This is a genomic window from Pseudomonas sp. Tav-5-1A (genome assembly GCF_055755055.1).
On the sequence record NZ_CM146901.1, the window covers coordinates 4,223,376 to 4,280,486 of the forward strand.

The 57,111-nt window shown below is 65.8% G+C and carries 47 protein-coding genes (2 of these 47 running past the window's edge); 28 read left to right on the forward strand and 19 right to left on the reverse strand.

Annotation, left to right across the window (positions count from 1 at the left end):
- Both nuoN and AC0J42_RS19195 read left to right on the forward strand, forming a co-directional pair.
- Positions 1 to 431 carry the 3' portion of an NADH-quinone oxidoreductase subunit NuoN gene (nuoN, locus tag AC0J42_RS19190; RefSeq protein ID WP_473003104.1) on the forward strand. 1,039 nt of this gene lie to the left of the window's left edge, so only the last 431 of its 1,470 coding nucleotides appear in the window; its start codon lies off the left edge, out of view; it ends in the stop codon at positions 429 to 431.
- A gap of 562 nt (positions 432 to 993) precedes the next feature.
- The gene (locus AC0J42_RS19195; RefSeq protein WP_473003107.1) at positions 994 to 2,091 is read left to right on the forward strand and encodes an alpha/beta hydrolase; all 1,098 of its coding nucleotides are present in this window, start codon (positions 994 to 996) and stop codon (positions 2,089 to 2,091) included.
- Positions 2,092 to 2,157: 66 nt separating this feature from the next.
- On the opposite strand, the gene AC0J42_RS19200 is transcribed toward AC0J42_RS19195, so the two are convergent.
- Positions 2,158 to 2,562, reverse strand: coding sequence for a VOC family protein (locus AC0J42_RS19200; protein WP_416425244.1), 405 nt, complete (start codon positions 2,560 to 2,562; stop codon positions 2,158 to 2,160).
- A gap of 133 nt (positions 2,563 to 2,695) precedes the next feature.
- On the opposite strand from AC0J42_RS19200, the gene AC0J42_RS19205 reads away from it, so the two are divergent.
- The 3 genes from AC0J42_RS19205 (at position 2,696) to AC0J42_RS19215 (ending at position 4,582) form a co-directional block, all read left to right on the forward strand.
- Entirely contained in the window at positions 2,696 to 3,385 is a 690-nt protein-coding gene (locus AC0J42_RS19205) for a CbtA family protein (RefSeq protein ID WP_473006881.1), read from the forward strand.
- Between the two features lie 187 nt (positions 3,386 to 3,572).
- Positions 3,573 to 3,926 carry a YkgJ family cysteine cluster protein gene (locus tag AC0J42_RS19210; protein WP_416425246.1) on the forward strand — a complete coding sequence of 118 codons (354 nt, stop codon included), beginning with the start codon at positions 3,573 to 3,575 and terminating at the stop codon, positions 3,924 to 3,926.
- A gap of 71 nt (positions 3,927 to 3,997) precedes the next feature.
- Positions 3,998 to 4,582 carry a class I SAM-dependent methyltransferase gene (locus AC0J42_RS19215; protein WP_473003111.1) on the forward strand — a complete coding sequence of 195 codons (585 nt, stop codon included), beginning with the start codon at positions 3,998 to 4,000 and terminating at the stop codon, positions 4,580 to 4,582.
- A gap of 63 nt (positions 4,583 to 4,645) precedes the next feature.
- Here AC0J42_RS19215 and pstB read toward each other — a convergent pair whose 3' ends face one another.
- The 4 genes from pstB to pstS all read right to left on the reverse strand — a co-directional run bounded on the left by pstB (position 4,646) and on the right by pstS (position 8,372).
- Positions 4,646 to 5,419 carry a phosphate ABC transporter ATP-binding protein PstB gene (gene pstB / locus AC0J42_RS19220; RefSeq protein WP_416425248.1) on the reverse strand — a complete coding sequence of 258 codons (774 nt, stop codon included), beginning with the start codon at positions 5,417 to 5,419 and terminating at the stop codon, positions 4,646 to 4,648.
- Positions 5,419 to 6,291: a phosphate ABC transporter permease PstA gene (gene pstA / locus AC0J42_RS19225; protein ID WP_416425249.1), complete on the reverse strand. Its 873-nt coding sequence runs from the start codon at positions 6,289 to 6,291 to the stop codon at positions 5,419 to 5,421. Before pstA ends, pstB begins: the two co-directional genes overlap by 1 nt.
- Positions 6,288 to 7,280: a phosphate ABC transporter permease subunit PstC gene (gene pstC, locus AC0J42_RS19230; RefSeq protein WP_416425250.1), complete on the reverse strand. Its 993-nt coding sequence runs from the start codon at positions 7,278 to 7,280 to the stop codon at positions 6,288 to 6,290. The genes pstA and pstC overlap by 4 nt, the downstream gene beginning before the upstream one ends.
- Positions 7,281 to 7,352: 72 nt before the next feature.
- Complete coding sequence (gene pstS, locus AC0J42_RS19235) at positions 7,353 to 8,372, reverse strand: phosphate ABC transporter substrate-binding protein PstS (RefSeq protein WP_416425251.1); 1,020 nt, start codon at positions 8,370 to 8,372, stop codon at positions 7,353 to 7,355.
- Positions 8,373 to 8,480: 108 nt separating this feature from the next.
- On the opposite strand from pstS, the gene AC0J42_RS19240 reads away from it, so the two are divergent.
- Positions 8,481 to 8,747 carry a hypothetical protein gene (locus AC0J42_RS19240; protein ID WP_473003115.1) on the forward strand — a complete coding sequence of 89 codons (267 nt, stop codon included), beginning with the start codon at positions 8,481 to 8,483 and terminating at the stop codon, positions 8,745 to 8,747.
- Positions 8,748 to 9,270: 523 nt separating this feature from the next.
- Here the strand turns inward: AC0J42_RS19240 and AC0J42_RS19245 are convergent.
- The gene (locus tag AC0J42_RS19245; RefSeq protein WP_473003117.1) at positions 9,271 to 10,191 is read right to left on the reverse strand and encodes a carbon-nitrogen hydrolase family protein; all 921 of its coding nucleotides are present in this window, start codon (positions 10,189 to 10,191) and stop codon (positions 9,271 to 9,273) included.
- A gap of 86 nt (positions 10,192 to 10,277) precedes the next feature.
- On the opposite strand from AC0J42_RS19245, the gene AC0J42_RS19250 reads away from it, so the two are divergent.
- Positions 10,278 to 11,210 carry a LysR family transcriptional regulator gene (locus AC0J42_RS19250; RefSeq protein ID WP_416425253.1) on the forward strand — a complete coding sequence of 311 codons (933 nt, stop codon included), beginning with the start codon at positions 10,278 to 10,280 and terminating at the stop codon, positions 11,208 to 11,210.
- On the opposite strand, the gene AC0J42_RS19255 is transcribed toward AC0J42_RS19250, so the two are convergent.
- Positions 11,190 to 11,444 carry a hypothetical protein gene (locus tag AC0J42_RS19255; protein ID WP_416425254.1) on the reverse strand — a complete coding sequence of 85 codons (255 nt, stop codon included), beginning with the start codon at positions 11,442 to 11,444 and terminating at the stop codon, positions 11,190 to 11,192. The genes AC0J42_RS19250 and AC0J42_RS19255 overlap by 21 nt on opposite strands.
- A gap of 131 nt (positions 11,445 to 11,575) precedes the next feature.
- Here AC0J42_RS19255 and AC0J42_RS19260 point away from each other — a divergent pair, with 131 nt between their 5' ends.
- A complete protein-coding gene (locus AC0J42_RS19260; RefSeq protein WP_416425255.1) occupies positions 11,576 to 11,893 on the forward strand; it encodes an ElaB/YgaM/YqjD family protein in 318 nt (105 codons plus the stop codon).
- Positions 11,894 to 11,962: 69 nt separating this feature from the next.
- Here the strand turns inward: AC0J42_RS19260 and AC0J42_RS19265 are convergent, their stop codons facing one another.
- Positions 11,963 to 12,994, reverse strand: a complete 1,032-nt coding sequence (locus AC0J42_RS19265) for an Ldh family oxidoreductase (protein ID WP_473003121.1) — start codon at positions 12,992 to 12,994, stop codon at positions 11,963 to 11,965.
- Positions 12,995 to 13,151: 157 nt separating this feature from the next.
- Between AC0J42_RS19265 and AC0J42_RS19270 the strand changes: the two genes are divergently transcribed.
- The 3 genes from AC0J42_RS19270 (at position 13,152) to AC0J42_RS19280 (ending at position 19,816) form a co-directional block, all read left to right on the forward strand.
- Entirely contained in the window at positions 13,152 to 18,188 is a 5,037-nt protein-coding gene (locus AC0J42_RS19270) for a dermonecrotic toxin domain-containing protein (protein ID WP_473003123.1), read from the forward strand.
- Between the two features lie 149 nt (positions 18,189 to 18,337).
- Positions 18,338 to 19,321 carry a FecR family protein gene (locus AC0J42_RS19275; protein ID WP_473003125.1) on the forward strand — a complete coding sequence of 328 codons (984 nt, stop codon included), beginning with the start codon at positions 18,338 to 18,340 and terminating at the stop codon, positions 19,319 to 19,321.
- A 135-nt stretch (positions 19,322 to 19,456) separates the two neighbouring features.
- On the forward strand, positions 19,457 to 19,816 hold the full coding sequence (locus AC0J42_RS19280) for a fe2+ zn2+ uptake regulation protein (RefSeq protein WP_473003127.1): 360 nt from the start codon (positions 19,457 to 19,459) through the stop codon (positions 19,814 to 19,816).
- 52 nt (positions 19,817 to 19,868) lie between these two features.
- Here the strand turns inward: AC0J42_RS19280 and AC0J42_RS19285 are convergent, their stop codons facing one another.
- Complete coding sequence (locus AC0J42_RS19285; protein WP_416425260.1) at positions 19,869 to 20,057, reverse strand: hypothetical protein; 189 nt, start codon at positions 20,055 to 20,057, stop codon at positions 19,869 to 19,871.
- Between the two features lie 153 nt (positions 20,058 to 20,210).
- Here AC0J42_RS19285 and AC0J42_RS19290 point away from each other — a divergent pair, with 153 nt between their 5' ends.
- The gene (locus AC0J42_RS19290; protein ID WP_473003129.1) at positions 20,211 to 20,378 is read left to right on the forward strand and encodes a hypothetical protein; all 168 of its coding nucleotides are present in this window, start codon (positions 20,211 to 20,213) and stop codon (positions 20,376 to 20,378) included.
- Positions 20,379 to 20,665: 287 nt separating this feature from the next.
- A complete protein-coding gene (locus tag AC0J42_RS19295; protein ID WP_416425262.1) occupies positions 20,666 to 21,058 on the forward strand; it encodes a Mor transcription activator family protein in 393 nt (130 codons plus the stop codon).
- Positions 21,059 to 21,120: 62 nt separating this feature from the next.
- On the opposite strand, the gene AC0J42_RS19300 is transcribed toward AC0J42_RS19295, so the two are convergent.
- The 3 genes from AC0J42_RS19300 to AC0J42_RS19310 all read right to left on the reverse strand — a co-directional run bounded on the left by AC0J42_RS19300 (position 21,121) and on the right by AC0J42_RS19310 (position 27,247).
- Positions 21,121 to 24,795 carry a translocation/assembly module TamB domain-containing protein gene (locus AC0J42_RS19300; RefSeq protein ID WP_473003131.1) on the reverse strand — a complete coding sequence of 1,225 codons (3,675 nt, stop codon included), beginning with the start codon at positions 24,793 to 24,795 and terminating at the stop codon, positions 21,121 to 21,123.
- An 8-nt stretch (positions 24,796 to 24,803) separates the two neighbouring features.
- Entirely contained in the window at positions 24,804 to 26,531 is a 1,728-nt protein-coding gene (locus AC0J42_RS19305; protein ID WP_416425264.1) for an autotransporter assembly complex protein TamA, read from the reverse strand.
- Positions 26,532 to 26,596: 65 nt separating this feature from the next.
- Entirely contained in the window at positions 26,597 to 27,247 is a 651-nt protein-coding gene (locus AC0J42_RS19310) for a GNAT family N-acetyltransferase (RefSeq protein ID WP_416425265.1), read from the reverse strand.
- A gap of 177 nt (positions 27,248 to 27,424) precedes the next feature.
- On the opposite strand from AC0J42_RS19310, the gene xthA reads away from it, so the two are divergent.
- The 3 genes from xthA (at position 27,425) to AC0J42_RS19325 (ending at position 30,174) form a co-directional block, all read left to right on the forward strand.
- Positions 27,425 to 28,237: an exodeoxyribonuclease III gene (xthA, locus tag AC0J42_RS19315; RefSeq protein WP_416425266.1), complete on the forward strand. Its 813-nt coding sequence runs from the start codon at positions 27,425 to 27,427 to the stop codon at positions 28,235 to 28,237.
- 193 nt (positions 28,238 to 28,430) lie between these two features.
- Positions 28,431 to 28,721, forward strand: coding sequence for a hypothetical protein (locus AC0J42_RS19320; protein WP_473003133.1), 291 nt, complete (start codon positions 28,431 to 28,433; stop codon positions 28,719 to 28,721).
- Between the two features lie 133 nt (positions 28,722 to 28,854).
- Positions 28,855 to 30,174, forward strand: a complete 1,320-nt coding sequence (locus AC0J42_RS19325; protein WP_473003134.1) for a substrate-binding domain-containing protein — start codon at positions 28,855 to 28,857, stop codon at positions 30,172 to 30,174.
- Positions 30,175 to 30,333: 159 nt separating this feature from the next.
- Here the strand turns inward: AC0J42_RS19325 and AC0J42_RS19330 are convergent, their stop codons facing one another.
- Positions 30,334 to 31,572, reverse strand: coding sequence for an acyl-CoA dehydrogenase (locus AC0J42_RS19330; RefSeq protein WP_473003137.1), 1,239 nt, complete (start codon positions 31,570 to 31,572; stop codon positions 30,334 to 30,336).
- Between the two features lie 157 nt (positions 31,573 to 31,729).
- Here AC0J42_RS19330 and AC0J42_RS19335 point away from each other — a divergent pair, with 157 nt between their 5' ends.
- The gene (locus tag AC0J42_RS19335) at positions 31,730 to 32,668 is read left to right on the forward strand and encodes a LysR family transcriptional regulator (protein WP_416425269.1); all 939 of its coding nucleotides are present in this window, start codon (positions 31,730 to 31,732) and stop codon (positions 32,666 to 32,668) included.
- Between the two features lie 12 nt (positions 32,669 to 32,680).
- Here the strand turns inward: AC0J42_RS19335 and AC0J42_RS19340 are convergent, their stop codons facing one another.
- On the reverse strand, positions 32,681 to 37,087 hold the full coding sequence (locus AC0J42_RS19340) for a dermonecrotic toxin domain-containing protein (protein ID WP_473003139.1): 4,407 nt from the start codon (positions 37,085 to 37,087) through the stop codon (positions 32,681 to 32,683).
- A gap of 135 nt (positions 37,088 to 37,222) precedes the next feature.
- On the opposite strand from AC0J42_RS19340, the gene AC0J42_RS19345 reads away from it, so the two are divergent.
- From AC0J42_RS19345 to AC0J42_RS19370, 6 genes are all read left to right on the forward strand, one after another.
- Positions 37,223 to 37,621, forward strand: a complete 399-nt coding sequence (locus tag AC0J42_RS19345; protein WP_416427419.1) for a MerR family transcriptional regulator — start codon at positions 37,223 to 37,225, stop codon at positions 37,619 to 37,621.
- A gap of 4 nt (positions 37,622 to 37,625) precedes the next feature.
- The gene (locus AC0J42_RS19350; RefSeq protein WP_473003141.1) at positions 37,626 to 38,525 is read left to right on the forward strand and encodes a hydroxymethylglutaryl-CoA lyase; all 900 of its coding nucleotides are present in this window, start codon (positions 37,626 to 37,628) and stop codon (positions 38,523 to 38,525) included.
- A gap of 1,290 nt (positions 38,526 to 39,815) precedes the next feature.
- Positions 39,816 to 40,979 carry an isovaleryl-CoA dehydrogenase gene (locus AC0J42_RS19355; protein WP_473003142.1) on the forward strand — a complete coding sequence of 388 codons (1,164 nt, stop codon included), beginning with the start codon at positions 39,816 to 39,818 and terminating at the stop codon, positions 40,977 to 40,979.
- Positions 40,980 to 40,992: 13 nt separating this feature from the next.
- The gene (locus tag AC0J42_RS19360) at positions 40,993 to 42,600 is read left to right on the forward strand and encodes a carboxyl transferase domain-containing protein (RefSeq protein WP_473003145.1); all 1,608 of its coding nucleotides are present in this window, start codon (positions 40,993 to 40,995) and stop codon (positions 42,598 to 42,600) included.
- A 2-nt stretch (positions 42,601 to 42,602) separates the two neighbouring features.
- Positions 42,603 to 43,403: a gamma-carboxygeranoyl-CoA hydratase gene (locus AC0J42_RS19365; RefSeq protein ID WP_416425274.1), complete on the forward strand. Its 801-nt coding sequence runs from the start codon at positions 42,603 to 42,605 to the stop codon at positions 43,401 to 43,403.
- Positions 43,400 to 45,268: an acetyl/propionyl/methylcrotonyl-CoA carboxylase subunit alpha gene (locus tag AC0J42_RS19370; RefSeq protein WP_473003147.1), complete on the forward strand. Its 1,869-nt coding sequence runs from the start codon at positions 43,400 to 43,402 to the stop codon at positions 45,266 to 45,268. Before AC0J42_RS19365 ends, AC0J42_RS19370 begins: the two co-directional genes overlap by 4 nt.
- Positions 45,269 to 45,333: 65 nt before the next feature.
- Here AC0J42_RS19370 and AC0J42_RS19375 read toward each other — a convergent pair whose 3' ends face one another.
- On the reverse strand, positions 45,334 to 48,798 hold the full coding sequence (locus AC0J42_RS19375) for an indolepyruvate ferredoxin oxidoreductase family protein (RefSeq protein WP_473003150.1): 3,465 nt from the start codon (positions 48,796 to 48,798) through the stop codon (positions 45,334 to 45,336).
- 153 nt (positions 48,799 to 48,951) lie between these two features.
- Here AC0J42_RS19375 and AC0J42_RS19380 point away from each other — a divergent pair, with 153 nt between their 5' ends.
- The 3 genes from AC0J42_RS19380 to AC0J42_RS19390 all read left to right on the forward strand — a co-directional run bounded on the left by AC0J42_RS19380 (position 48,952) and on the right by AC0J42_RS19390 (position 51,574).
- Positions 48,952 to 49,419, forward strand: a complete 468-nt coding sequence (locus AC0J42_RS19380; RefSeq protein ID WP_416425277.1) for an Lrp/AsnC family transcriptional regulator — start codon at positions 48,952 to 48,954, stop codon at positions 49,417 to 49,419.
- Between the two features lie 444 nt (positions 49,420 to 49,863).
- Positions 49,864 to 50,370: a sigma factor-like helix-turn-helix DNA-binding protein gene (locus tag AC0J42_RS19385; RefSeq protein ID WP_416425278.1), complete on the forward strand. Its 507-nt coding sequence runs from the start codon at positions 49,864 to 49,866 to the stop codon at positions 50,368 to 50,370.
- A 58-nt stretch (positions 50,371 to 50,428) separates the two neighbouring features.
- A complete protein-coding gene (locus AC0J42_RS19390) occupies positions 50,429 to 51,574 on the forward strand; it encodes a M14 family metallopeptidase (protein WP_473003153.1) in 1,146 nt (381 codons plus the stop codon).
- Positions 51,575 to 51,637: 63 nt separating this feature from the next.
- On the opposite strand, the gene AC0J42_RS19395 is transcribed toward AC0J42_RS19390, so the two are convergent.
- Positions 51,638 to 52,189, reverse strand: coding sequence for a cytochrome b (locus tag AC0J42_RS19395; protein WP_416425280.1), 552 nt, complete (start codon positions 52,187 to 52,189; stop codon positions 51,638 to 51,640).
- Positions 52,186 to 53,265 (reverse strand): catalase family peroxidase, encoded by a 1,080-nt coding sequence (locus tag AC0J42_RS19400; protein ID WP_473003155.1) that lies wholly within the window; start codon positions 53,263 to 53,265, stop codon positions 52,186 to 52,188. The genes AC0J42_RS19395 and AC0J42_RS19400 overlap by 4 nt, the downstream gene beginning before the upstream one ends.
- A gap of 157 nt (positions 53,266 to 53,422) precedes the next feature.
- On the opposite strand from AC0J42_RS19400, the gene AC0J42_RS19405 reads away from it, so the two are divergent.
- Entirely contained in the window at positions 53,423 to 53,929 is a 507-nt protein-coding gene (locus AC0J42_RS19405) for a sigma-70 family RNA polymerase sigma factor (RefSeq protein ID WP_416427420.1), read from the forward strand.
- Positions 53,926 to 54,660, forward strand: coding sequence for an anti-sigma factor family protein (locus AC0J42_RS19410; protein WP_473003159.1), 735 nt, complete (start codon positions 53,926 to 53,928; stop codon positions 54,658 to 54,660). The genes AC0J42_RS19405 and AC0J42_RS19410 overlap by 4 nt, the downstream gene beginning before the upstream one ends.
- A 95-nt stretch (positions 54,661 to 54,755) precedes the next feature.
- On the opposite strand, the gene AC0J42_RS19415 is transcribed toward AC0J42_RS19410, so the two are convergent.
- Together AC0J42_RS19415 and AC0J42_RS19420 are read right to left on the reverse strand one after the other, a co-directional pair.
- Entirely contained in the window at positions 54,756 to 55,730 is a 975-nt protein-coding gene (locus AC0J42_RS19415; protein ID WP_473003162.1) for a Csu type fimbrial protein, read from the reverse strand.
- Positions 55,721 to 57,111, reverse strand: partial view of a fimbria/pilus outer membrane usher protein gene (locus AC0J42_RS19420; protein WP_473003163.1) — the 3' portion only. The gene runs 841 nt beyond the window's last position; only the last 1,391 of its 2,232 coding nucleotides appear in the window; its start codon lies off the right edge, out of view; the stop codon is at positions 55,721 to 55,723. Before AC0J42_RS19420 ends, AC0J42_RS19415 begins: the two co-directional genes overlap by 10 nt.

Sequence of the window (57,111 nt, forward strand, 5' to 3'; positions counted from 1 at the left end):
CCCTGATGTCCTCGCCGTACAACGGCCGTGACGCCGACGCCCTGTACGAATACCGCGGCCTGTTCTGGCGCCGTCCGTACCTGACCGCCGTGCTGACCGTGATGATGCTGTCCCTGGCCGGCATCCCGCTGACCGCCGGCTTCATCGGCAAGTTCTACATCATCGCCACCGGCGTGCAGTCGCAACTGTGGTGGCTGACCGGCGCCCTGGTGATCGGCAGCGCCATCGGCGTGTTCTACTACCTGCGCGTGATGGTCACCCTGTACCTGATCGAGCCGACCCTGCGTCGCCACGATGCACCGTTCAACTGGGAACAGCGCACCGGTGGCGTGATGCTGCTGGCCATCGCCATCCTGGCGTTCGCCCTGGGCGTGTACCCGCAGCCGTTGCTGGACCTGGTGCAGCATGCAGGGTTTCAATTGATTGGTTGATTGAACCCCTGGTTGTACAAGACACCCCGCCCTAGTGCGGGGTGTTTTGTTTTTGGGCCAACAACAATCCCCAGCCATACAAACAAAGCGGACCAGGTGATGCCACAGGCATAACTGGCCCGAAACAAACGTGGGAGGGGGCTCTGCCCCCGAAGCGCCGCGCGGGCGGCGCTCGATCTCATGAACACCACAAAAACCCCGCCATGCACCTCTCAAATCCCCCGCAATCGCGTAGCCGCTGCCGCCAGGCTGCGCTGGCCCTTTACCACACTGCAGATCTTCAGGGTTCACACTGCCCAGCGCAGCCTGGCGGCAGCGGCTACAGGATTGCGTCATGGCCGCCAAGTGCATGTCTGGGGTTTTGCAGCGGTCTTGAGATCGAGCGCCGTCCGCACGGCGCGACCCGGCCTGCCGGCCGGTGCTACATTTGTTGCACCGTGCCATGGCCTGATGGAGTGGCGCTGTCCGCCTTGTTTGCCTGACACTGGATTTGTGTCGCGCCGCTCTGCGCCAGGCGCTACAGTTGGGTGAGTCTTTTCTTTCTGTTCAAGGCCCCCTGTCGATGACCAAACCCTCCACCCTCCTCCTGCTCGCCGTTGCCCTGCTGGCTGGCTGCTCCAGCACGCCCAAGGCGCCTACCCCCGAGCAACTGGCGCAGATCGAAGCCGCCAACCTGCGTACCGATTCCGACATGAGCCTGGTGCTGGACAAGCTGGCCAGCCTCAACCCGCAACCCATCGAGACCCTGGACGTGACGACCGCGCGGGTGCAGCCAACCCTGGCCGACGCCGCCAAGGCAGTACTGGCCGACCAAGGCGTGGCCGGCGACGCGGCTGGCGTGCAGGCCTACGACCGTAGCGTGCCGGGCGCCGCAGGGCAGATACCGGCCACGGTCTATACCCCGGATGGCGGTGGCTTCAAGCCGGTGATCCTGTACTTCCACGGCGGTGGCTGGGTGCTGGCTGACCGCAAGGTCTATGACAGTTCGGCCCGCGCCCTGGCCAAGGTGGCCGATGCCGTGGTGGTGTCGATCGACTACCGCCGTGCGCCGGAAGACCGCTTCCCCGCCGCCGCCGATGACGGCGTGGCCGTGTACCGCTGGCTCACCCACTACGCCCGCGCCGTGGGCGGCGACCCCAAGCACCTGGCCCTGGCCGGTGAAAGCGCCGGCGGTAACCTGGCCCTGGCCACTGCCATCGCTGCCCATGAGCAAGGCCTAGCGGCGCCCAAGCACGTGCTGGCCATCTACCCGGTGACCCAGACCGGCAGCGACACCGAGTCCTACACCAAATACGCCCACGCCAAGCCGTTGAACGCGGCGATGATGCCGTGGTTCTTCAACCAACTGCTGAGCGACCCGGGGCAGAAACAGGACCCGCGCCTGGACGTGCTGCACGCCAACCTGCAGGGCTTGCCGCCGGTGACCCTGATCAACGCCGTGGTCGACCCGCTGCGTGACGACGGCGCCTTGATGGAAACCGCGTTGAAAGCAGCCGGCGTGAACGTGGAGCGCCGGGTGTACAGCGGCGTCACCCATGAGTTCTTCGGGCTGGGCAACCTGGTACAGAAATCCGCCCAGGCCCAGGCCTACGCCGGCGAACGCCTGACCGCCGACCTGCACCGCGCCATCTCCGACACCCCCGACACCCCCGCCCCGTAGCAGCTGCCGCAGGCTGCGTCCGAAGCCAACACCGTAGCGCCCCCGGACGCGGCCTATGGGCCGCTGCTACGGGTTAAGGCCCTCCGCGTGCACGAAGCAGAGTTTGTTGCCCTCAGGGTCGCGGCAGTAGGCGCCGTAGTAGTCGGCTGAATACTGCGGGCGCAGGCCCGGGGCGCCTTCGTCCTGGCCACCCAGCTGCACCGCGGTCTTCCACGCCGCATCAACCTGGGCACGGCTGCGCGCGGCAAAGCTGACCTGTACGCCATTGCCCCAGGTAGCCGGCAGGCCATTGAACGGCTCCTGCACGAAAAACTGCGGCCAGCGCCGGCCTGGCACCTGCCAGCCGGCCCCCGGCGGCCCGCCATCGTTATCATCCGGCATGCGCTCAAGCCCCAGTTCATGCAGCACGGCATCATAAAACGCCGCCAGCCGCGGCAAGTCCCGTGCGCCCAGTTGAATATGGCTGTACATGGCAGGTCCTCCTTTTTCATCCTATATGACAAAAAACTCAGCCCCGTCGCAATGGCCCGGGGCCGGTTTACACTCGCCAGCACCTATTCGCTAGACGAGCGCCTTCATGACCGGTTCACTGCTCCTGCGCGGCATGTTCGTCGGCATCCTTGCCGGCTTTCTCGCGTTCAGTTTCGCCAAATGCTTCGGCGAACCCCAGATTGACCAGGCCTTTGCCTTCGAGGAACACCTGGACCAGGGCCCGGCCCCCGAGCTGGTGGGCCGCGAGCTGCAGAGCGGTATCGGCCTGATCAGCGGCGTGGTGGTGTACAGCGCCGGCATGGGCGCGCTGTTTGCCCTGGCCTTCGCCAACTGCGTGGGCCGGGTCGGGCGCCTGGGCCCACGCGGGCTGGCCGCGTTGCTGGCGCTGGCGGCGTTCGTGGCGGTGATCGTGGTGCCGGCGCTGAAATATCCCGCCAACCCGCCGTCCATCGGCGACCCCGACACCATCCGCGAGCGCACCCACCTGTTCCTGCTGATGGTGATGCTGTCGGTGGTGGCCATGGTCATCGCCGTGAACTTCGCCCGCAACCTGCTGCCGCGCCACGGCATCTGGACCGCTGCCCTGATCGGCATCGCCCTGTACCTGCTGGTGGTGAACCTGGGCGGCTCGGTGTTCCCGCCGGTCAACGAGGTGCCCGACGGCTTCCCGGCAGAAAACCTCTGGCAGTTCCGCCTCGCCACCTTGGGTATCCAGCTGGTGATGTGGAGCGCCCTGGGGCTGATTTTCGGCTACCTCACCGAGCGCGATTTCAAGCGCCAGCGCCTGCTGGCCGGGCGCTGAAACAGGGCGCGACGCGAACCGGCCCAGCGCCGGTTGGCGCTGCACAAAAGCGCCCGCAACGCCACACAAATATATTTGCTCAAGGCCCCCGTTTCCCTCTTCTCAACGGCGCGGCGATGCCTAGAATAGGCCCTCGGTTGCGGTCCTCGTCCTGAGTTCGCCGCCCGTATCGAATCCTGCCTTCATCATGTCTGATAACAACCCTTGCGTGAGTTGCGGCGCCTGCTGCGCGTTTTTCCGTGTGTCTTTCTACTGGGGCGAATGCACCTCGGTGGGCGGGCTGGTGCCCGATGAACTGACCGTGCAGGTCAGCCCCAACCACGTGGCCATGCGTGGCACCGAGGGCAAGCCGGCGCGTTGCACCAGCCTGGCCGGGGAAATCGGCTGTTCGGTGGGCTGCACCATGTACGAACAACGCTCCAGCACCTGCCGCGAATTCGAGGCGTCCTGGGAGACCGGCACGCACAACGAAGCCTGCGACCGCGCCCGCGCCCACCACGGCCTGCCCCCCCTGGAGCCAGGCTGGGCACTGAGCGCCTGAGGTTAAAGCGAACCCCTGGTGCTGGCACATTGTCTAGAGTGATGGCATGCCGCCTTTTCCAGGAACCGAACGTGGACCCCAAGACCCTCCAGGCCTATGACCAACGCGCGCCCGACTACGCGCGCGAATGGAACCACCAGGCACCTCCCAGCGACATGTACGCCCTGCTGCTGCGCCATTTCCGCCCTGGCCCCACCGTGGACGTGGGCTGCGGCAGTGGCCGCGACCTGGCGTGGCTCAGCGCCCAGGGCTTCGACGCCCTGGGCGTGGAAGCCAGCAGCGGCCTGCTGACCCAGGCCCGCACCCTGCACCCCGACCTGCGCTTTGCGCTGATGCACCTGCCCGAATTGGAGGGCCTTAAGGCTGGCAGCTTGCAGAATGTGCTGTGTGAAACGGTGATCATGCACCTGCCCGAAACACAGGTGGCCGCAGCTACCCGGCGCCTGCGCGAGCTGTTGCGCCCAGGCGGGACCTTGTATTTGAGCTGGCGGGTGACCCCGGATGCGTCCATTCGCGACGCGGCCGGGCGGCTGTACAGCGCCTTCGATCGGCGGCTGGTGCGCGAGGCATTGGGCAGTGTGGAGGTGCTGCTGGATGACGAGTCGACGAGCCTGTCGTCGGGCAAGCGGGTGCATCGGTTGATCGTGCGGGTGTGACGCGTGACGCGGCCTGTGGCCGCTGCTACAAAACCTGTAGCAGCGGCCGCAGGCCGCGTCAGATCAGCCGAACCGACCGGTGATGTAGTCTTCGGTCTGGGTCTTGGCCGGGTTGGTGAACAGCGTGTCGGTGTCGCCGTGCTCGATCAGCTCGCCCATGAACATGAACGCGGTGTAGTCCGAGCAGCGCGCGGCCTGTTGCATGTTGTGGGTCACGATGATCACGGTGAACTGCTCCTTGAGCTCGGTGATCAACTGCTCGATGCGGCCGGTGGAGATCGGGTCCAGCGCCGAGGTCGGCTCGTCCAGCAGCAACACCTGAGGCTTCAGGGCGATGGTGCGGGCGATGCACAGACGTTGCTGCTGGCCACCGGAGAGGCTCTGGGCGCTCTGCTTGAGCTTGTCCTTCACCTCGCCCCACAGGGCGGCGCCGTGCAGCGCCTGCTCGACGCGGTCGTCCATTTCGCGGCGGCCCAGTTTCTCATGGTGGCGCACGGCGTAGGCGATGTTGTCGTAGATCGACATCGGGAACGGCACCGGCTTCTGGAACACCATGCCCACGTGGCTGCGCAGGCGGTTCATCGAGTAGTTCGGGGCCAGGATGTTCTCGCCGTTGAGCAGTACTTCGCCCTTGGCTTCCTGTTTCGGGTACATCGCGTAGATGCGGTTGAACACGCGCAGCAGCGTGGACTTGCCGCAGCCGGACGGGCCAATGATGGCGGTCACGCGCTTCTCGGGGATGTCCATGTCGATGGATTTCAGCGAGCGCTGCTGGTCGTAGAAAAATTCAAGGTTGCGCACACGGATTTTGGTGCGTTCCTGGGCAAGACTTGTCATTAGTGAGACCTATTGCGCAAAAGGATCAATCGGGAGAGCAGGCTCAGGGCCAGGACAAACAGGGTCAGCACCAGGGCACCCGCCCAGGCGATGGCGTGCCAGTCGTCGAAGGGGCTCATGGCGTACTGGAAGATCACCACCGGCACGCTGGCGATCGGCTTGAGCAGGTTGCTGCTCCAGAACTGGTTGCCGAACGCGGTGAACAGCAGCGGCGCGGTTTCGCCGGTGATACGCGCCAGGGCCAGCAGCACACCGGTCACCACGCCCGCCTTGGCGGCGCGCAGGACGATCTGCAGGGTCAGCTTCCACTGCGGCACACCCAGGGCCAGCGCGGCTTCGCGCATGGTCGAAGGCTGCAGTTGCAGCATTTCATCGGTGGTGCGCACCACCACCGGAATCACCAGCAGCGCCAGGGCCAGGGCACCGGCGAACGCCGAGAAGCCCACCTGGTGGTTGGTGAGGTGGTTGAGCGGCAGGATCACCGCGGTGTAGATGAACAGGCCCAGCACGATGGACGGCGCCGACAACAGGATGTCGTTGATGAAGCGCACGGTGTTGCCCAGCTTGGAGTGGCGGGCGAACTCGGCCAGCCAGATACCAGCGGCCAGGCCAATCGGCGTGCCGATCAGCAGGGCCAGCACCGACATCAGGGCGCTGCCGTAGAAGGCGTTGGCCAAACCGCCCTCGGTGCCCGGTGGCGGGGTCATCTGGGTGAACAGGGCAAGGTTCAGCGCCTTGAAGCCGTTGATCAGCGTGGTGATCAGGATCCACACCAGCCACAGCAGGCCAAAGGCCGTGGCGCCACAGCTCAGGGCCATGGCAATACGGTTCTTCAGGCGGCGAACACGGTACAGCCGCTCGTTGTCGTTCATAGTCCCTCTTTACGCGACAAGCGCATCAACATCAGGCGGGCAGCCGCCAGCACCACGAAAGTGACGACGAACAGCAGGAAGCCCAGGGCGATCAGCGCCGAACGGTGCAGGTCGGTGTAGGCCTCGCTGAACTCGTTGGCGATCACCGAGGCGATCGAGCTGCTGGGCATCAGCAAGGAAGCGGAGAACTGGTGGGCGTTGCCCAGCACGAAGGTCACCGCCATGGTCTCGCCCAGGGCGCGACCCAGGCCCAGGAAGATGCCACCGACCACCGCCGAGCGGGTGTAGGGCAGCACGATGTCCCAGACCACTTCCCAGGTGGTGTTACCCAGGGCGTAGGCCGATTCCTTCAAGGTGGTCGGCACGCTGCGGAACACCTCATGCATCACCGAGGTGATGAAGGGGGTGATCATGATCGCCAGCACGATACCGGCGGTAAGCATGCCGATACCCAGGGGCGGGCCTTGGAACAGCGCGCCGACCACGGGCAGTGCGCCCAGGTGGTCGTTGATCCACGGCGCCAGGTGCGCGGCCATGAACGGGCCGAAGATGAACAGCCCCCACATGCCGTAGATGATCGACGGGATACCGGCCAGCAGCTCGATCGCCGAGGCAATCGGCATGCGCAGCCACATGGGCGCCACTTCCGTAAGAAAAATGGCGATGCCGAAACTCACCGGAACGGCGATCAGCAACGCCAAAAGCGAGGTCACCAGTGTGCCGAAAACAGGCACGACGGCGCCGAACTGGCCGTTGACCACATCCCATTGGGTGCTGGTCAGGAAGCCGAAACCAAAGGTGCGAAACGCTTCGCTGCCGCCCCACAGGGTAGAGCCGGCGATGCTCAGCAGCAGCACGAGCACCAGCATGCCGGCACCCATCATGGTGCGCCGGAACCACATGTCGTGGCGATGGTCGCGTGCCGCACGGGCTTCGCTGGCATCGGTGGTAGAGCTGGTCGAGGTCATGTATTGGGTGTTATCTGTCATGGCAATCCACTCGCAAGGCGTACGCCCCCACCGGACCCGAGGTCCGGCGGGGGCGCGCCGGTTTACTTCACATCAATGGGCGAAATCGGATTTCCAGTAACCTTCGATCTTCTGCACCAGCGAGTTCGGCAGTGCTACGTAGTCCAGGGCGCTGGCCTGCTGCTGGCCGTTTTCCAGGGACCATTTGAAGAAGTCAAAGGCGGCCTTGCTCTGCTCGGCGTTCTTGGACTGCTTGTACATGATGATCCAGGTAGTGGCAGTGATCGGCCAGGCGTTGTCGCCCGGGGCGTTGGTCATGATCAGGTTGAAGTCCTTGGCGCTGGCCCAGTCGGCGGTATCGGCGGCAGCCTGGAAGGCCTTGGCGTTAGGCTCGACGAACTTGCCGGCGGCGTTCTTCAGCTGGGCAGTGGCCATTTTGTTCTGCAGGGCGTAGGCGTATTCGACGTAGCCGATGGAGCCCTTGATCTGCTTCACGTAGGCAGCCACACCTTCGTTGCCCTTGCCGCCCACACCCACAGGCCAGGCCACGGTGGTGCCGAACTTCAACTGGTCGTTCCAGCTTGGGCTGACCTTGGACAGGTAGTTGGTGAAGTTGAACGAAGTACCCGAGCCGTCCGAACGGTGCACCACGGTGATGGCGGTTTCAGGCAGCTTGACGCCTGGGTTCAGGGCCTCGATGGCCTTGTCGTTCCACTTGGTGATTTTGCCTTGGAAGATGTCAGCCAGGGTCTGGCCGTCCAGCTTCAGCTTGCCGCCTTCCACGCCTTCGACGTTGAAGACCGGCACGATGCCGCCGATGACGCTGGGGAACTGGCCCAGGCCGGCTGCTTTCAGGTCGTCAGCGCTGAGCGGGGCATCCGATGCGCCGAAGTCAACGGTGGCTGCCTTGATCTGGGCGATGCCGCCGCCCGAACCGATGGACTGGTAGTTGATGCGGTTGTCTTTCTGCTTGCTGTAGTCCTGGGACCACTTGGACAGCACTGGGTAAACAAAGCTGGAGCCCGCACCGGTTACATCGGTCGCGTGGGCCAGGCCCGAAAGGCACAGGGAGGCCAGCAAAAGCGACAGACGATTTTTATTCAGCAGCGTCACGGCAACACCTCGGCAAATTGGTTTGAGTGGGTCCTACCCACACGGGTTTGGCCGTGACGATTTAATGCTTTGAATATTTCGGTTTAATGACAGTTAGTCGAATGGGATGTGAAATTATTGCATTGGGCCAGCATCTACCCCCCCGAAGGGGCGGCGAATCGCCATGAACAAGCCTTTGATCTGGCGTCTGATCTGGCGTCTGATCTGACTTTTGATCTGGCTTTTGATCCGGCTTTTGATTTGCTTTTGATCTGGCTCTTGATCTTGATTGTATGCCCCGTAAAGCGCCCGGGCCGACTGGAGGCGTCGATCAACGGGCTGCCCGAAGGGCCGAGGCCGCAGGCCGAAGAGACGGTAACCCGCAGGCTTCTATAGCGGGTGCCGTCTGCCCGTTGATCGGCGCCGGAAGGAGGGGACCCGTAGCGCAGCGGAGGGCCCAAGCAGGGGCAAGCGTTTTTTGCTTACTTTTTTTGGCGTTTGAAAAAAAGTGAGTCGCCGTAAGGGCGAAACGGTCGGTGGTCTCGCCGCGAAATTGGATATGTTCGAAACCCTCAAAAGCGGGATCCACATATCGCGAACATATCCATTACTACGGGTGATGCAAAATCACCTTTTCGGCCTTACGCCGAGTCACTTTTTGACAAACGCCTCAAAAAGTAACCAAAAAAGGCTTGCCCCTGCTTGGTCCCTCCGCTTCGCTGCGGGTCCCCTCCCTCCGGCGTCGCCCAAGCGGACGACGGCCCGGAACAGAAGCGCCTCCGGTTCCGTCTTCCCCGGCTACGCCGTGGACCGCTCGGCCGACGCCTCCAGTCGGCCCTGGCGCTTTATGGGGCACACAATCAAGATCAAAGGCCGCACGGGATCAAGATCAAGAGCCGTGTGTGTGGCGCTGAAGTGTTTATATGAATTTCACCCCCGGGCGCGGCGTTTCATCCACCACCAACTCGAAGACATCAGGGCGCGAATAGTGCCCAACCACGTCGAAATCATAGCGAGCACGCACTAAATCCTCACTGTCGATTTCAGCCACCAGCAACCCTCGTGCCCCCACCAACGGCCCCGCCAGCACATCCCCCAACGGCCCGATAATGACACTGCCACCATTGATCAACGGCCGTTCCGACGGCCAGTTGGCCACCTCGGTGCCCAGGGCCGCAGGCGAATCCTGCACCTGGCAGGCGCTGACCACGAAGCAACGGCCCTCGCAGGCCACGTGGCGCATGGTCACCTGCCACATCTCGCGTTCATCCACCGTGGGCGCGCACCAGATGTCCACGCCCTTGGCATACATGGCCATGCGCAGCAGCGGCATGTAGTTTTCCCAGCACACCGCGCCACCGATGCGCCCGGCCGCGCTTTCTACAACCGGCAGCGTGGAGCCGTCGCCCTTGCCCCAGATCAGCCGCTCGGTGCCGGTGGGCATGAGTTTGCGGTGCTTGGCCACAAGGCCCTGTTGCGGGCAGAAGTACAGCACGGTGCAGAACAGCGTGTGGCCGCTACGCTCGATCACCCCCAGCACCAGGTTGGCGCCGGTGCGCTGGGCAAGGCCGGCCAGGGCCTCGGTTTCAGCGCCAGGCACGTCGATGGCGTTGGCGTGGTAGCGGGCGAAGGCGTCGCGGCCCTCGGGCAGGCGGTAGCCCAACTGGGTGCCGAAGGTCTCGCCCTTGGGGTAGCCGCCCAGCAGCGCTTCGGGCATGACCACCAGTTGGGCGCCGGCGTCGCGGATGGCGTCTTCGTAGCTGAGGATGTGCGCCAGGGTGTCGGCCTTGCCGCCGGGCAAGGCGCCGATTTGCAGGGCGGCAACGATGGATTTCGACATAGCAGGTAGCTTCCGTGTGCAGGACTGTTTGCACATTGTCGGCGGCTGGTGAATCATGAATAAAGCCCCATTCAATTCTGAATGATATGAACCAGATGAATATCGTCGACGTCGATCTCAACCTGCTGAAAGTCTTCGAAGCCCTGCACGACGAAGTCAGCGCCAGCCGTGCGGCCCTGCGCCTGGGCGTCACCCAGTCAGCGGTGAGCGCGGCGTTGCGGCGCCTGCGCGAGGTGTATGGTGACCCGCTGTTCGTGCGCACCGGGCGCGGCCTGGCGCCGACCCTGCGGGCCAACCAGTTGAAGCCGCTGATCAGCGAGGCGCTGAACAAGTGCAGGCAGAGCCTGACCTTGCTCGATCCCAACGCCAGCGACTACCGGGGCCGCGCGGTGAGCCTGGGGCTGTCGGATGATTTCGAGATTGCCTTCGGCCGCGCACTGATCGAGGAAGTGGAGCGCCGGGCGCCGGGGCTGCGCCTGATCTTCCGGCAAACCCACACGCAGATCGTCGCCCAGGCCCTGAGCGAGCGCACCCTGGACCTGGCCATCACCGCCGGCGGCTTCAACGAACGCATGCTCAGCCGCCAGGTGTTGGGTGAAGGCGATTACTTGAGCCTGGTGGACCCGGCCAGCCTGGCAGCTGGGCAGGCCGAGATTGAAGTGGACGAATTCGTCGCCCGTGAGCAGATCCTGATTTCCTCAGGTGGCTTCATCGGCATCATCGACGAAGCCCTGGCGGCCTTGGGCCGCACCCGACAGGTGCAGGCCTCGACCACCCACTTCGCCGCCCTGCCCTACCTGCTCAAGGGCTCGCGGGCGATTGCCACGGTGCCGGCGCACGCGGCGTGGCGCATCGCCCAGGTGTGCGGGCTGGCGACCCTGCCCTGCCCGCTGAACCTGCCGCGCTACCCCATCGAGATGGGCTGGCGCACCCACGCGCAGATCGACCCGGCGCTGCTGCGCGTGCGCGAGGCCATCAGTGCCTGCGTGGGCGATGCGTTACTTGTTGGCGGCCATTAGCCGGTTGACCTCGGCACGCACCATGTTGGCGTACTCGGGCGGCGACATGCCATCAAGCTCTGCGCGTACCCACTCGGCCCAGCGGCCCTTGCGCTTGGACTTCTCGCTGATCAGGCGCGCGGCGTCGGCCTTGGCCTTGCCCAGGTTGGACTGCCAGAGGTCGAACAGGCGGGATTTCTCGTCCTCGATCATCGCCCGCTCGGCGAGGCTCATGTTGGCCAGATTGAAACTCATGGGGTAACCCTGCAGCGTGAAAATTGGCCGCTATCTTACACTGTCGGGCAGGCGGACCTGAACACCGCTGCAACTTTCGCCCACCGCTGCAATCCATTGTTCACTGCCATCAATTACCAGGAGCAACGCATATGGCCCGTAAAACTGCCTCGCAAGCCGCCGATCAGATCAAGGATCAAGCCTTCAGTGAACTGCAGGCGCTGATCGAGGAATCCGAAGCCCTGCTCAAGAATGGCGCGGAACTGGTGGGGGAAGAAGCCGAGACCTGGCGTGAACAGGTTGGCCTGAAGCTCAAGCAAGCCCGGGAGTCGGTGAGCGGCGCTCGCGACCGTGCCCAGCCAGTAGTGGAAGCCACCCAGGAATACATCGGTGGCCACCCCTGGCAGACCGTGGCCATTTCCGCCGGCTTCGGCCTGGTGGTGGGCCTGCTGCTGGGCCGCCGTTCGTAACGGGCGCGCAGGACGCCGCCTGGCGGCAGCTGCTACACACTTCCCCCGTAGCAGCGGCCGCAGGCCGCGTCATTCACGCAGCGCCAGGGCCTGCAGGCGCGCCAACTCTTCCACGCCAATCCGTACCCCTTCCTGTTGCGCTCTGGCCCGCGCGCGATAACGCCGCTCCCCGGCCATCCTCGTTACCCCCACTTCCTGCATGCGCTCCACCAGCTCGCGACTGCGCGCGGCGAAGTCATTGCCGGCCGCCTTGCTCGGGTCGATGACAATGATCAGCTGGCCGGTCCAGGGCGTCTGCGCCCCAGGGTGCTGGCTCCAGTCGAAACCAAAGGAGAAGTTGCCACCCGTCAGCGCAGCGGCCAGCAACTCGACCATCATCGACAACGCCGAGCCCTTGTGCCCGCCGAACGGCAACAACGCACCGCCATCGAGAATGGCCTTGGGATCGGTGGTGGGCTGGCCGTGGCGATCGACGCCGGTGCCGGGCGGCACGACCGTGCCCTGGCGCGCGGCGATCTGCACGTCGCCGTGGGCCAGGGCGCTGGTGGCCATGTCGAAGACGATCGGGTCATGGCCTTCACACGGCGCGGCGAAGGCAATGGGGTTGGTGCCGAACAAGGGTTTCTGGCCGCCATGGGGCACCACGCAGGTCATGCTGTTGACCACGCTCAAGGCCACCAGCCCCTCACGGGCGAAAGGCTCGACATCGGGCCACAGCGCGGCGAAGTGGTGCGAATTGCGAATCGCCAGCACCGCGATGCCGGCTTCACGCGCCTTGGCCAGCAGCAGCGGCCGGGCCGCCGCCAGGGCTGGCTGGGCGAACCCGCGCGCAGCGTCCACACGCACGAATCCCGACGCCACATCTTCGACCACCGGCACCGCTGCACCATCCACCCAGCCGCTGGCCATGGACGACACATAGCCCGGCACGCGAAACACGCCGTGGCTGTGGGCGCCGTCCTGCTGGGCGGTGGCACAGTTGTGCGCGAGCACCTGGGCCACCGAGGCCGAGGCGCCATGGCGCTGGAATATCTGGCTTAGCAACGGCACCAGCTGGTCGAAGGCCAGGGTCGTGGTATGTGGAGTGTCGACAGCAGGCATCACAAGCTCCTTGCAGGGGGGATAGCCGATTAATCACACCGCCCCCGCTCCCGTGTCAATAGCAGAGGCGCCGGAGGGGCGGTGGTACACAACTAACGCCGCCAACAGGCATGGAAAAACTACTTTGGGCGCCCATTTCGCGGCAATTGGAGCCGTCATGCCTACCCCTACCGTTCATGTGCCGTTTTTCCACCCCGACCTGCTGCGCAGCCGGTTTATCAGCAACGTCAGCCAGGCCTTCAGAGACGAACGCCTCAGCCAGGTGGAGCACGACTGGCTGCTGGCCGACAAATCGCCTGATACCTTGCGCGTCGACCAACCGCTGCTGGCCCCCGACCAGCGCCCGGACCCGCAGCTGGCAGGCGCCATGGTGTTCAGCCACCCCGACCCGGTAAACCCCTCCGTTTACCTGTGGACGCTGCTGGACGGCATCCAGCCCTTTACCGACCGCACGGCCCTGGAGACTCGCCTGCGCACATTGCAAGGGGCGCCGCAGGCGCAGTTTGAACTGGAGCAGGTGCAGCCGCCGTTGTTCGACAGCATCAGCGCCACCTATGTGTTGCAACGCGCCGACCACCTGGCCGAAGCAGCCCGCTGGTTCGGGCAACTGCCCGCGCTGGACAGCCAGTTGCAGAACCGTGTGAAAGCAACCCTGACAGCGCAATACCCAGGCAAGGCCAACGACCCCGATAATGTCTGGCTGCAATACGTCAACAAGCAGGATGGCAACGTCAGCCAGACCCTTACCCTCGCCGAATATCACCTGCAAGTGTTCGCTGGCCAGCAAGCGCACAGTGAACAGCACCTCAACTGGCTGCCCCACGACGACCAGCCGCTGAGCGACGAGACTCGCACTGCGCTGCAAGCCACGCTGGACGAGAGCTTCACCGCCCTGCCCGATGCGTATGTCGCGGCGCTGCAGCAGGCCTGGCAACCCCAGCGTGCATCCCTTACCCAACTCTATGGCGCGGCCTTCTACCAAGCCCTGCTGCAAGCGCTCGCCAACGGTCAATTGCTGGGCGACCACTGGCCCTGGCTACGCGCGGCCCTGATCGAGGGCCATGCCTGCGGGCTGGCCCTGGCAGAACATGGCGAATCCACGCCACTGGTGACCGTCGCGGGCGCACTGCTGATCGCCGACCCTGCCGGGCCCTCGGTGTATGTCTACGATGGCCAGGGCGGACTGCAGCGCCACGCCAGCCGTATGTCGTTGATGCTTTACCTGACCACATTGCCTGAAGCGCCTGCCGCCGTGGCGCGAGCCGACCATGAGGCATGGGCTGGGCTGGCACGCCCGCAGCTGCTGACCCCGCCCTTGGGCCCTACCCCGCTGCTGGCGTGCATGGACGCCATCGCCCAGTGCCAGGCGCGTAACCTGCGCAGTTGCCTGCAGCAACGGGGTGGGAGCCCGGGCCGCGCCATGGTGCTGGTTGACCAGGCCCTGGACGTTCGTGGGCTGCTCGACCAGCGTCTGCTGAACCTGGACCCAACGCGACGCTGGCGGCCGGTGCCGCTGTTGCAACAAGGCGTGCTGCTGGCGCGGCCCGGCGCGCTGAAACAGACCGCCCAGTGGATGAAGCAACTGCACGAATTCAATAACCGCCACCAAGCCCTGCGCGGTGGTATTGCCGACCTGGAGGAAAGTGCTGCCGATGTACTGGACCCGGCCTTGAGCGTGATCAGCGCACACCTGTCGAGCCAGTCAGTGACCTTCGACCTGAGCGCCCCGGGGGACGAACAACCGCTGTGGGTCAGCCTGGCGGACGTCCTGGTAGAGCGCGTCAGCCGCCCCGAAGGGCGCCCGCGCTGGCTGCCAGCGGCCCAGGAGCAACACGGTGGGGCGCTCCAGGCACTGCCGAAAAGCCTGGTGACAGCGCTGCTGAACCACGCAGGCTCACGCCTGGACAAGACCTTTACCACTGTGCTGGAAGCCGACCGCGGCTTGCGCCTGCAAGGCCTGTGGGCCTGGCCCCAAGCCGAATCCCGGCAGATCCGCGAGGGCCTGCTGCGCCTGGAGCTGGGCATGCAACGGCGTTTTGGCAAGCTTGCGGCCGGCGCCCTCGACCCGTTGCAACAGGTGTTGGACTACCCACTGGAACATCAACGCCCCACTGGCGCAGGCCAGGCCAAGGCCCACGGCGTCAGCGTGCGCTTCAACGACCGGCCCGAGGCGGTGCTGAGCAACGTGTTCGTGGTACACACCGACGGCGATGATTCTGGCCAGGTGCTGCTCTGGTCGGTGCTGGCAGGCGTGGAGGTATTCAGCACCCGCACCTTGCTGCTGCAATCGCTGGGGGATCGCCTGCGTACCCCGCCACTGAACGTCGACTGGCTGTCGTTGTTGCCACCTGACGATGATGAAGCCTTGAGCCGGGCGCTGGGCCGCACACCCGAGGTGCCCCTGAGCCTGTCGACCTGGCCGATCACCGATTCGGTGCCCCGCCGGTTGCAACTCGATGAACGCCGACGTCAACGCCAGGCCGCCCGCAGTGCCTATCAACTCACCTGCACGCTGCGTTTCAGCGGTGAGCTGGTTTGCCGCTACGTGCACCTCACCGCGGTCAAGGACGCCCTCACCACCTACCTGCAGGGACTGGATACTGCCCTGGACTACTGGCACCTCAAGACCACCCTGCCAAGTTGGCTCACCGATGCTTCCTCCCAGGAGCTCACCACCTATACCGCGCTGGTTGGCACCTGCGCGCGCCTGCAGGCATTGGGCGAGGACTATCTGTTCGACATCCCCGACCTCAGGACCTTCACCCGTGGGCGCGTGACTGAACGGCTGCAGCAGGACTTGGGCGACAAGGCGCCGCAGCCGGACGACGTGCTCATCACCCTGCGCCACTTTACCCCCGGCCTGGTGGGGGCCGGTGAGATCCCCTCGCAACTGCCTGCCGCTACCCAGGTGCAACGCGAGACCCTGACAACCGCCGCCATCGACCAGTTGACCTTGCTGCCCGGTACGCCTGCCATCCTCGAGATGACCGACGCCAGCCCATTGCCGGCGGGGCTGGACAGCGATTACGTCCGCAAGATGGTGGCCAGCCTCGACGTCGCCAGCCAGTATCGCCAGCTGCTGGCCACCCGCCTGAGCCCCGACGATGCCGACTACGCGACCCGACAGTTGCGCTACAGCCGCCAGCTGACGGCAGAACTGATCACCGCGGCCTATCAGCAAAAACTGGCGAAGCGCCTGAGCGATACTGCGTACCGCTATGTGGCGGCCGTGCTGACCATGCCCGATGCCCTGGCGCGACAACCCTTGGCCGGTGTCGATGTGGTGATCCGCCCTCTGCAGTTTCAAGCCGCCAGCTACCTTGACCCGGACACGGCGACAGGCATCCACCTGATCGGTCCCAAGGACATCACCCACGGGCCGCTGGTGCTCTACACCCCCTACAACGAACAATCGGTGTTCCGTGAGTACGCCAACGCCGACGACCTGCTGACCAAATTGCGCGCCGACACGGCCATGCAGGTCGAAGTCATCGCCCAACTGGCCCCGTCCATCAGCAACCGTTACGCACGCCACGGGTTTAACCACCCCCACTTGCCCATGCTGGGTGAATCGCCCCTGGACGTGGAACTGCGGCCCGATGGCACCCGGATACACCCCGCCACCCCGGTCGCCGGCAGTGCACTGCACTACCTGTTCCAGGACAACCTGGTGGTATTGAAACGGGCCAACAAGACGGCCACTGTGACCACCGAAGAAGCGAACTGGACGACCTTCCGCTACCTGATGACCCTGGGCATCGAGCAGGGCTCCATCCTCCTGCCAGGCTCCCTGGCCAAAGTGCTCAACCTGTGGCAGAGCGAGAGCTGGTTCCAGGCTTCGATCAACGCCGCGTCCCGGCAACGCTGGGGCGAAGCCTTGACCGACTTCGTTGCAGCCCTTGGCCTGCTCGCCGGCTCGGAAAACTCTACCGAACACATGATGGGCATCGGCCGTCGCCTGTGGCCCGCCGCCCCGCGCCCCGCGGCAGGCCTGCCGGCTACCCCGAACTTCCGCCTGGAGGCAGCGAAAACCGAGCGCATCAGTTTGTTCGAGGCACCTGAGGTGGACCTGCGGCGCATGACCTTCGACGGCAGCCGCAACGTCTATGTCTACGCACATGAACTCTACGTAGTGATACAGGGGCGCGTATGCAAGGTGCGTGAGGAAAACGGCCAATGGTTCCTCACCCGCGACCAGCGCGAGGGGCCACGCATCGAATGGCAGGCGAGCGGCGCTTGGGAACTGGTGATATCGGTGCCACCGTTGAGCAACGGCTACAACATCCTGCGCATCCTCGACCAGCATGGCACTGACCAGCAGATCAACCGTGTATTCATCACCCAGTACAAAGGCATGGCGCGCTTATTTACTGGCGACCCCGCGAAGGCCCAGCAGGTGTGCGCAGCCCACGCCCAAGCCTCCCATTACCTGATAACAGCCCTGGAGAACCTCAATGCCCGCCAACCGCAAAAGTCGCTGCCGGCCCGCACCGAATCGCTGTTGATGGACGTGTTTGGCGTAGCCGCCACGACCCCGAAACTGCTGCACCAGGTGCGTCGTGCCCTGACCAGCGTGCTGTCGGGGCTGCAAGAGCGGTCGCTGGAACCGCTCAATTCCCAGCGGCTGATATTCGGCCTGAATCGACCAGGCTATACCCGCACGCACGGCTTCGTGTTCCGCGGCGATCACCACCGGCGCATTTTCCTGACCGAACAGTTCTTTCAGCTGGACTTCAGCATCCTGCTCAACGTCGATCCGTTCAAGAGCGTGATCGACCCGTTACTTCACGCCCAGGCCACCACCCTGATTCATGAAGTGTCACACCAGGCCAACCGCACCACCGACATCGCCTACCTGAACTCCGGCTACCCGCCGGTCGATACCCTGTACAACACCAGCGCCGGCCAGCAATTCTTCATCCAGCAGCTGAACATGCACCGGCGCGGCCTGTCGCTGCAGACGCCTCATAACCGGCTGTTCAAGCTCGAAGACCGAACGAGCGGTGTGCTGCGTGACTTGACCGACGCGGACGGCAAGGCCCTGGAGCGGGTTTACAAGCACACCGGCACCACGGACCTCGACGCGGCAAGGGATGTGTTCATGCTCGACCCATTGCGCCGCGCCCAGGTGATTCTCGACAACGCCGACTCCGTCACCCTGCTGGCAACGACGCTGGGGCGTGAGCTCTGGTAACCCGCTTGCGCAAGCCCCCTGGCCACCGCACCAGGGGGCCGCGATAAACAATAAGTGCGGGCCGATAAGCGAATTGCCATGATTGCGGGTTCCAGCCATTCGAGGCGAGGGGTTAGAATGGCGGATTGCTTCTGGAGCCTGCCATCGAAATGCCCGCCACCACTGACCACTCTGACGCCATCACCGAGGCCGCCGCCCAGTGGTGCATGCGCCTGCATGCCGAGGATTGCTCGGCGCAGGAGCGCGCGCAGTTCGAACAGTGGCTGGGTGAAGACCCCTTGCATGCCCGGGAGTATGCAGCCATGGCCGAGATCTGGACCCTGTCCGATCAGCTGCCACGGCCTGCGCCAGCCGCGGTGGTGCCACTGCCCACCCGCCGTTTTACCCTGCAGCGCTGGGCCGTGGCAGCGGCGATCAGCGCCGTGGCACTGCCCCTGGCGGCCTACACCGGCTGGAGCGCCGGCTGGCTGCCGGATGCGTACCAGCACGAGACCAGCCAGGGCGCCCTGCGCCACGTGGTGCTGGGCGATGGCACGCGGGTCGAGCTGAACCTGGACAGCGAGCTGAGCTACACCAACTTCAAGGACCACCGCCAGGTGCGCCTGAGCCGCGGCGAGGCCTTCTTCGAGGTCACCCACGACGCCCAGCACCCCTTCGTGGTCAAGGCCGCCGAGGGCCGCATCAAGGTCACCGGCACCCGCTTCAACGTGTGGAAATACCAGGACCAGGTGCGCGTGACCCTGGTGGAAGGCTCGGTGCTGGTCAGCAGCATCAACGCCGACCCGGACGGCGGCTTCCGCCTGGGCCCAGGCATGCAGGCGCGCTACAAGGCCGGCGACTACGAGCCGCAGCTGAGCCAGACCTACGCCGGCGACAACAGCCTGGCCTGGCGCGACGGCAAGCTGATCCTCGACAACCTGCCGCTGGCCGACGCCCTGCCGCTGATCAACCGCTACCTGGAAAAACCGCTGGTGCTGGGCGACGACCACAGTGCGCACATCCGCATCGGCGGCATGTACGACACCACGCGCATCCGCAACCTGGTGGCCAGCCTGCCCAAGGTGCTGCCCATCTACCTGACCCAGAACAACGAAGGCAACACGGTGCTCAATAGCATTCCTGCCCAGCCTTGATGTGAATCTTTTCCAACCTGTACACGGGGAAATCACGAATTTTCCACAGTTGGGGGTTCATGATTCAAGCGGTCCATTCGTCCTATACGTAGGAGCGATATTTCACCGGACCAGCTCTGGAACAGGAGTTTTCCCATGCACAACTCGCCAATGCCCACCCCCGCCCTGGCCGCGGCGCGCCCGCAAACCGCGGCGCAGCCCTTGCCCGAGCGCTGCAGCAACAGCCAGATCAAGGTACTGCTCAAGGCGTACGGCCTGCGCACCAGCCTGATCCGCCTGAAGGTGATCGACGCCCTGCTGGGTGCCGAGCGCGAGGGCCGCAGCATTGGCGTGCGGGCGGTGCACACGCACCTGCAGGAGCTGGACATCCCGCTGTCGTTCCTGAGCGTGCGCGAGGTGCTCAAGCGCCTGGGCAGCGAAGGCGTGATCGAGATGCACGCCGACAAGACCTACGGCCTCAGCGAGCACGCCCTGGGCATGCTGCGCCCGCACTGACGCAGCCTCCCCGTAGCAGCGGCCGCCAGGCCGCGTCACGGCACGACCGGGCTCAGGGCTTGACCTTGCGGCGCATGATGCCGTTCAACACGACCACTACCACGGCGACGCCAATGGCGATGTACTGGAACAGTTTCTCGCTGATCAGGCCGTCCTTCTGCATCCACGACAGGCCCAGCATGATGGCCAGCACGGCGATGGAAATGAAGACGGAATAGATCAGGCGTTGCTTCTGGGTCATGGGGTACTTCCTGGTTCATTTGTATCGAATGGGTGTCAACAACCACACCAAGCACATACCCGATCGCGGGGATGCGCCGGGGTTTTCAGGGTCTCATAGTACAGTGCCCATCCTGCTTTGTGGACGGGTGCTTCACTCTATGAGGATTTACCCATGTTGCGTCGAATCACTCTGCTGATTCCCCTTCTCATGATCGCATCGCTGAGCGGTTGCTGGATGTTCATGCCACCAGGCGGTGGCGGCGGTGGCCACGGTGGCGGTGGTGGCGGCGGTTTCGGTGGCGGCCATGGTGGCGGCCCCGGCTTCATGCAAGGACGCTGATTCCGGAAGCGAGCCTGCGGGCTCGCTTTTTCCATGCCCGTGGCAGCTTTTTTTATCCCTCCCCCATGCTTTCAGCACCCTCACGCTAGCGGCTAAACGCCACAACGCCTGTTTCTGCGCCCCTCCTCCTCGACACGCCGATTCGCACTACACAACAACGCCCATTTTCCTACCGCACACATCACCGTTGCCGTCTGTAGCTGCGCGCGATACGCCTTAGAATTTGCCTGGCACAACCCCCTATCTGGAAGGGCATCCAGCTCCTTCGCCATTACAAGGACGTCAGCATGGACATCAATGACCTCAAGCAAGTCGATATCAGCCAACTGCCCCATTCGCTGCAACGCCTGATCGACTGCATTGGCGTGGAGAACGCCTATCACCTCACCTGCCTGTACGGTGGGCGCCCCAAGTACATCCCCAAGCATGCGCAGCGCACGGCGCTGGCCAAGCACTTGCCGCCCGAAGCCCTGGCACGGCTGATTGAACGTTTCGCCGGGCTGGCGCTGGAGATCCCCAAGGCCGATCACTTCAGCCGGCAATTGCGCAACCGGCAGATCCAGGAGGAAAGTTCCAAGGGCAGTTCGCGCAGTGAGCTGGCGGACAAGTACGGCCTGAGCCTACGCCAGATCGGCAATATCCGTCGCCAGGAAGCCGCGGCCCTGGCCGACCCGTCGTAAGCCATGGCGACATCGCGCCCCGTAGCCGCCCAAGGCGGCTACGGGTTTGCCGCAGGCAGCGGTCAGAAATCGCGCTTGTAGAAGATATCCAATGAGCTGGCCACGCCGCTGGCCACTTCCACGTACACCTTCTTGCTCAGCTTGTAGCGCAAGGCAATGGTGTTGGCGGGCTCGAACACCCCCACGCCGTAGCGCAACGTGAGCTTCTCCGACAGGTTGCCGCTGGCCACCACGCTGGTGGTGGTGCCGCTGCCCTGGGTGTCGAGTTGGAAGTCCTGGATGCCCAGGTCCTTGGCCAGCGTGTCGGTCACCTTCGAACTGCCCGCCAGCCCCAACCCCAGCGCCGCCTGGGCGAGCATGTTGTTGTCCTCGCCGGTGGTGCTCAACGGGCGCCCCAGCACCAGGTAGGACAGCGCCTGCTCCTGGCTCATGGTGGGTTCGGAGAACACCTCGGTGGTCGGCTGTTCGGCGCTGCCGCTCAGGCGAATGCCGGCGATCACGTCATCGGTCTGGCGAATGGCTTCGATGTCCAGGTACGGCTGGGCGATGGGCCCGGCGAACAGCAGCCGCGCGCGGCGAATGGTCAGGCGCTGGCCATAGGCGCGGTAGCGGCCGTCGTTGAGGTTCAGCTCGCCGCGGGTGTCGAGGTTGTCACCGATGTGCAGGTGGCCGGCCAGGTTGGCGCTCAGGCCGAAGCCGGTGAAGGTCAGCTTGTCCTGCCCCACCTCGACATTGATGTCCATGGCCATGGCCATTGGCGCGGCCGCAGGCGGCGCCTGGTGGCCGATGATCACCGTGTCCTCCGAGACCTTGACCGTGGACGGCGGCAGCTCGCGCACGGTGATCGCCCCCGTGGGGATCAACACCTTGCCGGTAACCGCCAGCTTGTCGTCGGCCAGCACGATGTGCAGGTCCGGTGCAGCCTCAAGCTCGGCGTAGGGTTCGACGGTGACCGGCAGCCGCGTGCCCTTGAGGCTGATGTCCGCCGCCAGCGCCTGGCCCCACTGCAGTTGGCCGCCCAGGCTGCCCTGGCCGGCCTTGCCGCTTTTCCAGTCGCCCTGCAGGTGCAGGCTCTCGCCGGCGATCTGTGCCTGCACCTGCAGGTCGGTGAAGCTGACCGGCAGCTGCGCGCCAGCGATCTCGCCGCCGCTGAGCTTGACCGTGCCATTGACCTGCGGGGCCACCAGGGTGCCGGCCAACTGGCCGCTGCCGTCCAGGCGCCCGGCGAGTTTCTCGACCATGGGCGCGAATGGCCGGGCGATGCCGATGTCCAGGCCCTGCAGGCGGAAATCGCCGCTCAGTGGCTTGTTGCGGGCCAGCGGGTCGATGCGTGCGTTCACCTGCAGTTGCCCCAGGCGCTCGCCCTGGAACTGCAACTGGGTGTCGATGCGCCGCGGGCCCAGGGTGCTGCTCAGGCGCAGGACCTGGTAGGGGAAGTCCAGCCATTGGTCCTTGTCCTTGAGGCGCAAGGTGCCACCGCTGGCGTCCACCAGCACCTGGCCCTTGGGCCCGCTGGCGGGCAGGTCCAGTTGCAGGTCGGCGTTGAGCAGGCCCTGCCAGGCGAAGTCCTTGGGCAGCCATTGGGCCAGGCTTTGCAGCGGGAACTGCTTGAGGTGGTAACGCAGCTTGGGCTCGGGCATCAGCCGCTGGTCTTCGCCACACAGGCTGGCGCCGCCCGACTGGAAGCAATGGGCGCCCAGGTTGAGGGTGCCGTTGGCCAGCCGCTCCAGCTTGGCGGGACCGGCCAGGCGCCAGTCCTGGCCGCCGGCCTGGATGTCGGCGCTGGCCAGGCGGCCGCGCCAGTTGCCCTTGTCCAGGGTGCCGTCGAGGGCGGTGGCGAGCACCAGTTGCGGGCCCTTGAGGTCCAGTTGCAGCTGCTGCTTGCGCAGGTCGCCGGCGGCCTTGGCGGTCAGCGTGCCCAGGGCGGTTTCGCCGGCGCGGATGCCGGAGGCCGTCAGGGCCAACGTGCCCTGCTGGGCCTTGCTCAGCGTAGCCGCCAGGTCGATGGCCTGCAGGCGGTTGTCGCCCAGGCCCAGGCCCTGCCCCTTGAGGGCCAACTCGCCCTGGGGCGCCTGCAAGGTGCCGGCGGCATCGATGCGGCCCTTTAACTGGCCCTGCAACTGCGGCCACAGCTGGCCCAGGCGTGGCAGGTCGAGGTCGATGCGCCCGGCCAGGCGCTGGTCCAGGCTGCCGCTGCCGTTGATGTGGTTGTCGCCCAGGCGGATGTCGAGGTTGGCCAGGGTCCAGCGCTGGTCGGCGCCCTGGGCCTTGGCCTGGAGCACCGCCGGCTGGCCGCGCAGGCGGCCCTTGAGGTCGAGGTCGGCGTCCAGTTGCAGCTTGCCGCCGGCCAGCTCGCCCTTGCTGCGCAGAGGGCCCGCCAGGTTGCCGGGCAGCTCCGCGACCCAGAACGCCGGGTCCAGATTGCTCAGGCCCAGGGCGGCGTCCCAGCGCACGGCATCGGCGAAATACAGCTTCAGGCTGCCGCTGGCGGTGCCCTTGCCGGCCGCAAGGTTGAGCTGGGGCAGAAACACCGCGCCCAGGTCGCCGCTGAACGGGCTGGCCAGGCTGAAGGCGCCGGCGGGGCCGTTGAAGTCGCCGCTGAAATTGCCCATGTACTTGCCGTTGCGGTACGCCACTTCAGTGCTGAAGCGGTGCACGCTGACCTGGGGCTCGGCGACGTCGGGGTACAGGTGGTGCCAGGGGAAGTCCAGCCAGTCCAGGCGCGCGTCGGCGCTCAGGCCGCCCTGCCAGCTCAGCTGGCCGTCGAGCTTGACCCGCTGGTTGTCATTGGCGCCCAGTTGCAGGCCCTGGACCTTGGCGCCCTTGGCATCGGCGACGCCGGTCAGGGCCAGGTTCATGGCCTCGCCTTCGGCGGGCAACTGCGCCTTGCCGACGATCTGGTAGCCCGCCTTGAGGTCACCCTTGGCGCTCAAATCCACTTGATTGAGTTGCAGCGTGTCGGGCAGGCTCGGCGCCGCCTTGAACGCCGCGGACACGATATGCAGCTGCGCCGGCAGGTTGTCGGCCAGCGGCTGCAGCTCGCCGCTGACAGTGGCCGGCAGGTAGCCGCTGCTCTGGCCGTGCAGCTGCAGGCTGTCGAGCAGGTTGCCGTCGATGTCCAGCGCCAGCTGCCACGGCTGCTCGCCCACCTTGGGCAGTTGCAGCTGGGCGGTGGCCTTGAGCGGCCAGCGCCCGCCCGGGGCGATGGTGCCGCTCAGGTCCAGGGCCAGGTCATCGCGCTGGGCGTGCAGCGAATCGATGCGCAGGCCATCGGCGGTCCATTGGGCGGCCAGCTTGAGCTTCTGCACCTGCTCGCTGCCATCGATGGACAGGCTGCCCAGATAGATCTCGCCGACTTGCAGCTTGATCGGCAGCTTCAGGTCCGGCAGTTGCAGCGGCCCGCTGTTTTCGGACGGCGCGCTGGGCGGCAGGGTCAGGCTGATCTGTTCAACTTCCAGGCGTTCGATGCACAGGGTCAGGTGCAACAGGCACGAGGGCGACCACTCCAGCAACGGCGTCTTGAGCAGCAGGCGCGTGCCGCCCTGCTCCCAGCGCACCTCGTCGGCGCTCCAGTGGCCACCCAGGTGGCCGCGGAAGTTGTCCACCGCAAGGCCCGGCACCTGGGCCAGGGCCCAGCGGCTGCCGCCAGTGGTTTCCAGCACCAGCAAGGCGCCCGCCACCACCAGCCCCGCCACGACGGCCACGCCGCCACCGGCCCACAGCAGGCCGCGTTTCAACACCCGGTTCAAAGCTCAGGCCCTATGGAAAAGTGAATGCGGAAGCCGCCCGGGTCTTCCAGGGCGTGCGCCAGGTCGACGCGAATCGGGCCCACCGGGGACACCCAGCGGATGCCCACGCCGACGCCGGTCTTGAGGCTGGGCAGCTCCAGGTTGTTGAACGAGTTGCCCTGGTCGACGAAGGTTGCGATACGCCATTTCTCGGCGATGGAGTACTGGTATTCGACGCTGCCGGCCACCAGGTAGCGGCCGCCGATCTTGTCGCCGTCGGAGTTTTCCGGCGACAGGGTCTGGTAATCGTAGCCGCGCACGCTCTGGTCGCCACCGGCGAAGAAGCGCAGCGACGGCGGGATGGCCTTGTAGCCGTTGGTGAGGCTGCCGCCGAACTGCACGCGGCCCAGCAGGCGATGGTTCTCGCCCAGGGTGGTGAGGCCCTTGAGCAGCACGTTGCCGTGCACCAGGTTGGCGTCCGAGCCCAGGCCTTCCTTGGCCACCTGGGTGTCGAACTGCAGGCGGTAGCCGTTGTGCGGGTCGACCTTGTTGTCGCTTTTAAGGTACGAGTAGCTGATGCCCGGCATCAGCAGCGTGCTCAGGCCGCTGTCGTTGCCCAGGCGGTATTCCTCGCGCTGCCACTTGAGCGAGATCACCCGCTGCCAGCCGCTGGGCAGTTTGCTGTGCCACTCGGGGCCCACGGTCAGCAGCTTGCTGAGGCTGTCGGTGTCGGCGATTTCCTCGTACTGGTAACCGGCGGCCCAACGCAGCTTGTCGGTGAGCGGTGGGTCCAGCGGGCGGTCGTACCACAGGCCGATGTTCTGCCGCGGTGCGGACACCTCGGCCTCGGTGCCGTAGCTGTCGCCGTGGGAGTTGACCCAGTGGCGCGTCCAGTTGGCCTTCACCCGCGGGCCCACGTCGGTGGAATAGCCGGGGCCGATGCCGATGGTGCGCGGCTTGCGGGTCTTGAGTTGCACGTCCACCGGTATCACCTGGCCTTCGGCAGAGGTGGGCGCGGCGTCCACGCGCATGCTTTCGAAATAGCCGCTCGATTGCAGGGCCTGGTTGAGCTCGGCCACCAGCTGCGAGTCATAGGGGGTGCCGGGCTTGAACGGCACCATGCGTTGCAGCAGGTCGTCGTCGAACGGCGTGTCGCCTTCGAAATGCACGGCACCGAGGGTGAAGCGCGGGCCACTGTCGTACACCAGCTCGATGTCGGCCACGCCGGCGACCGGGTCCACGGCCAGCCGCTGCTGGGTGAAATGGCCCTGGAAATAGCCGTAGCGCGAGGCCTGGTTGAGGATCAGCTGCTTGGCGTCCTGGTAATGGCCGTGGTTGAGCACGGCGCCAGGGCGCAGGTCGGCGCTGTTGGGCAGGCGGAAGCCCTTGAACTGGCTGGCCGGCCCTTCGAGGCGAATGGTGACGTTGCGCAGGTGAATGGGCTCGCCCGGCTCGATGCTCAGCACCAGTTGCGGGTTCGCGCCGTCCTTCACCCGGCTGGCAATGTGCGCCTGGTAGTAGCCCAGGGCCTGGGCGGCCTTGGCGGCCTGCTCTTCGGCGCCGTGGCTGAAACGCTCGAGGGCTTCGGCGTCACGGTCGCCGAGGCTGCCGATGTAGCCTTCGACATTGGCCTTGAGCTCGGAATTGGCTGGTTTTACCTGTACCACCAGTTCGCTTTGCGCGTGCGCGGCAAAACTCGTGAACAGCAACACCAGACCGCGGGTAAATCGTCCTGAAAACTTCATGGCGCGGATGCTATCACGGTAAAGCGGCGTTTTAAGAGCGGATCGGCCCTCGCAAGATTCTGATTCTAGACACGAATGTGTTCCAAATGTTGCGGGCTTGCATGAAAAAACACATGTTCGCGGACCGGTCCCACGGCAATCTCGCCAATTTCCTCGTAGCCCTGGCGCTGGTAGAACGCCAGGTAACGGGGGTTGCCGGTGTCCAGCACGACCCCGTCGGAATGCTCGTCGTCGGCGCACCAATTGTGCACGGCGGTGAGCAACTGCTCGCCAAAGTGATGCCCCTGGTACTGCGGGTGCACCGCCAGCAGGGGCAGCACATGCACCGCTTCGCTGGGCAGGCAGGCCAGCACCGACTGGTAGTATTCCAGGTAGCGGCGCGTGCAACCCAGGCCGGTGCTGAGCAGCATGCGCAGGCGCCAGGCCCAGCTTTCGGTGATGCCCAGGCGGCGCTGGGGCGGTGCGATCAGGGCCACGCCCACCAGGCGGTCTTCATGCAGCAGGCCGATGCCGGGCAGGTCCTGGAAGAAATGCTGCTTGACCAGTTCGCGCACCGTGGCCCGCACCCGCTGCTCGTAGCCTGTGCGGTCGGCCTCGAACACGTAGGCGAAGGTCGGTTCGTGGCGATAGGCGTGGTACAGCAGCGAACGCACCTCGCTGGCGTAGCCGCCGTCCAGCATGACTACCTGGGCCGTCTCGGTGGCAGACTGGGACATGGTCAAGCTCCTGTGCACACGGCGCCGCTTGAGTGCGGCGCGTTCTTGTATTGGGGTACGGCAGGGTCGCGAGGTTCCATCCAACTGGACCTTAGCAGTGCCGGCCCCAGCTCGCCATGCTGGCCCCAACCGGGCCCATCCGTTAGCATCGGCGTTTTACCCAGGACTGCCGCCTCCATGAAGATTGTCTCGTTCAACATCAACGGCCTGCGCGCCCGGCCCCATCAGCTGGCGGCGCTGATCGAAAAACACCAGCCCGACGTCATCGGCCTGCAGGAAACCAAGGTCAGCGACGAGCAGTTCCCGCTCGCCGAGGTGCAGGCCCTGGGCTACCACGTGCATTACCACGGCCAGAAGGGCCACTACGGCGTGGCCCTGCTGTCGCGCCAGGCGCCGCTGGCCCTGCACAAGGGCTTCAGCACCGATGAAGAAGACGCCCAGCGCCGGTTCATCTGGGGCACCTTCGCCGACGCCAACGGCAACCCGGTAACCATCATGAACGGCTACTTCCCCCAAGGCGAAAGCCGTGACCACCCCACCAAGTTCCCGGCCAAGCAGCGCTTCTACGCCGACCTGCAGGCGCTGCTGGAAGGCCAGTTCAGCAACGACCAGGCGCTGGTGGTGATGGGTGACGTGAATATTTCCCCCGAGGACTGCGACATCGGCATCGGCCCGGACAACGCCAAGCGCTGGCTGAAGACTGGCAAGTGCAGCTTCCTGCCCGAGGAACGCGAGTGGATGGCGCGCCTGAAGAACTGGGGCCTGGTGGACAGCTTCCGCCACCTCAACCCCGACGTCGCCGACCGCTTCAGCTGGTTCGACTACCGCAGCCGCGGCTTCGAGGACGAGCCCAAGCGCGGCCTGCGTATCGACCTGATCATGGCCTCGCACGGCCTGCTGCCACGGGTGGCGGATGCGGGCGTGGACTATGAACTGCGCGGGATGGAAAAGCCGTCGGACCATGCGCCGATCTGGTTGAAGTTGAGCTAGGCGTACAAACCCCGGCGGGGCGGCAGGGAGGCTGCCCCCGCAGGGATGCTGTGCTTGTTTAACCGATTTTCTAAACGTTTTGCTGCAAAAAAGCCCTTTTCTAATCGTTTTACTTCAGCTCTAATCGTTTTACTCACTTCCACCCCATTTCTTCCCCCTTCGTACAGTACGCCTTTCAACAGGTAAACCACCCATGCCCGACATCGGTTATACCTGGATTGCAAAACACACCGGCATCTCGCCCGTGCAACCCTTCGCCGTGGTCAGCCAGATCAACGGCCGCCGCGCCACGATGTACGACGGTGACCTGCGCAAAGAGCTGTACCCCGAGCGCTATCGCCCCCAGAACCTGCTGATTGACCAACTGGTGTTTGCCCTGCGAACTGGACAAGCTCATCCACTCGATCCGGGGGAACGGCTATGTGCTCTCCGGCAAGCTGCGCAAGCAATACCCCTTGCTCGAGCAGCGCCCTGGGCTGGCTAAGCGCCTGGTCGAGGCCGTTCGCGATGCGTTTGCCCCCGGGCCTGATCGGCCGCGACAAGCACCTGTCACACCCCCGTAACCCCGCTGTCTTATTCTCCCCGGCACCCCTTCGGCCTCCCCGGTGCCTGCGACGATGCCCCGCCTCCCCCGCCTGCTGTTTTTCATCTGCCTGGCCCTGCCCCTCACGGCCTGGGCCGAGGTGCCGGTCCTGCGTATCCAGGGTTCCAATACCATCGGCGCCGAGCTGGGCCCGGCATTGGTGCAGGCGATGCTGCAGGACCAGGGGTTGAAGCAGGTCAAGGTGGAGCCCGGCGCCCACGCCAACGAACAGCAGGTGTCGGCCGTGACCGTGGATGGCCAGCAGCTGCGCATCGAGATTGACGCCCATGGTTCCAGCACCGGTTTCAGCGCGCTGGAGCATGGCGAGGCCGACCTGGCCGCCGCCTCACGGCCCATCAAGGACAGCGAGCTGGTGGCGCTGGACCGCCTGGGTGACCTGAAGAGCGCCGAGGCCGAGCAGGTGATCGCCATCGATGGCGTGGCGGTGATCGTGCACCCCGACAACCCCTTGCGGCAGCTGAGCACCGAGCAACTGGCGCGGATTTTCGCCGGCGAGGTGCGTGACTGGGCCGAGGTGGGCCTGGGCCACGGCCCCATTCACCTGTACGCACGCGATGACCAGTCCGGCACCTGGGAGACGTTCAAGGAGCTGGTGCTGACCCCGCGCGGCAAGAACCTGGCGCCCCAGGCCCTGCGCCTGGAGTCCAGCGAACAGCTGTCGGACGACGTCAGCCGCGACCCCCAGGGCATCGGCTTCATCGGCCTGCCCTACGTGCGCCAGGCCCGCGCCCTGGCCATCGGCGACGGCGCCGCGCAAGCCATGGCGCCCACCATCAGCCTGATCGCCACCGAGGATTATCCCTTGTCGCGGCGCCTGTATTTCTACCTGCCGCCGGCGCGCAACAACCCCTGGGCCCAGGCGCTGGTGCGTTTTACCCAGAGCGACAAGGGCCAGGCCATCGTCGCCCGCTACGGTTTCGTCTCGCAGACCGTGCAGGCCATCCAGGTGCCCGCCACGGCGAACATGCCCGCCGACTATCGCCAGCTGGCGGCCGACGCCCAGCGCCTGTCAGTGAATTTCCGTTTCGCCGAGGGCAGTGCCAGCCTCGACAACAAGGCCATGGCCGACGTGCAGCGGGTGCTGGCCTACCTGCGCGCACGCGGCAAGACCTTCAAGGACGTGACCCTGGTGGGCTTCGGCGATGCCAAGGACGACAGCGCACGCGCGCTGCTGCTGTCGCGCCTGCGGGCCATGACCGTGCGCCGCGAGCTGGCGCGCAGCGGCGTGGTGCTGCGCGACATTCGCGGGCTGGGGGCAGAGATGCCGGTGGCGACCAATGACATGGACGAAGGCCGCATCAAGAACCGGCGGGTGGAGGTGTGGGTGTATTGAGTGCGGACGCGGCCTGCGGTCGCTGCTACGGGTGCGGTGTGCGATCTGTAGCAGCGGCCATGGGCCGCGTCCTGGCCCGCGCGGTGCCTGGGACGCGGCCTGCGGCCGCTGCTACGGGTGCGGTGTGTGCAGGATTTCGCTGCTGCTACACCGGTGGGGTCAACCCTGCTCGCGCGCGCTGCGCAGCAGCTCCTTGGGCACGTACTTGCCGATCTCGTATTTGCCAATGGCCGCGCGGTGCACTTCATCCGGGCCGTCGGCCAGGCGCAGGGTGCGCTGCATGGCGTACATGTAGGCCAGCGGGAAATCCCCGCTGACGCCGGCGCCACCGTGGATCTGGATGGCGCGGTCGATCACCCGCAGCGCCACGTTGGGCGCCACCACCTTGATCTGCGCAATCTCGCTCTTGGCCACCTTGTTACCGGCGGTGTCCATCATGTAGGCGGCCTTGAGGGTCAGCAGCCGGGCCATGTCGATTTCCATGCGCGAGTCGGCGATCTTGTCGATGTTGCCGCCCAGCCGCGCCAGCGGCCGGCCGAAGGCGGTGCGCTCGACCGAGCGCTTGCACATCAGCTCCAGCGCCCGCTCGGCCATGCCGATGGAGCGCATGCAATGGTGGATACGGCCCGGGCCCAGGCGCCCCTGGGCGATCTCGAAGCCGCGCCCCTCGCCCAGCAGCACATTGTCGTAAGGCACGCGCACGTTGTCGAACAGCACCTCGGCGTGGCCGTGGGGTGCGTCGTCATAGCCAAACACCGGCAACGGCCGCACGATTTTCACCCCGGGGGTGTCCACCGGCACCAGGATCATCGAATGCTGCTGGTGACGCGGCCCGTCCGGATTGCTCAGGCCCATGAAGATGAGGATCTTGCAGCGCGGGTCGCAGGCGCCCGAGGTCCACCACTTGCGGCCGTTGATCACCCAATCGTCACCCTGGCGCTCGGCGCGGGCGGCCATGTTGGTGGCGTCGGACGAGGCCACGTCCGGCTCGGTCATGGCGAACGCCGAGCGGATCTCGCCGCGCAGCAGCGGCTCCAGCCAGCGGCGCTTGTGCTCCTCGCTGCCGTAGCGCACCAGCACCTCCATGTTGCCGGTGTCGGGCGCCGAGCAGTTGAACGGCTCGGGCCCCAGCAGCGAGCGGCCCATGATCTCGGCCAGCGGCGCGTATTCCAGGTTGGTCAGGCCGGCGCCCAGTTCCGACTCGGGCAGGAACAGGTTCCACAGGCCTTCGGCGCGGGCCTTGGCTTTCAACTCCTCCATGATCGCGGTGGGCTGCCAGCGGTCGCCTTCGGCCACCTGGCGTTCGAACACCGGCTCGGCTGGGTAAACGTATGCATCCATGAACGCGGTCACGCGTTCACGCAATTCCTGAACCTTGGGCGAATAAGCGAAATCCATGGGGCAGCTACCTTTGAGCAAGGGTTGTCGTGGGCATGGATTCGATGCTAGAACAGGCACCAAGATTTATCTAACCTATTCTCGGCGTCTATTATCATTCATCACCGATATAGGATGACGCGATGCATCGGCACAACCACAACAAGAGCGCTGCCACATGAATCTGAGCAAGGTCGACCTGAATCTGTTCATCGTCTTCGACGCCATCTACACCGAGGCCAACCTTACCCGCGCCGGGCAGATCGTCGGCATCACCCAGCCGGCGGTGTCCAACGCCCTGGCCCGGCTGCGCGAAACCTTCAACGACCCGCTGTTCGTGCGCACCGCCCAGGGCATGGTGCCCACGCCCATGGCGCAGAACATCATCGGCCCGGTGCGCAACGCCCTGTCCCTGTTGCGCGTGTCGGTGCAGGAAAGCCGCATCTTCAACCCGTTGCAGGCCAGCAAGACCTTCCGCATCAGCATGACCGACCTCACCGAGGCGGTGATCCTGCCGCCGATGTTCCAGCGCCTGCGCCGCCTGGCACCCGCCGTGGTGATCGAAAGCTTCCTGTGCAAGCGCCGCGAGACCACCAAGGAGCTGGCCGCCGGACGCCTGGATTTCGCCGTGGACGCGCCGTTGAACACCGACCCGCAGGTGCGCCACGTCAAGTTGATGGAAGACCAGTACGTGTGCGCCCTGCGCAAGGGCCACCCGCTGAACAAGGAAAAGATCACCCTGGACGACTACCTGGCGCTCACCCACATCCACATCTCCAGCCGCCGCAATGGCCTGGGCTACGTGGACCTGGCGCTGGGCAAGATGGGCCTGCAGCGCAAGATTGCCTTGCGCTCGCAGCATTACCTGATGGCCTCCCAGGTGTTGCAGCAGACCGACATGGTGATGACCGTGCCTGAGCGTTTCGCCCGCCGCCACGACCTCAACTACGTGGCGCTGCCGGTGAACGACGTGCCGCCGGTGGAAACCCACCTGTACTGGCACGAAAGCACCGACCAGGACCCGGCCAACCGCTGGATGCGCGAGCAGATGATCGAACTGGGCCAACTGGTGAGCCGCGCCGACCACCTGCCCCAGGCCGCCAGCGCCGGGCGCTGACGGCCACGGCGGTCACGGTTCCAGGGGTTGGAAATACTGGCGCGCCTGGGCCGGGCTGATGGGGCTGCGCCACACCCTGGCCGGTGCATTCTGCGCTTCCCATTGCGCCCCCAACCGCGCCTGGTCAGCCCGCTTCACATGGGCCGCGGCGAAGTTGTCGAAGGCGTAGCGCAGCTTGCCGTAGTGGAAATGCGCCACCCACAGGTCCCCCCCGCTGGCCACGTCGACCATCACGTATTCCTGCAGGAATTGCTGGGTGTCCAGTTCCGGCACCCGCCCTGCACGGCGCTCCAGGCGAATGGCCTGCTGGCCCAGCAGGTACTCGGCGTGGGCCATGGTGGGATGCGGCATGGCCTTGGTCAGGCGAATGCGCAGGCGCGTGGCCTGGGCGACTAGCTCCGTGCCCCGCCCCCGCAAGCGCTCCACCAGTGCCACCGTGTCATCGGCGGCGGTGGACAGGCGTTCAATACTCGTCGCCAGCTGCAGCAGCCCGCGGCCTTCGTTGCTGATCAGGTCATCGATGCTCGCCAGGGCCATGCCACGTCGGGCGTAGCCTTCGGCGCGCAGCACCAGGGCCTCGCTGCTGTCGAGCTGCACCCGTGCCTGTGCCTGCAGGTCCGCCAGGCGCGCCTGGGTGGCCGCCGCTTGGCGCAGGGCCCAGCGGTTGTCGGCTTCAAGGTCGTAATGGCGTACCGTGCCATCGCCCAGTTCCACGGCCATGGAGCGCTGGGCCCCCGTGCCACTTTCGGTGCCGATCAACACCTCGTCATCCACCGTTTCGAACACCCGCCTGCGCGGGCCGCCCTCCGGCTGCGGGCGGCGTGGCCGCTCGGGGCTTGCCGCCAGCCCGCGCGTGGCCTCATCCACCAACGCCTTGAGGTGATTGACCAGGCGCTTCTGGTAACGCAGGTCGATGTACTGGGCGTAGACACTGGTCCACTCCTCCAGCCGCCAGCGGAACAGCTCCGTGGCCGTGGCAAACTGTGACAGCACGCGCTGGCGCTGGGCAGCACTGAGATCGACCACCTCGGTGTCGCGCCAGGTGGCGAGCAGAATATCCAGCTGACGCACATCGCGTATCACCAGCTGGCCCAGCAGCAAGCGCTCCGGGCTGGTGGACAGCTGCGGCTTGAGCACCAGCTTGAGCAGTATTTCTGCCTTGACCGCACTGTCCATCCGGGGTCGGTAATCGTAACCGCCCTCGCGCATCAGGCGCTCGATTTCCGCCCGCCGTGGCGCATCCAGCGAAGCGCTGTGCCACTCACTTTCAAACCGCGCGCTCCATTCATGAATGAAATCGGCAATTTCCAGCAGCTTGATCCGTACCTCCTGGGTGGCCCCCAGCGTGCGGTTCATGGCATCGGTAAAGGCGCCGAGGGTCAGCTCCCCGCGTTCTGCCGCGTCGATCAGGGTCTGGTGCGCCGCCTGCCGTACGCCGAACTCTTCGCGCAGTGCCTGGCGGCGAATCTTGCCCATGCGTATCAGCAACTGCATGCGGTCCATGCCCTGGTAACGGGTGCCCTGGTAAGCGCGGCGATAGACGCCCTCGGGCAGATACGCGCGGTGCTCCGCAAGGCTTGCAAGGTAACGCTCGCAGGCTTTCACCTCTTGAATGGCCAGGTCGACCACGGTCTTGCGAAGCGCCTCGTCGGGCACACCGGCCGCGGCAAAACGTGAGCGAGCCGCTTCGGTGGCACTCAGCCGTTGGGTGGTGTCACGCTCGTCGGCGATCAGCCGGCTGAAAATCCGCCGTTGCCGGCGCACCATGGCGTCGCCTAGCCAACGCGGCAACCGCGCCTGGATCGCCAGGGGCAGGCGTTCCACCAGGCTGTCGGCCACCGCGCTGACCGCCGCACCGCCGCCCTCCAGCCCGCCGTCCACCAGGCGCCCGGAAATTGCGCCGTGGGTTTGCCACTGGCCACGGGCATCCAGCCTGACTGGCTGGCGGTAGGTCTTCAACGCGGTGCCGCGCAACCTCCAGGTGTGGTAAGTAGCGTCCCATTGCACCGCGTACGCATGCCCAGCGCGCAGGATGTACTGCCCACCGGCGTGGCTGTAAACCCCCTGCTCGGCTGTCTGCAACAAGGCAATCGCCAGGTCGCTTTCATAACCGCGAAACGCCGACACATGGCCTGGGCCATCCAGCGGCGCCAGGCGCGCCACCGCCTGGGCCTGGCGGGCACGGACACTGGCACGCAGCCCCTTCACGTTGCCAACGCCGCCTGCCACGGTACCGGGCAGTATGTCCATGGCCGCGCCCACCAGGGAGGCCAACATGTTTTCCAGCTCCAGCAGACCGCTCGCCCCCTCACCGCGGCGGAACGCCTTGACCGCTTCGACGGCACTGTCGAAAGCGTCGTAGACCGCCACCACGGAGCCGACGAATGGCAGCAGCCCGACCAACACCTTGATAACCATGAAAATACTGTCGTGACTGCGCGCGGCGGCTTCGAGCCACAACTGGTCCTGGGAGCGCGCGGTGGCGCGGTGATTGCTGATCAGGCGGCCCATCTGCAGGTTCAGCTGGTACTCGGCCACGCTGCTGGCCACGCCGATGCGCTCGCCGGGCACCAGCCAGCCATCGAAGTTGCGTAGCTGGGCCTCACGGATGTAGGCGCCGTGGTCGCTGGCCAGCCCGCTGGTGACCAGCGCTGCCAGATAGTCGACCATGCGTGACTCCAGGCTCATCTGCACCAGCCGGCGGCAAGCCTCGGCCATGCTCCCGTGCTGGGTCAGCACCTGGCCGTTGGGCGCGTCAGGCAGGTACAGCACCGTCAGCCCGGTGCCCGGGTCGTTGATCAACACCGCCCCGGCCAAGGCGCTGCCAGCGGGCGTGCCGGTGCCCTTGAACAGCGCCCAGTGCAACCGGGCCTCAGGGTTGTCCAGCAACGCCAGCGCCTGGGCATCGAGCCGCGAGCGGCGCAGGGCCAGTTGGCCGTGCAGGCGCAGGCTGGCCTGCCAAGGTGCCAGCAAGGCAGTGCGGCGGGCCAGGATGGCTTCCTGGCTTTCACCGGGCAAGCCCTTGAAGGCATCGCGCAGGCTGCGCTCGTAGCGAGCCGGCAGATCCAGTTCCTCGAACAGCACCCGCAGTTGCGCCAGTGTCGGCAGCGCCACGCTGGCCGCCACGCCGCGCGATTCAACGTGGGCAAAATGCAGGCGCTTGGCGATTTCTTCGTCTATGCCGGCAAGCGCCAACTGCACGAGGGACAGTTGCTCACGAGCCTCGCTGGGCCGGGTGATCATGATCAACGGGGTACCGGGCGCCCCTGAGCCGGGGACCGTCTCGCGCACCGTGGCCAGCGAGACGGGCAGGTCGATGACCAGGTTTTCCGGTTGCAGGCCGAAATCCTTTTGCAGGCGCTGCGCGAGGGCTGCGCCAGCGAACTCGTCACGCGGCGGCACGTCGCGCGCCAGCAGCCCCTGTGCCTTGTCCAGGGCGGCGAGGTAGTCGGCCAGGCGCTGGCTCAACTCTTCCTGGGCCTGCGGGTTCAACCCGCGCAACCAGGTTGGCAAGCCCTCGGCCAGGGTTACGGTCTCGTGCTCGAACAGCACGTCGAAGAACGCCTGGTCACGCGCGTCGTGGCGGGGCGCCTCCAGCGCCTGCAAGGCTTCCTGGCGCCAGCGTTGCATCGACGCTGCGGGCGAGTCGGCATCAGCGTAGAAGCGCTTGCCCTGCTCGATGGCCAGGGCATGCTGATGCAACTGGCGCCATTGGCGCTTGAGGCCTACATCGAAGGCGTTACCCACGATAGGTGCGTAGGAAAACGACACCTGCGCAGGCAACGTCGGGTCGGCCTCGGCAAGCCCCTCCAGCACGGCCATCTGGAAGGCGTCCAGCGACTCGAAATATGCCAGGCCGCCGTGGGTGCCGGGCCAATACACCTGCACGCCCCAGGTGCCGGCGGTGTCATGCACGGCGCTGGCATGGGTAATGACCATGACCCCAGCCAGCACATCGTTGCCATCGGCACCCAGCAACGCCACATCGGCAACCAGGGTGTTACCGACGGGCCGCTCGGCATCGTCCGGGTGGTCCAGCAACGCTTCCAGGCGGCTGGCCTGCTCGCCCTTGAGCTGCCCCAGCGCCTGCATCATATCGAACTCGGCGCGCAGGGCCTTGGCGTGGGCCGCGCTGAGGGTGTCGAAGAGGATATGGCCAGGGGCAAGCTCAGCCCAGGCGTCGCTGCGGCCGAGCAGCGGACGCGCGGCCAACAGGCAGGCCTCACGCGCGGCCCCGATCGCCTGTTGGTAACCGCGAAGGGTGCGCCATAGCGCCGACTTCAAGTCGGCATTGTCACCGACAGTAGCGCGGACGGCCGCCTGCTGCTGGCTGACTTGCCATTCACGCCAGTACGGGTCGATTTCTTCGGCAAAGGCGCCAAACAGCAGCGCGGGGGGAGCAAGCGGTAGATCGGTCATGGGCTGCAGTCCTTGCAGGGGAATGAGCGCCCATTGGGCCCGGCTGCCCGGCGTGCCAGGTGGTAATTACCTAACGGCCCTGCTTGACGTTAACGTCAAGCAGGGTTTACGTTGACGTCAACCATCCTGTCGAGCCTGACCATGACGTACAGCATCTCCGACCTGTCCCGCGAACTGGACATCACCACCCGCGCCATCCGCTTCTATGAGGAGCAAGGCATGCTCAGCCCCGAACGGCGTGGCCAGGAACGCATCTACTCACCGCGGGACAAGGTCACCCTGAAGCTGATACTGCGCGGCAAGCGCATCGGTTTCTCCCTGGCCGAGTGCCGCGAGCTGATCGAGCTGTACGACCCCAGCGGCAATCACAAGCAGCTGGCCAGCATGCTCGCCAAAATCACCGAGCGCCGCGCGCAACTGGCCCAGCAACTGCTCGACATCCAGCAGATGCAACTGGAACTGGACACCGCCGAGGAGCGCTGCACCCAGGCCCTTGCCGAGCTCGGCGCCCACCCTGTTACCGCCCAGGAGTAACACCATGGCCCTGCCCCACAGCGTGCGCCTGGTCGAAGTCGGCCCCCGCGACGGCCTGCAGAACGAGGCCAGCCCCATCAGTGTCATCGACAAGGCGCGGCTGGTGAACGAGCTGGCTGCCTGTGGCTATGCCTATATAGAGGCCGGCAGTTTCGTCTCGCCCAAGTGGGTGCCGCAAATGGCCGGCTCTGCCGAGGTGTTCGCCAGCCTCCAGCGCGTGCCAGGGGTGAGCTACGGCGCGCTGACACCCAACCTGCAAGGCTTCGAGGCGGCACTGGCGGCTGGCGCAGACGAGGTGGCGGTGTTCGCCGCAGCGTCCGAGAGCTTTTCCCAGCGCAACATCAATTGCTCCATTGCGCAGAGCCTGGAACGCTTCGCGCCGGTGATGGCAGCGGCCAAGGCCGCCGGTGTGCCGGTGCGCGGCTATGTATCGTGCGTGCTGGGCTGCCCCTACGAAGGCGCCATCGCCCCCGCCCAGGTGGCCGCCGTGGCGCGCGAGCTGCACGCCATGGGCTGCCGGGAAGTCTCCTTGGGCGACACCATCGGCGTCGGCACCCCCGGCGCTACCCGCAACCTGTTCCAGGCAGTGGCCCGGGAGGTGCCGCTGGCGCAGTTGGCCGGGCACTTCCATGACACCTACGGCCAGGCCCTGGCCAATATCTACGCGGCGTTGCTGGAAGGCGTCAGCGTGTTCGACAGCTCCGTGGCCGGCCTGGGCGGCTGCCCGTACGCCAGGGGCGCCAGCGGCAACGTCGCCAGCGAGGACGTGCTGTACCTGCTGCAGGGCCTGGGTATCCAGACCGGCATCGACCTGGACCGGGTGATTGCCGTGGGCGAGCGCATCAGCCAGCAGCTGGGCCGCGCCAACGGCTCGCGGGTAGCACAAGCGCGCCGGTGTGGCTGAGGGGTGTTACCCCTCCCGCGCTTTCCGAGTATCAGGGAAACACTTTGAGCGTTCCTTTTCCGACACCCGCGTGCCTCGGAGCGACCAAACCCCCGTTTTCATTGGGTTTCGAAAAGTTGGCACGGCATCTGCTTTGTCTCTTGCACAACAAAAACAAAAAACCCAGTACCACCCAATAAAAACAACACGTAACGGCTCTGGCATAACAAGAACAAACGCGGCAGAGGCGAAGCTAACAGATTTTTTTGGAGAGGATGCGCCACCGGGGCTTGCCCCACACCGTACACAGAACAATAAAACTGCCCCGAGGCAGCGACGTACCGGTGACAGGCGAATCAGCGCTCAAAAAAATACGTTTGCTCTTGACCCAGGATGTGGGTCACACGAAACAGCGGTAAAGGGTCACGGTCGCCAAAAACAACAACAGGCCGCCCCTCAATAATAAAAAAAGAGCAGGCAACAAGACCTTGAGGGGAGCTTCGGCTCCCCTCAGTGCTTTCCGGCATTCCCCACTTCCCCCGTAGCAGCTGCCGAAGGCTGCGTCCGCCTCCCTCCATTTACCCGCTGAACCGCAGTGCCCATGACGCGGCCTGGCGGCCGCTGCTACGAAAAACCGTGTGCGGCCGCTGCTCGGACGGATTTGACAACCCGCACAGGGGTGCGACAAAGTGTCACCTCACCCGCACACTTCCCCACGAAACGGGTAACAGGGAAACACATCGGGGGTGTGAAAACCCGGTGAAAAATTCCTGAAAACGGCGAAAGCCCCGAATTCATTGGGTTTTGAAAAGTTGGCACGGGACCTGCTATATCTCTCGTACAACAAAAACAATAAAACGGCAGTACCCAATAAAAACAACACGTAACGGCTCTGGCATAACAAGAACAATCGCGGCAGAGGCGAAGCTAACAGATTTTTTTGGAGAGGATGCGCCACCGGGGCTTGCCCCACACCGTACACAGAACAACAAAACTGCCCCGAGGCAGCGACGTACCGGTGACAGGCGAATCAGCGCTCAAAAAAATACGTTTGCTCTTGACCCAGGATGTGGGTCGCACGAAACAGCGGTAAAGGGTCACGGTCGCCAAAAACAACAACAGGCCGCCCCTCAATAATAAAAAAAGAGCAAGCAACAAGACCTTGAGGGGAGCTTCGGCTCCCCTCAGTGCTTTCCGCGATTTATCCCTCCCCCCCTCCCACCGCACCGATTTGACAGCGCGCGCCAGCAGGTTTACGTTAACGTAAAGGTCAGCATTCATTCCATAAAAACAATCCATGAAGGGCCACCCATGCGCTACCCGACCCTGAATTTCGCCCTGGGCGAAACCATCGACATGCTCCGCGACCAGGTGCAGGCCTTCGCCGCCGCCCAGATCGCCCCGCGCGCCGCGCAGATCGACCGTGACAACCTGTTCCCCGCCGACCTGTGGCGCCAGTTCGGCGACATGGGCCTGCTGGGTGTTACCGTGCCCGAAGCATACGGCGGTGCCGGCCTGGGCTACCTGGCCCACGTGGTAGCCATGGAGGAAATCAGCCGCGCCTCGGCGTCGGTGGCGTTGTCGTACGGGGCACACTCCAACCTGTGCGTGAACCAGATCAACCGCAACGGCAGCCACGCGCAGAAGCTCAAGTACCTGCCCAAGCTGATCAGCGGCGAGCACGTCGGCGCCCTGGCCATGAGCGAGCCCAACGCCGGCTCCGACGTGGTGTCGATGAAGCTGCGCGCCGACAAGCGTGGCGACCATTACGTGCTCAACGGCAGCAAGACCTGGATCACCAACGGCCCCGACGCCAACACTTATGTGATCTACGCCAAGACCGACCTGGAAAAAGGCGCCCATGGCATCACCGCCTTCATCGTCGAGCGCGACTGGGCCGGCTTCACCCGCAGCAACAAGTTCGACAAGCTGGGCATGCGCGGCTCCAACACCTGCGAGCTGTTCTTCGACGACGTGCAGGTGCCGGAAGAGAACATCCTCGGCGTGCTGAACGGCGGCGTTAAGGTGCTGATGAGCGGCCTCGACTACGAGCGCGTTGTGCTCTCGGGCGGCCCCACCGGCATCATGCAGGCCTGCATGGACCTGATCGTGCCCTACATCCACGACCGCAAGCAGTTCGGCCAGAGCATCGGCGAGTTCCAGCTGATCCAGGGCAAGGTCGCCGACATGTACACCCAGCTCAACGCCAGCCGCGCCTACCTGTACGCCGTGGCCCAGGCCTGCGAGCGCGGCGAGACCGCGCGCAAGGACGCCGCCGGGGTGATCCTGTACACCGCCGAGCGCGCCACGCAGATGGCCCTGGACGCCATCCAGATCCTGGGCGGCAACGGCTACATCAACGAATTCCCCGCCGGGCGCCTGCTGCGCGACGCCAAGCTGTACGAGATCGGCGCCGGCACCAGCGAGGTCCGCCGCATGCTGATCGGCCGCGAGCTGTTCAACGAAACCCGCTGACGGAGCGCGCCCCATGGCTACCCTGCACACCCGACTCAACCCGCGCGCCGCCGACTTCATCGCCAACAGCGCGGCCATGCTCGAACAAGTTGGCGCCCTACGCAGCCTGCTCGCCCAGGTGCACGAAGGCGGCGGCGCCAAGGCCCAGCAACGCCACACCTCACGCGGCAAGCTGTTGCCGCGCGAGCGCATCAACCGCCTGCTGGACGCCGGCTCGCCGTTCCTGGAAATCGGCCAGCTGGCCGCCCATGAGGTGTACGACGAAGCCGTGCCGGCCGCTGGCGTGATCGCCGGCATCGGCCGCATCGAAGGCGTGGAATGCATGATCATCGCCAACGACGCCACGGTCAAAGGCGGCAGCTACTACCCGCTGACCGTAAAGAAACACCTGCGTGCCCAGGCCATCGCCCAGGAAAACCGCCTGCCCTGCGTGTACCTGGTGGACTCGGGCGGCGCCAACCTGCCGCGCCAGGACGAGGTGTTCCCCGACCGCGAGCACTTCGGCCGGATCTTCTTCAACCAGGCCACCATGAGCGCCCAGGGCATCCCCCAGGTCGCCGTGGTCATGGGCTCCTGCACCGCAGGCGGTGCCTACGTGCCGGCCATGTCGGACGAGACCATCATGGTCCGCGAGCAGGCGACCATCTTCCTCGCCGGGCCGCCATTGGTGAAAGCCGCCACCGGCGAGGTGGTGACCGCCGAGGCCCTGGGCGGCGCCGACGTGCATTGCAAAGTCTCGGGCGTGGCCGACCACTACGCTGACAACGACGAGCACGCGCTGGCCATTGCCCGGCGCTGCGTGGCCAACCTCAACTGGCGCAAGCTGGGCCAGCTGCAGTGCCAGGCGCCGAGCGCCCCGCTGTACCCGGCCGACGAGCTGTACGGGGTGATCCCGGCCGACGCCAAGCAGCCCTTCGATGTGCGCGAAGTGATCGCGCGGCTGGTGGACGGCTCGGTGTTCGATGAGTTCAAGGCGCTGTTCGGCACCACCCTGGTGTGCGGCTTCGCCCACCTGCACGGCATGCCTGTCGCCATCCTCGGCAACAATGGCATCCTCTTCGCCGAGGCCGCGCAAAAAGGCGCGCACTTCATCGAGCTGGCCTGCCAGCGCGGCATCCCGCTGTTGTTCCTGCAGAACATCACCGGCTTCATGGTCGGGCAGAAATACGAGGCCGGCGGCATCGCCAAGCACGGCGCCAAGCTGGTGACCGCGGTGGCCTGCGCGCGGGTGCCGAAGTTCACCGTGATCATCGGTGGCAGCTTCGGCGCCGGCAACTACGGCATGTGCGGCCGCGCCTACGACCCACGCCTGTTGTGGATGTGGCCCAACGCGCGAATCGGCGTGATGGGTGCCGAACAGGCCGCCGGCGTGCTGGTGCAGGTCAAGCGCGAGCAGAGCGAACGCGCCGGTGGCAGCTTCAGCGCCGAGGAAGCAGCGGCGCTCAAGCAGCCGATCCTCGAACAATACGACCGCCAGGCCCACCCCTACTACTCCAGCGCCCGCCTGTGGGACGACGGCGTGATCGACCCGGCGCAGACCCGCGACATCCTCGCCCTGGCCCTGTCGGCCGCCCTCAACGCGCCCATCGAACCCAGCCGCTTCGGCATCTTCCGGATGTGACCATGAACGATTTCGATACCCTGGAACTGACCCGCGACCCGCGCGGTTTCGCCACCCTGTGGCTCAACCGCCCCGAAAAAAACAACGCCTTCAACGCGCAGATGATCCGCGAACTGATCCTGGCGCTGGACAGCGTGGCCGCCGACGCCAGCCTGCGCTTCCTGCTGATCCGCGGCCGCGGCAAGCACTTCTGCGCCGGCGCCGACCTGGCCTGGATGCAGGCGTCGGCGCAGCTGGATTTCAACACCAACCTGGACGATGCCCGCCAGTTGGCCGAGCTGATGTACAACCTGGGCAAGCTCAAGCTGCCGACCCTGGCCGTCGTCCACGGCGCGGCCTACGGTGGCGCGCTGGGGCTGATCAGCTGCTGCGACATGGCCTTGGGCACGGTGGATGCGCAGTTCTGCCTGTCGGAGGTGCGCATTGGCCTGACCCCTGCGGTCATCAGCCCCTTCGTGGTCAAGGCCATCGGCGAACGCGCCGCGCGGCGCTACGCGCTGACCGCCGAACGCTTCGATGGCCAGCGCGCCCATGAGTTGGGCCTGCTGGCCGAGACCTGCGCCAGCGCCGAACTGGAACAGCGCCTGGCGCACTGGGTGGACAACCTGCTGCTCAACAGCCCGCAGGCCATGCGCGCCTGCAAAGAGCTGCTGCGTGAAGTCGCCCACGGCGAAACCACCGCCGCCGTGCGGCGTTACTGCGAGAACGCCATCGCCCGCATTCGCGTCAGCGGCGAGGGCCAGGAGGGCCTGCGCGCCTTCCTGGAAAAACGCACCCCGGCCTGGCAGGAGCAACCACAATGACCACCCTCACCTCCCTGCTGGTGGCCAACCGCGGTGAAATCGCCTGCCGGGTGATGCGCACCGCCAAGGCCATGGGCCTGACCACCGTGGCCGTGCACAGCGCCATCGACCGCGACGCCCGCCACAGCCGCGAGGCGGATGTGTGCGTGGACCTGGGCGGCAGCAAGGCCAGCGACAGCTACCTGGACATCGACAAGATCATCGCCGCCGCCCGCAGCAGCGGCGCCCAGGCTATCCACCCCGGCTACGGCTTTCTTTCGGAGAACGCCGCATTCGCCCGCGCCATCGAACAGGCCGGGCTGATATTCCTCGGCCCGCCGGCTGCGGCCATCGACGCCATGGGCAGCAAGTCGGCGGCCAAGGCGCTGATGGAGACCGCCGGCGTGCCGCTGGTGCCCGGCTACCACGGCCAGGCCCAGGACCTGGAGACCTTCCGCGCCGCCGCCCAGCGCATCGGCTACCCGGTGCTGCTCAAGGCCACCGCTGGCGGCGGCGGCAAGGGCATGAAGGTGGTGGAGCGCGAGAGCGAACTGGCCGACGCCCTGGCCTCGGCGCAGCGCGAGGCGCAGTCGTCATTCGGCGATGCGCGCATGCTGGTGGAAAAATACGTGCTGCAGCCGCGCCACGTGGAAATCCAGGTGTTCGCCGACCAGCACGGCCACTGCCTGTACCTCAACGAGCGCGACTGCTCGATCCAGCGTCGCCACCAGAAAGTCGTCGAGGAGGCCCCGGCGCCAGGCCTCTCCCCACCATTGCGCCAGGCCATGGGCGAGGCCGCGGTGAAGGCCACGCAGGCCATCGGTTACGTCGGCGCCGGCACCGTCGAGTTCCTGCTGGACGCCCGCGGCGAGTTTTTCTTCATGGAGATGAACACCCGCCTGCAAGTGGAGCACCCAGTCACCGAGGCCATCACCGGCCTGGACCTGGTGGCCTGGCAGATTCGCGTGGCCCAGGGCGAGCCGCTGCCCATTACCCAGGCCCAGGTGCCGCTGCACGGCCACGCCATGGAAGTGCGGCTGTACGCCGAAGACCCGGACAACGAGTTCCTGCCCGCCACCGGCACCCTGGCGCTGTACCAGGAGAGCGCCCCAGGCCCCGGCCGCCGGGTGGACAGCGGCGTCAGCGAGGGCGACAGCGTGTCGCCGTTCTACGACCCCATGCTGGGCAAGCTGATTGCCTGGGGCGAGACCCGCGAACAGGCGCGGCTGCGCCTGCTGGCCATGCTCGATGAGTTCGCCGTGGGCGGCGTGCGCACCAACCTGGCGTTCCTGCGGCGCATCATCGGCCACCCGGCGTTCGCCGCCGCCGAGCTGGACACTGGCTTCATTCCCCGTCACCAGGCCGAGCTGCTGCCCGCTTCGGCCGAACTGCCAGAAGCGTTCTGGCAGGCCGCGGCTGCCGCGTTCGTGCGCCCGACCGGCAGTGACGCCTGGGCCGCGGCCAATGGCCTGCGCCTGGGCTTGCCAGCACAGACGGTGGTGCACCTGCGCTGCCGCGACCAGCGTCAGGTGGTGCACCTGCAACCGTCCCCGCCTGCGGCGCCAGCCTTCCTGCGCGGTGACACCCTGTACCTGCGCTGGAACGACGAAGTTCACCCGGTGACCCGCGTTGACGCCATCGCCGAAGCCGACGCCAGCCACGGCCAGCAGGGCGGCCTGAACGCGCCCATGAACGGCAGCATCGTGCGGGTGCTGGTGGGCGTCGGTGAGCAGGTGGAGGCCGGTACGCCGCTGGTGGTGCTGGAGGCCATGAAGATGGAGCACAGCATTCGCGCACCGGAGGCGGGGGTGGTGAAGGCGTTGCATTGCCAGGAGGGCGAGATGGTTGCGGAGGGGGACGTGCTGGTAGAGATGCAACCCGAGTAATTGGACGCGGCCTTCGGCCGCTGCTACAGAAGATCCGTAGCAGCGGCCGCAGGCCGCGTCTCTTTTCAGGCAGCCACTTCGTAAAGCTTCACCACCGCAGCCTCACCGTCGCGCAAACACTGGCGCAAGCGCTGCGCTTCCTGTTCGGCCACGCCCACCGCCTTGTCCTTCACGTGCCCGTACCCACGAATCTGCTCCGGCAGCCGTGCCAGGCTCAGCGCCGTGTGGCGGTTGGCCGGGGTCAGGTGCTGAAGAATCAAGGCGATGTCAGCCTGGTAAGCCTCGATCAACGCCCGTTCCTGGCGCCGCTCCTGGGTGTAGCCGAACGGGTCCAGCGGCGTGCCGCGCAGGAACTTGAACGGCGCCAGCAGCCCGAACGCCTTGAGCATCCACGGGCCGAAACTGCGCTTGCCCTGCTTGCCCTGCTTACCCAGCCACGACGGCGCCAGGTGAAACTCCAGGCGGTAGTCGCCTTCGAACTGCCCCTGCAACTGGCGGGTGAACTCGCCGTTGCTGTACAGCCGCGCCACCTCGTATTCATCCTTGTAGGCCATCAGCTTGAACGCGTAGCGGGCCACGGCTTCGGTCAGCGCCAGGGGCTGGCCGGGCACCTGGCGGGCTTCACTGGCACGCACCTGCTCCACCAGCGCCAGGTAACGGTCGGCATAGGCCTGGTTCTGGTACGCGCGCAGGGTCGCCGCGTTGGCGGCCAGGCGCTCGTCCAGGGTCTGCTCCACCGGCACCTGCACCGCTGGCTTGAGCACTGCTTCCACCGCCCGTGCGTCATGGGCCGCGCGGCGCCCCCAGAGGAAGGCCTGCTGGTTGAGGTTGACCGCCACGGCGTTGAGTTCGATGGCCTTTTCAATGGCCTCGGCCGTCAGTGGAATCAGCCCCAACTGGTAGGCGTAGCCGAGCATGAACAGGTTGCTGGCGATGCTGTCGCCCAGCAGGCCCACCGCCAGGCGCGTGGCCTCGACGAAATGGGTCTTGTCGGCGCCCACCGCGTCGCTGATCGCCTGGGTCATGGCGGCGGCCGGGAACTGCGCATCCGGGTCGCGGGTGAACGCCGCCGTTGGGGTCTGCTGGCTGTTGATGACCGCATGGGACTTGTCCAGGCTCAGCTTCGCCAGCGCGTCAGGCCCTGACGCCACCAGCAGGTCGCAGCCCAGCAGCAGGTCGGCATCACCGGCGGCGATGCGCACGGCGAACAGGTCTGCCTGGCGCGCGGCGATGCGAATGTGGGTCACCACCGGGCCGAACTTCTGCGCCAGGCCGGCCTGGTCGAGCACGCTGCAGCCCTTGCCTTCCAGGTTCGCCGCCAGGCCCAGCAGGGCGCCCACGGTGGTCACGCCGGTGCCACCGACGCCGGGCAGGAGGATATTGAACGGGCGCTCCAGGCTCGGCAGCAGCGGCGCCGGCAGCGCCGCGAAGGCCTGGTCACGGCTGGGCAACTGCGGCTTGCGCAGCTGCCCGCCGTGCACGGTGACGAAGCTGGGGCAGAAGCCTTCCACGCAGCTGAAATCCTTGTTGCAGGCGTGCTGGTCGATCTCGCGCTTGCGCCCTTGGGCGGTCTCCAGCGGCAACACCGACAGGCAACCGGATTTCACCCCGCAGTCGCCACACCCTTCGCACACCGCCGGGTTGATCAGCGCGCGCTTGTTCACCTCGGGCAGGGTCCCGCGTTTGCGCCGGCGGCGTTTTTCCGTGGCGCAGGTCTGGTCGTAGATGATCACCGACACGCCCTTGAACTCGCGCAACTCGCGCATGACTGCGTCCAGGTCGCGGCGGTGGTGGAACGTGGTAATCGGCGCAAAGCCGGCGCGGCTGGGGTATTTGTCCGGCTCGTCGCTGACCAGGGCGATGCGTTGCACGCCTTCGTCGAACACCTGGCGGCTGAGCTGGTCGACCCGCAGGATGCCGTCGATGGGCTGGCCACCGGTCATGGCCACGGCGTCGTTGTAGAGAATCTTGTAGGTGATGTTGACCCCGGACGCCACCGCCGCGCGCACCGCCAGGTGCCCGGAGTGGAAATAGGTGCCGTCGCCCAGGTTCTGGAACACGTGGGCGGTCTCGGTGAACGGCGCCTGGCCGATCCAGGTCACGCCCTCGCCGCCCATCTGGGTGAAGGTATCGGTCTCGCGGTCCATCCAGATGGTCATGTAGTGGCAGCCAATGCCGGCCAGCGCGCGGCTGCCCTCGGGCACCTTGGTGGAACTGTTGTGCGGGCAGCCAGAGCAGAAATGCGGGGTGCGCTGCACGTTGTGCAGAGGGGCCTGAAGGGCCTGCTCCTTGTCTTGCAGGAAACGCAGCCGCGCCTCGATCTGCGGGCTGCTGTAGATGGGTGCCAGGCGTTTGGCGATGACCCGGGCGATCATCGCCGGCGTCAGCTCGCTGAGGTTGGGCAACAGCGAGCGGCCTTCCTCGTCGAACTCACCGACCACGCGCGGGCGCTTGTCCACGGGCCAGTTGTACAGCTGGCCGGTGAGCTGGTCCTCGATGACGCTGCGTTTTTCCTCCACCACCAGGATCTCGTCCAGGCCCTGGGCGAAGTCGTGCACCGACACCGGTTCCAGTGGCCAGCTCATGCCGACTTTCAGCACGCGAATGCCCACGCTGGCGCAGAGCTTTTCATCCAGGCCCAGCTCTTCCAGGGCCTGGCGCACGTCCAGGTAGGACTTGCCGGTGGTGACGATGCCCAGCCGCGGCTGCGGCGAATCGAGCACCACCTTGTTCAGCTGGTTGGCGCGGGCAAAGGCGCGGGCGGCGTAGATCTTGTAGGTGTTCAGGCGCGCTTCCTGGGCCAGGGGCGGGTCGGGCCAGCGAATGTGCAGGCCGCCCTCGGGCAGGACGAAATCGGCGGGCTCGCAGGTTTGCACCCGCAGCGGGTCGACCTCCACCACCGCCGAGGAATCGACGTTCTCGGCAATCGTCTTCATCGCCACCCAGCAGCCGCTGTAGCGCGACAGCTCCCAGCCGATGATGCCGTAGTCGAGCATCTCCTGGACGTTGCTGGGGTTGAGCACCGGGATCATCGCCGCGATGAAGGCGTGCTCGCTCTGGCTGGCGATGGTCGAGGACTTGCAGCCATGGTCGTCGCCGGCCAGCACCAGCACGCCGCCGTGGGGCGCCACGCCGGCCGAGTTGCCGTGCTTGAACACGTCGCCGCAGCGGTCCACCCCCGGCGCCTTGCCGTACCACAGGGCGAACACGCCGTCGTACTTGCCCTGGGGAAACAGGTTGACCTGCTGGCTGCCCCACACGGCGGTGGCGCCCAGCTCTTCGTTGACGCCGGGCTGGAAATGGATGGCGTGTTTCTGCAGGTAGTCGCGGGCTTCCCACAGGCTCTTGTCAAGGTTGCCCAGGGGCGAGCCCCGGTAACCGGAAATGAAGCCTGCGGTGTTCAAGCCACGGGCCTCGTCGCGCTGTTTCTGCAGCATGGGCAGGCGCGTGAGGGCCTGGGTACCGGTGAGGTACAGGTGCCCGGTGGCGAGGCGGTACTTGTCGTCCAGGCGGACGTCGGCTAGGGACATGCGGCACTCCTGTTATTTTTATGGCGGCCATGACTCATCAGTCAGTGGCTAAAAATATGCCTTTCGGAGTGAGGCTTTTTCTTTCTAATTTCGGGCATTTCTGCTGTTATGACGCATGAACGTTGCGCCAAAAATAAGAAAAGGGAAATGATCATGCAGTCCAAACTGAGCGCCCTCGACCGCCGCATCCTGCGCCTGATCCAGCACGACGCCGACCTGTCGGCCGCCGAAATCGCCGAGCGCGTGGAACTGTCGCAGTCACCGTGCTGGCGGCGCATTCACCGCATGCAGGAGGAAGGCCTGATCGAGCGCAAGGTCGCCCTGCTCAACCCGCAGAAGCTGGGCCTGACCATGACCGTATTCGTCAACGTCAAGCTATCGGGACACGGGCGGCGTTACCTGGCGGAGTTCGAGGAAGCGATCACCGGCTACCCGGAGGTGCTGGAGTGCTACACCATGGCCGGCGGGATGGATTACATGCTCAAGGTGGTGGCCCAGGACATTGGGGCCTACGAACGTTTCCTGCGCGACCATCTGTTGCAGAAGCCGCATGTGCAGGAGGCGCATTCCAACATCGCCATGAGCGAGGTGAAACGCACCACGGAACTGCCGCTGGATTGAGCGAAATAATTTTTCACAAACGCGGCAAGAAATCATTTGACTTGCAAATGATAACGATTATTATTGAGCCAACTGATCGCGAGATCGGTTGGGTAATCCGAAAGGCCTTAGGTCGGACTTTCGAATTATCTCCTCATCAGGCTAATCACGGTTTTTGACCCGGCTTTTTGCCGGGTCTTTTTTTTAGTTTCTTCAGGCTAATGAAGAAGGGTGTTGCTTGAATTCGATGGCGCGCATGATAGCAAAGGACTATTGCTCGAGGAAAGCGCTCATCGCTAATTTTCAGCTAGCAAATCAGCTATTTAGCCGGAATTGTGGCAAATCGTTTCTTGAGAATAACTCTCAAATACACTAAGCTGCGCCTGCGTCAGGGAAGACGCCCCCCTCACGGATGCGTTCGCAGCCCGCAATCGACCAGGCCCTAGCGGCCAGGAGGACGTTTCGATGACCCATCTGCTCACGCCCCTGCACAACCTTTTCCAGCACCAGCCGGTCGACCAGGGCCAGGATGCGCTCTACCTGCGCCTGAAGAAGTTGCCCCGCCGCGTGCAGCAGGTGTTCCTGCTCAGCCGCCTGGATGACCTGCCCTACCCGGCCATCGCCCAGCGCCTGGACCTGAGCGTGGAGCACGTCGAACGGGACATGCTGCAGGTGCTCGAACAATGCCGCAGCCCCGCTGGCAGCCAGGCGGCCAGCGCCTGGTACGTGAAGCTGCAGAACCCGCACACCACCGCCAGCGAACGCATCGACTTCCGCCGCTGGCTGGACGCCGACGCCACCCACCTGCAAGCCTTCCACGCCACCGAACTGCGCTGGCGGCAACTGCTGGCCGCCGCCAGGCACCTGGGCGAGTCGGGCTGGCAGCATCGCCGCCGCCACACCGGCCTGCTGGGCTGGGGCATGGCGCTGCTGGGGGCACTGCTGCTGGGCGGGCTGGCCGGCTGGATCTGACTGGCGCCACGCTTGCGTGTAAAGTACGAGCGTCCTCGACTTTATAAGGAAGCGAACAATGGCCGCGGCCCCCCTCACCTTCAGCGCTGACTTCGACAGCGGCAACATCCAGCTGCTCGACGCCAGCGACCCACGGCAGGTGCGCCTGGCGATCCGCCCGGACACCCACAGCGACCATTTCCAGTGGTTTCATTTCAAGGTCGATGGCCTAACGCCTGGCCAACCCCATGGCTTCAGCCTGACCAACGCCGGGCAGTCCTCCTACAAGAACGCCTGGGCCGGCTACAACGCCGTGGCTTCCTACGACCAAAAGACCTGGTTCCGCGTGCCGAGCCAGTTCGACGGCCAGGCGCTGACCTTCAGCTTCGAACCCGAACAGCCCCAGGCCTGGTTCGCCTATTTCGAACCCTACAGCCGCGAACGCCACGACTGGCTGATCAGCGAGGCCGTGACCCAGGCCGGCCTGCAGTTGCTGGCGGTGGGCAAGAGTGCCGAGGGTCGCGACCTGCAACTGCTGCGCAAGGGCGACGGCAGCGAAGGCAAGAAAAAGGTCTGGCTGATTGCCCAGCAGCACCCCGGCGAGCACATGGCCGAGTGGTTCATGGAAGGCATCATCGAGCGCCTCAAGCAGCGTGATGATGCCGAGCTGAACGCGCTGCTCGCCGAAGCCGACCTGTACCTGATCCCGCACATGAACCCCGACGGTTCGTTCCACGGCCACCTGCGCACCAACGCCAAGGGCAAGGACCTCAACCGCGCCTGGCAGGACGCCAGCGCCGAGTTCAGCCCCGAGGTGTTCTTCGCCCTGCAGCAGATGCAGAAATACGGCGTGGACCTGTTCATCGACGCCCACGGCGACGAGGAAATTCCTCACGTGTTCACCGCCGCCTGCGAAGGCAACCCGCAGTACACCCCGCGCATCGCCCAGCTCGAGCAGCGCTTCCGCGACCTGCTGTGCCAGCAGACCGCAGACTTCCAGCAGGTGCACGGCTATACCCGCGACGAGCCGGGCCAGGCCAACATGACGCTTGCGTGCAACGCCGTAGGAGCGAAGTTCGACTGCCTGTCGCTGACCCTGGAAATGCCGTTCAAGGACCACGACGACAACCCCGACGCCGTCACCGGCTGGTCGGGCAAGCGCTCGGCGCAGTTGGGCAAGGACGTGTTGAGCGTGATTGCGAAAATGGCTCGCGACCTGCGGTAACCGCGGACGCAGCCTGCGGCAGCTGCTACGGGATTGACCCCGTAGCAGCGGCCGAAGGCCGCGTTAAGGGCGACTGGCCTTGTCCCCCGAGGTCATGCTCTGCAACACCCCGTCGCGGCGGATCCAGCCGTGGTACAGCGCCGCGCCCAGATGCGCCAGCACCGTCAGGAACAGCAGGTACGCCAGCAGCCCGTGGGCCTTGCGCAACAGCGCGTAGGTATGCGGCTCGGCCGGCAGTATCGGCGGCAGGTGCAGCGAGGCGCCCAGCATTACCGGGTCGCCGGCCGCCGAGAGCATGCCCCAGCCTACCAGCGGCAGCACCAACATCAACGCATACAGCAGCCAGTGCGATAGCTTGGCCGCCAGCTTCTGGATGCCCGGCAGGTCGGCCGGCAGTGGCGGCTGGCGGGTGCACCAACGCACCAGCAGGCGCACGATCACCAGCGCCAGGATGGCGATGCCCAGGGGCTTGTGCAGGTGCAGCAGCCACTCATGGCGCTCGGACACGGTGCTGACCATGCCCACGCCAATGAACAGCATGGCAATCAGCAGGATCGCCATCACCCAGTGCAACACCCGGGCAGCCGGGGCGAAATGTTCAGGGCGGGCTTTCATGGCTTGGCCTCCGCGGCGGGCGCATTGGCGCTGAGTTGATCGACTTCCGAGGTGCGGCGCAGGTACGAACTGGCGTAGGCCGCCGAGCGCGCGGCCAGCAGTGGGTCGTTGGACGCCTCGATGCCGCTGGGCAGTATGGTCGGGTCATAGTTGACGTCGCGGCACTGGCCGGTGATCTGCGGTTGCATGCGTTCCACCACCAGGGTGCCGGCGTCCACGGTCTTGCGCCCGGCGGGCCAGGCCTTGCTGGCGTCGTCCACCGGGTCGCCCGGTTCGGCCAGGGTCATGCGCAGGGTCCAGCGCAGCGGGCCACCGGCCAGGCGCTGGGCCAGGTCGGCCTGGAGAAAATCGGCGCCGGCGTTGGGGCCGGCCGGGGTGCTGCCGGTCGCCTCGGGCACCACCGACCAGCGCACGGCCTGGCGCTGGCCGTCGGCGTTGTCGAGGTAGAAGGCGTTGATGCTGTTATAGGTTTCCGTGGCGTAGCTGGCCGACGGCTTGGCGCCCTTGACCCAGGCCAGGAACGGTCCGGTCTCGGGGTGGGCGGCGAAGAACGCCGGCATGGCGTCAGGCTTGGGCTTGCCGGTGGCCGGGTCCGGGGTGCCGGCCTTGAGCATGGCGTAGAAGGCTTCGGGCGTGCCCACCGGGAACACCGGCATGCTGTTCATGCCCGTGCGCCACTGCTGCCCGTTGGCCAGGTTGAAGCGCAAGGCGAAACTGCGCAACGGCACGCTGCTGTCCGGCGCATAGGGGTTGCCGCTGGGCAAGGCGAAACGCCCGACCACCGGTGTGCGGCCCTGGGCGAACACGCTGCTGCTGGACAGCGCCTGCAGCTGGCCGTTGCCCTCGAAATAGCCGATCACACACACGCCCTTGGCGTGGTTGCGACGGTAACCGGGGTGCACGCCGTTGTTGGTCTGCAGCGCGTTGACCAGGTCGCGGGGCTTGAGCCGGTCCGGGTCCAGGCGCCCGCTGACATAGGCAAAGGCGGCCACGGCAACAGCCAGGATCGCGGCGATGCCCAACAGGCGCACGGCCTTGTCGAACAGGGTCAAGGGTGGGGGCGTTGGATCAGGCATGAGCGACTCCAGAATCGGTGGGGTGCTATGAGACGAAGGCCAGCGCGATTTATTCCCTGTCCCGCCGCTGAATAATTTGAGGTTAGGCAAGTTGGAATAAAACGCCCCGTCATTCGTCTTGCTAATCTTGAAACAGAGCCCCACCGTGCAGGCCGCCATGAACGAGTTTGATGATCAATTGCGTATTCTGTTGCCGCGCCTGCGCCGCTTCGCGTTGTCGTTGACTCGCGAGCCCAGTAGCGCCGACGACCTGGTGCAGAGTTGCCTGGAAAAGGCCTTGAGCCGGCGCGCCAGCAAGGACGCCGAGGGTGAGTTGCGCGCCTGGCTGTTCCAGATCCTGTACCGCCAGTTTGTCGACAACCACCGGCGCGCGCGCCGCTATGCGCGGTTGCTGGAGTTTTTCACCGGCCGCGATGACTATCAGCCGTCGGTGGAGCGCACGGTCATGGCCCAGTCGGCCCTGCAGTCGTTCGACCGCCTCAGTGACGAGCAGCGCGCGCTGCTGCACGCCGTGGCGGTGGAAGGCCTGAGTTACCAGGAGGCCGCCACGGTGTTGCAGGTGCCCATCGGCACCGTCATGTCGCGCCTTTCGCGCGCCCGCCAGGCGCTGCGCCAGCTCAACGAAGGCGAGATCCATCGCCCTGCCCTGCGGATATTGAAATGATTACCTTGCCGCCCACCGAACACGACCTCCATGCCTACGTGGACCTGCGCCTGAACCCCGCCGACCGCCAGCGCCTGGAGACCTGGCTGAACAGCCATCCCGAGGCCGCCGCCCAGGTGAAAGGCTGGCAGAAAGATGCGCGCCTGCTGCGCTCGGTGCTGGGTAGCTCGCCCCTGGCCGACAACCCGGCGCTGGACCCGGCCACCCTGCGCGTGCGCCGCCGCCACCGTTACCAGCAACACCTGGCCCGCGCCGCCGTGCTGGTGCTGGCCGTGGGCCTGGGCGGCCTGGGCGGCTGGCAGGCCCACGAGGCCCGCCACCCCAGCGTGGCGCCCATGACCGATGCCCTGCAGGCCTACCGCCTGTTCGCGCAGAAAGACGTGCTGCCGGCTGACTTCAAGGTCAGCGACGCCACCGCCCTGCAACCCTGGCTGGACCGCACCTTCACCAACGCCAAACGCCTGCCCGACCTTAGCCAGGCCGGCTTCAAGCCGGTGGGCGCGCGACTGCTCAGCACCGACCAGGGCCCGGCCGCCATGGTGCTGTACCAGGACGTGCGCGGCGCGCGGGTCACCTTCTACATCCGCCCGCCAGGCCCGGACAACAACCTGCTGCCACGCGGTTCGCGGCGTGAAGGCAATTTGCAGGCGGACTACTGGTCGGGCCCTGGGTACAACTACGCCATGGTGGCCCCGGTCGACATTGCGCCGAAAACCCTGCAAAACCTGTAGCAGCGGCCGCAGGCCGGGTCAGCGCGCGGTTTTCCAGATACACCGCGGCGTGGCTGGACGCCGCCTTCGGCAGCTGCTACGGGGACTGGTGTCCGCTAGAACGCCACATCCACCACCACACTGTCCTGATACCCCCCCACCGGCGGCGTCACCTGGTCGGTGTACACCTTGCCATTGAAGTTGAACACCTGGCTCCCCGTCCCCGTGCCGTTGCCCGGGTTCACCTCGGCGTCGCTGCTGCTGCGCCGCGCCGCGCCGGTGCTGCCCCAGCGCACGCTGCCGGCGCTCTTGAACAGGTCGTAGGCCAGGTAGTTGCTGCCGGAGATCATGCGCCGCCGCCCGCCGGCGCTAAGCGGGTAGCCGCCATCGCTAAGGCCCACGGTGTAGGCGCTGCCCAGGGTGCAGGCCACGCTGATGCTGCTGTTCACCGTGGCAAAACCCAGCACCAGCGGCGCGCTGCCGAAGTCGAGGTTGGGCGCGGTGATCTGGCAGTCGTTGGTGACTTGCAGGGTGACCTGCATAGTGGTGGCGCCCGAACCGATGTCGCGGCCCAGGCAGATGGCGCCAATGCCGATGCCCGAGCAATAATTCCAGCTCCACGCCAGGTTCAGGGTTTCGGTGTAGATGCCCGCCGGCACGTTGCTGCCGATGATGGTCTTGAGGTACAGCGGCACCGACTTGGGCGAGGAGCCGGCCAGCAGGCCCAGGGCGTCGATGATCGAATTGCGCGCAAAGTCGTAGGCCACGCCGCGGGTCAGCGGGTAGCTGGTGCTGTCGTTGGCGTAGACGGTGTAGCCGATCACCGCGCCGCTGCTGCCGACCTGCAGGCCGGCCTGGCTGGAGGTCACGGTGAGGTAGAAGTGATCGCCACTGCCCAGCAGGCTCAGCAACGACCCGGTACAGGTCAGCGCGCCGTTGGTGGTGGACGTCGACTGCACCGTGGTGCGCAGCAGCACCGAACTGACCTGGCCGAAGGTGGGAGGCGTTGGCGTCGAGATCGCGCAGGCAGCCTGGGCTTCCGTGCTGGCTGCCAGCAGCGCCAGGCCCGCCAAGCACGCCTTCACTGGCACACCAACGGCCCCAACAGGGGCACCTCGCCCTGCTGCTGCACGTCCAGGTCGAACTGCACCCGGCACTGGCTGCCGTCGCCCCGCTCCACCACCAGGCTGTTGTGCGCCGCCAGGTTTTCCAGGTACACCAGGCCGTCCCAGCCGACCACGGTGCGCGCGCCACTCTGTTCGTGCAGCACGTTGCTGCCCAGGGCCAGGTGTTGCTGTTGGGCGTCCACCAGCACCAGGCTGGCGGCCACCACCCGGGTCAGCGGGAACTCCAGCAAGTAGCCACTGCCGCGGCGCACGGCCACGCGCTGTTCCACCGAAGGGCTGCGCACGTTGGCCGGCAGGTTGAGCGGATCGATCTCGTATTTGCCGCGGTAGTAGCCACTGGTCCACGGCACTAGCAGGTGCCCGCTGCGGTCGGTGTCGCCGACGCGCTGGTTTTCGTAGCGCACCGGCACACCGCCGTAGCCGTCGGTGCTCACCAGCACGAAGGCGTCGTCGATGCGGTTGGCGGCAAACAGGCTGCCGTCCATCCACACCAGCGAACCAGCGGCGTCGGCCCAGCGCGTGGTCTGCTCGCTGGTGCCATAGGCGCCCACCTGCAATTGCACCGACTGCAAGCGCCAGGTCGCATCGGCCTGGCGGTAGGTCTGCTGGTCGCCGCGCGAGTAGCCCAGGTTGTAGCCGACGCCGCCCTCGGTGGGCACCGCGCGGCTGTAGTTGACCCGTTGCTGGGTCTGGCCCTGCTGTTTGCGCTCGATGCCAACGCTGAGGTTGCCGCGCAGGTCGATGGGTATGGTCACCTGCGCTTGCACGGCCCAGTTGCTGGCGCCGATTTCATGGTTCGCCGACAGGTAGAAACTGCTATTGCCCCACAGCGGTTTGCTCCAGGTGAGGTTGAGCAGCCGGGTGCGCGAATCGTCGCCGGCGCGCACGTCGAAATAGCCGGCGCCCAGGCTGCCGTAGCGGTCCAGGTTGACGCTGAGGGTGGCCTGCTGGCTGCGCTGGCTCATGCGCGTGTAGGGCGAGTCCACCAGGGTCAGGTCGGCATAGTCGTCGCGACGTTGCAGGCGTTGGTAATTGAAGCTGAAACGCGAGTTGTTGTACTGGTAGCCCAGGCTGTATTGCTGGCCGCCGAGGCCGTCGTAGCGGCTTTGGCTGACGGCGGTGTTTAGCACGCCGAGATTGCCCAGGCGCAGGTTGCCGCCCGCGCCGCCCAGGTTCAGGGACTGCGCCGCTTCGGCGTGGCCCTCCAGGGTCAGGTAGTCGCTGAGGCCATAGCGCACGCTGCCGGTGGAGGCGCCGGGGCCGTAGGCAAAATCCTTGAGGCCGTAGTCCCGGCGCACGCTGCCCGCCGCCACGGAGAAATCCATCAGGCCTTGCTGCAACAAAG

Coding starts and splice junctions, on each gene's coding strand:
- AC0J42_RS19295 (WP_416425262.1), top strand. CDS start 20,666: ATGGACATCAATGACCTCAAGCAAGTCGATATCAGCCAACTGCCCCAT.
- pstB (WP_416425248.1), bottom strand. CDS start 5,419: ATGACAAGTCTTGCCCAGGAACGCACCAAAATCCGTGTGCGCAACCTT.
- AC0J42_RS19280 (WP_473003127.1), top strand. CDS start 19,457: ATGCACAACTCGCCAATGCCCACCCCCGCCCTGGCCGCGGCGCGCCCG.
- AC0J42_RS19265 (WP_473003121.1), bottom strand. CDS start 12,994: ATGCCTGCTGTCGACACTCCACATACCACGACCCTGGCCTTCGACCAG.
- AC0J42_RS19395 (WP_416425280.1), bottom strand. CDS start 52,189: ATGAAAGCCCGCCCTGAACATTTCGCCCCGGCTGCCCGGGTGTTGCAC.
- pstA (WP_416425249.1), bottom strand. CDS start 6,291: ATGAACGACAACGAGCGGCTGTACCGTGTTCGCCGCCTGAAGAACCGT.
- AC0J42_RS19380 (WP_416425277.1), top strand. CDS start 48,952: ATGCAGTCCAAACTGAGCGCCCTCGACCGCCGCATCCTGCGCCTGATC.
- AC0J42_RS19195 (WP_473003107.1), top strand. CDS start 994: ATGACCAAACCCTCCACCCTCCTCCTGCTCGCCGTTGCCCTGCTGGCT.
- AC0J42_RS19200 (WP_416425244.1), bottom strand. CDS start 2,562: ATGTACAGCCATATTCAACTGGGCGCACGGGACTTGCCGCGGCTGGCG.
- AC0J42_RS19365 (WP_416425274.1), top strand. CDS start 42,603: ATGAACGATTTCGATACCCTGGAACTGACCCGCGACCCGCGCGGTTTC.
- AC0J42_RS19210 (WP_416425246.1), top strand. CDS start 3,573: ATGTCTGATAACAACCCTTGCGTGAGTTGCGGCGCCTGCTGCGCGTTT.
- pstC (WP_416425250.1), bottom strand. CDS start 7,280: ATGACAGATAACACCCAATACATGACCTCGACCAGCTCTACCACCGAT.
- AC0J42_RS19320 (WP_473003133.1), top strand. CDS start 28,431: ATGCCCGACATCGGTTATACCTGGATTGCAAAACACACCGGCATCTCG.
- AC0J42_RS19340 (WP_473003139.1), bottom strand. CDS start 37,087: ATGACCGATCTACCGCTTGCTCCCCCCGCGCTGCTGTTTGGCGCCTTT.
- AC0J42_RS19285 (WP_416425260.1), bottom strand. CDS start 20,057: ATGACCCAGAAGCAACGCCTGATCTATTCCGTCTTCATTTCCATCGCC.
- AC0J42_RS19400 (WP_473003155.1), bottom strand. CDS start 53,265: ATGCCTGATCCAACGCCCCCACCCTTGACCCTGTTCGACAAGGCCGTG.
- AC0J42_RS19205 (WP_473006881.1), top strand. CDS start 2,696: ATGTTCGTCGGCATCCTTGCCGGCTTTCTCGCGTTCAGTTTCGCCAAA.
- AC0J42_RS19360 (WP_473003145.1), top strand. CDS start 40,993: ATGGCTACCCTGCACACCCGACTCAACCCGCGCGCCGCCGACTTCATC.
- AC0J42_RS19305 (WP_416425264.1), bottom strand. CDS start 26,531: ATGAAGTTTTCAGGACGATTTACCCGCGGTCTGGTGTTGCTGTTCACG.
- AC0J42_RS19370 (WP_473003147.1), top strand. CDS start 43,400: ATGACCACCCTCACCTCCCTGCTGGTGGCCAACCGCGGTGAAATCGCC.
- AC0J42_RS19410 (WP_473003159.1), top strand. CDS start 53,926: ATGATTACCTTGCCGCCCACCGAACACGACCTCCATGCCTACGTGGAC.
- AC0J42_RS19255 (WP_416425254.1), bottom strand. CDS start 11,444: ATGAGTTTCAATCTGGCCAACATGAGCCTCGCCGAGCGGGCGATGATC.
- AC0J42_RS19310 (WP_416425265.1), bottom strand. CDS start 27,247: ATGTCCCAGTCTGCCACCGAGACGGCCCAGGTAGTCATGCTGGACGGC.
- AC0J42_RS19325 (WP_473003134.1), top strand. CDS start 28,855: ATGCCCCGCCTCCCCCGCCTGCTGTTTTTCATCTGCCTGGCCCTGCCC.
- AC0J42_RS19355 (WP_473003142.1), top strand. CDS start 39,816: ATGCGCTACCCGACCCTGAATTTCGCCCTGGGCGAAACCATCGACATG.
- AC0J42_RS19330 (WP_473003137.1), bottom strand. CDS start 31,572: ATGGATTTCGCTTATTCGCCCAAGGTTCAGGAATTGCGTGAACGCGTG.
- AC0J42_RS19290 (WP_473003129.1), top strand. CDS start 20,211: ATGTTGCGTCGAATCACTCTGCTGATTCCCCTTCTCATGATCGCATCG.
- AC0J42_RS19390 (WP_473003153.1), top strand. CDS start 50,429: ATGGCCGCGGCCCCCCTCACCTTCAGCGCTGACTTCGACAGCGGCAAC.
- AC0J42_RS19275 (WP_473003125.1), top strand. CDS start 18,338: ATGCCCGCCACCACTGACCACTCTGACGCCATCACCGAGGCCGCCGCC.
- AC0J42_RS19250 (WP_416425253.1), top strand. CDS start 10,278: ATGAACCAGATGAATATCGTCGACGTCGATCTCAACCTGCTGAAAGTC.
- AC0J42_RS19270 (WP_473003123.1), top strand. CDS start 13,152: ATGCCTACCCCTACCGTTCATGTGCCGTTTTTCCACCCCGACCTGCTG.
- AC0J42_RS19405 (WP_416427420.1), top strand. CDS start 53,423: ATGAACGAGTTTGATGATCAATTGCGTATTCTGTTGCCGCGCCTGCGC.
- AC0J42_RS19335 (WP_416425269.1), top strand. CDS start 31,730: ATGAATCTGAGCAAGGTCGACCTGAATCTGTTCATCGTCTTCGACGCC.
- AC0J42_RS19375 (WP_473003150.1), bottom strand. CDS start 48,798: ATGTCCCTAGCCGACGTCCGCCTGGACGACAAGTACCGCCTCGCCACC.
- AC0J42_RS19260 (WP_416425255.1), top strand. CDS start 11,576: ATGGCCCGTAAAACTGCCTCGCAAGCCGCCGATCAGATCAAGGATCAA.
- xthA (WP_416425266.1), top strand. CDS start 27,425: ATGAAGATTGTCTCGTTCAACATCAACGGCCTGCGCGCCCGGCCCCAT.
- AC0J42_RS19385 (WP_416425278.1), top strand. CDS start 49,864: ATGACCCATCTGCTCACGCCCCTGCACAACCTTTTCCAGCACCAGCCG.
- AC0J42_RS19245 (WP_473003117.1), bottom strand. CDS start 10,191: ATGTCGAAATCCATCGTTGCCGCCCTGCAAATCGGCGCCTTGCCCGGC.
- AC0J42_RS19350 (WP_473003141.1), top strand. CDS start 37,626: ATGGCCCTGCCCCACAGCGTGCGCCTGGTCGAAGTCGGCCCCCGCGAC.